The following is a 57,671-nucleotide window of genomic DNA, read 5'->3' as shown; positions in this document are numbered from 1 at the left end:
ACTCAGATCTTTCATTCAGGCAAGCCTTGCACTTGGAAAACATCCTGAAGATACAGACCGGAATATCAGATCAGTGCTCGTAGACCGAGCTATTCAGCTTGCAGATATCCAGCCGGAATGCATTCCTGCTTATTTTGATAATACTTCAGAGGCTTATATCCTGCTAAGATCCGAAATTTTTGAGGAATGGGCTGGCACAGGAGAAGGAATCGGAATACAGGATCCCGCTTTAGCTTCTGCTTATTTCGTGAACTCCGTTCAAGCTTTAAGCAAAATTTCTCCGCAATACCATGATGAGATATTCAGAATCGCAAATAGGCTTCTTGGAAAAGAAGGTGTTCTTGCCAGTGCATTCTTTGAAAATCTAGGTCATTTTGTAGGGAACACAAAACCGGAAAATGCGAGGAAGTGGGCAGATATAGGGATGAAGATCCATGCGAAGGATAGAAAAGTGGCAATTGATTACTTTTCACACTCCCCACCAATACTGGAAAAACTGGACATCAGTGAACTGGAAGAATGGGCTTTGAAAGGACTGGAGAACATTGAAGATAAAGCACCTGCAGGAAAGGCATATTTCTCACTTGAGTCGAAAAGCTCCAACGAGTTCATAGAAGAACTGACCGGTGCAATTGCTCTTAAAAAAGTGGCAAATGTTTTGAGATACTATGCCCTTGGACTTTCAAATACTAATTTTGTAATACGTTCCATGGCAACACTGCCGCTTCAGGAAGAAGCACATGGTATGAACCCGATAATTGCAGGCAATACTATCTATCTTGCACCAAAAATGAGGGTGTACGAGGATATTGAAGATAATTTCAAGATCTACAAACTCAGTGTGATGCATGAGGTTGGACATATCCGTTTCAGCTTGATGGATGTACCTTATGAAAAGGGTGCTACGCTCATGGAGAGAATCATTAGAAAGTATCCAATTCAAAAAGAAGAGGGATGGCTTTCACCAGATACCCATAGTAAGGAATCTGTTGCCATCATCAATATACTCTCACTTTTCCCAAACCAGGTATTGGCAGCAACCATACTTGGAGTTCTGGAGGATGCACGTGTCGAGTACATGATAATGGAGCACTACAGAGGTGTGCGTTCTGACCTTGAAAATGTACGACATAAGATGCTTTTGATGAGACCTGCTACAAAGGGCGGACTTGAAGAATTCATGGAAGCATTGTTATGGATATCTACCGGGCATGAGCCTGCATTTAAGATAAGTGAAACTACCAGAGTGGTTCTGGACAAGACCGGGGAACTCCTTGCAGATACAATATTCAGGGAAGATTCAAGCACATTTTCAGCACTTGAGACCGCTTTTGAGATATATGCCATACTTGACGTATATTTCGGCCCTCTTCAACCGATAGAATACGAAATGTTAAAAAATATAGGTTATCGAGGGATGGATATTGGTGCTACAGGTTCAAAGGACCCAATGATGACAAAGCCTTTTGAAAATGTCATTAAGAATTTTATTCCCGAAACCGAGGCCGACCTTGCTGCTCAGGAGAATAGGCCTAAAGAGAAGGCTACCAATAAACCCACATATGCACTGGACAATAACTGGAGAGTGCTTGGCAGCTACAAATACGATGAGTGGGACTCAGTTATCAATGATTACAGGTCAGACTGGAGTACGGTCAATGAAATAGAACCTGTCGGGGGTTCTACATCCTACTATACAAAAGCAATGGAACGCTACGGGAATGAAATATCTCTTCTGAAACACACATTCAGCCTGATGAAACCTGAAGCTTTTCACAGGATGAAGGGGCAAAATGACGGAACTGAAATAGACATCGATGCTTTCACAGACTCACTTATCGCAAAGAAGTGCGGAATAAACCCTGATGATGGGCTTTATCTCAGGTGGGATAAGCATGAGAGAGACGTAGCAACCCTTTTCCTTATGGATGTCAGTGCCTCCACACGCAAGATCCTTGGTGCGGACGGCAGGAGCATACTGGACGTTGAAAAGGATTCACTGATAATAATGAGCCAGGCACTTGAGAGCATAGGAGACAAGTACGCCATCTATGCATTTTCCGGAAAAAGCAGGGATGATGTTGAGTATTTTGTAATCAAGGATTTTGATGAAGAACTCTCAGATAATGTGGCACGCAGGATAAGCCTTCTGCAACCTGCATCCAATACACGTCTTGGGCCTGCAATCCGTCATTCCATTAAAAAACTGGAGCATGCAGGTGCAAGGACAAAGATGCTGGTACTTCTCTCCGACGGCGAACCTTATGACAGATCAAAAGGAGAAGACTCCTATCAGGGCGACCTTGCACAAGAGGATACAAGGGTTGCTATCAGTGAAGGAAAAGCCCGTGGAATGCACTTCTTCTGTATAACCGTCGACAGGAATCCGGGGGAGTATCTTGACAATATCTTTTCCGATGTAGGATATACGATTATCGATGATGCTCTGATGCTGCCTGAGACACTACCGTTGTTGTATAAGAGACTGACAACGTGAGAAAACTGAATATGTGTGTATTGAAAATAAAAAAAAGGTTAACGAAGTATTAACTTCGTTTCCCGTAGAGAGCATATGCACCAATAAGAACTACTGAGAATATTCCCAGCATTACAAAAATACCAGTGGTGCTGATTCCTTTAGGATTCGGTTCCTCTTCTGAAAGCTCTTCGCTTGCTATTGCTGCTGCGCTTTCATCTGTTACAGACTTCAGTTCTTCTTCAACAATAGGTTCAGGCTTACTTTCAGATGCTATTGCAAATGGAGAAAAGCCTGATGTCTCACTTTCATAGTACACGTAATTATCAACTTCCTCAGTAACAGTGGTGGGGAGTTTATTCCACGTATCATCTGCATACCTGTAAAGAATCACCGTATCAGCTTCAATGTTATTCTCTGTCAGCCAGGATTTCTCGACTTTGAAAGTAATAAGCAGATTTTCAATGTTTTCCGGTCTTACAAAACCAGCCTTTCCTACCCAAATATTCATCTGCTGATAGACTTGTCCTGGAGCATCAGTTTTTGCAAACGATGAACGGTCTTTCACGACTTCAATGATGGTCTGTATCGATCCGGAGTTCTTCAGGGAATCGAACTCAACGGAGGAAATAGCATTGCTCTTATCATTGAACTCGTAGCTGACGTGCGAATCCTTAATGACGAAAATACTTTCCACGTCTTTTACAAGAAGATTCTCGTACTTCTCTCCGGTAGTGCCGCCTCCACCACCGCCTGAGGACGAGGAACTGGATGAGGAACTTGAACTGCTCTGCGCACTGATTGTGAAACTCGTACTGAAAACCACTGAATTGCCTTCATTGTCTGCAACACGCACTGATGCAGAATGGCTTCCTGCAGCTAGTCCATTGGCATTGTAGAATGCGTATGAATCTGTTATTGTTGCATTACCATCATCTGTAACATCAACACTGTCAAAAGTGAAAACAATTGAACTCGTGTTGATACCATTCTGGGCATCATTGTAGTCGAACCGGATCTCGGTAGATGTTGTGCCTGCAGCAAAGGTAGACCCGCTTGACGGAGTCACACTTGTAAGGACAGGACCTGTAGAATCAGTATCATTCTGTTCCGAAGCCGCATTGATTGTCAGAGTTGAGGAAACAACATCAGACCAATCACCAGCGTTATCCTGAACACTGAAGGAGATAGTGTGTGTGCCTACGGAAAGTTCAGAACTACTGAAACTTGCAGAAGTACTTAGATCACTATCAAGACTGGAGGACCATTTATAACCAGCAATGGTGCCATCAGAGTCAGTTCCGCTTCCTGCAAAAGAAACAGAAGTACCTTTGGTTGCAGGGTTGGGAGAAATAGAACCGATGCGGGCAACAGGATTCTGATTAGGAGCTTCATTGATAGTCAAGGTTGAGGAAACAACATCAGACCAATCACCATCATTATCCTGAACACTGAAGGAGATAGTGTGTGTGCCTACGGAAAGTTCAGAACTACTGAAACTTGCAGAAGTACTTAGATCACTATCAAGACTGGAGGACCATTTATAACCAGCAATGGTACCATCAGAGTCAGTTCCGCTTCCTGCAAAAGAAACAGATATACCTTCAGTTGTCGGATTTGGGGATATTGATGGTATATTGGCTGTAGGTGCCTGGTTTGAAGCTACATTAGTGGTCAGAGGAAGATTGTCAATATTACTTTCACCCAGAATGAAAGTAGAATCACAGATACCATCTCCATTTGCATCAACTTCTGTCTGGCTAAAGCCTTTTCCATCTGGTTGTGCCCAGTAATTTCCACCAAGGTTAGATCCACCTAGTATATTCTTACCTGCAGTCTTTTCAATGTTCCATGAATTACCTGTATTATCCCCATCAAGGACAACATTGACATCGTTTGTGAAATTATTGTTGTAGATCCGATTGTTGCTGGAAGATGAAAAAGAGAGACCTGATGCAAGGTTATTCAATATGGTGTTGCCAATCAGCTCGTTGTTATCAGAAGAAGAAAGAAAGATACCAGAATTAAAATTATTGATCACAGTATTACCTGTAAATCGATTATTGCTGGAATCTGTAAGATAGATACCGCTCCCCTCATCAGAAACCCCTACTTCATTATTGATTAACGTATTATAATTGGAATGTTCCAAACGGATAATGTCCTTACGAACCAAACGAGTAGCTGAGTTTTCAACCAGGGTGTTACTGTCAGAATAATCCAACAGAATACCGTAATCACTGTAATCAGTATTATCTATCAGGTTAGTGCCCAGGTTGTTGTTGCTGGAAGAAGAAAGATAGATACTACAATAAATATTGTTTGATCCTGTGTTGCTATTCACCTCGTTATCGTTGGAAGAATCCAAATAGATACCGTGCCAGTTTTCAGAAACTTCGTTGTTAATCAGGATATTATTGTTTGAACTTAGATAGATACCTGCCATATCAACATTAATAGCACCGCTAATACTGAAACCATTTATAGTTACACCAGCAGCAGTTACATTAAATACATGATCATATCCTGATGCAGCAATGACGCTAGTATCAGAAGCACCATCTGTAGAAATGATAGATACTTGTTTGTTAACGTTAATATTCTCATTGTAGGTTCCCGGGGATACCTGGATGGTATCTCCTGAAATGGCACCATCAACTGCAGCCTGGATTGTAGTGTAATCTGCACTACCACTATCATCTACTGTTACCACTGCGGCGCTACACACACAAGTACCTACAAGCAACAGAAAAATAGCTGCCAAACCTATTGTTTTCCAATATTTCGAATTGAAAGAAAATATGCTATGGACTATACTACTAGCAGCAGAGCTAGCTAATCGGATATCTTTTTTTGACGCTTTAATCGTACCACCGCCCAATCGTATCATTAATTATTAAAGATGGATTGAACTAAATGGTATGAATGCAAAAATCCTATTTATATCTATGCAGATAAATTAAAACTTTAATATAGGACATACCAAATAATTAATTCTGCGGGCGTATTATTGAATTATGTTCATTATTTTATATATCTGAACCATAGATCAAAATAAAAAAGTGGAAACGAAGTTTTAGTTTCGTTTCCCATACTGAACATATCCACCTACAAGAACTGCTGCAAGAAGTCCCAGCACAAGCAGAATACCTGTGACACTGAAACCGGTCGATTTTGTTTCGTTATCCGAAACAAGATCTTTTGAAACAGAATCTGCCGTATCATCAGCCACAGATTGCAATATATCTTCTTCAGCAGATACTGATTCACTTTCAGATGTTATTGCAAATGGTGAAAAACCAGGAGTCTCACTCTCGAAGTACACGTACTCATCGTCTTCTCCGGTTACAGTTGTTGATAGTTTATCCCAGGAACTATCTGCATACCTGTACAGCATTACCGTATCTGTTTCAATATTATTCTCGGTTAGCCAGGATTTCTCTACTTTGAAAGTTATGAGCAGATTTTCAACATTTTCCGGTCTTACAAAACCAGTCTTTCCTACCCAAATGTTCATCTGCTGATAGACTTGCCCTGGAACATCAGTTTTTGCAAACGATGAACGGTCTTTCACAACTTCAATTATGGTCTGTATCGATCCAGAGTTCTTCAGGGAATCGAACTCAACGGAGGAAATAGCATTGCCCTCATCAGTAAACTCGTAACTGAAATGCGAATCTTTAATGACAAAAATGCTTTCCACTTCTTTTACAGCAATATTTGCATATGCTTCACCAGTAGTACCGCCACCACCGCCACCGGAGGATGAAGAGGAAGACCTAGAAGTAGAACTGGATGATGAACTGCTCTTTTCAGCTATCGTGAAATTTGTGTTGAATGTAGCTGAATTGCCTGCAGTATCCACAACATACACAGATGCATTATAGCTACCTCCGGAAAGACCAGTTGCATTGTACTGAGCAGATGTATTTGCTATTGTTGTATTGCCATTAGCAGTTACATCAACATAGTTGAATATGAATACAACAGAGCTCGTATCAATACCTGTTTCATTATCACTGTAGCTGAAATTAATGTTTACAGAACTTGTACCTGCAGCAAGTGTTGAACCGCTTGTGGGGCTGACACTTACAAGTACAGGTGCTGAATCGTTACCTGTCTGGACCGGAGCTTCACTGACATTCAGGGATGATGATACTACAGCTGACCATGCTCCATTATTGTCCTGAACACTGAAGGAAACGGTGTGAGTTCCGACTGAAAGACCAGTAGTACTAAAGCTTGCAGAAGCACTCAGGTCACCATCACGGCTAGACACCCACTTATATCCAGTAATTGTACCATCGATATCAGTACCATTTCCTGCAAAAGAAACAGATTCTCCTTCTGTTGCGGAGATCGGGAAAATAGAAGCAATTGTTGCAGTAGGTTGCTGATTTAGAACTACATTGTCTGTCAGTGGAAGGTAGTCGATGTTGTCAGCATCCAGTTCATAGGATGATTCACTGATACCATCACCGTCCGTATCAACAGCATTCTGACTGAATCCGGTTCCATCTGGTTTTGCCCAGTAGTTGCCGGCAAGATACGAACCGCCCATGATGTTATTGCCAGCGGTCCTTTCGATATTCCACTGATTACCGGTGTTTGTACCTTCAAATTCAACATTTACTACGGTGTTGAAGAAATTGTTGTAGATCAAGTTGTTGCTGGCATCAGATAGAATTACACCGTAACCAGCTGTACTTAATGAATTGCTATCTAAGGTGATATTTTCAGATTCGTATACAGAAACTCCTATAGAACCTCCTTCGATGGTATTATTGGAAAGTATACTTCCGCTGGATGAGAATACTAGTACACCTAGTCCGCTGTCATAGTTTGATATGATGTTGTTAACAATATTGTTATTGTTACCACTCTCGTCTATCCCAATATTATGTGAATAGATTGTATTGTAGTCCAGAGTATTATCGTCTCCGCGTACATAAACACTAGATTCCATTCCTTCTGCATTATTATTACTCAGTAAATTATTATTGCCACTGATATATGTACCATGAACAGTTGCGGATGCATTGTTATTTATGACTGTGTTTTCATTACCAACCACCCAAATAGCAGCAAATGAGTCACCAGATACTTTATTATTCTTTATTGTATTGTGTTCTGATGATTCCAAGTAGATACCGCTACCTTTGTCTGATGTTATTTTATTTTCAGTAATCGTGTTATAATCAGACTCTAAAATATGTATACCATTAGAATAACTCTCACCGCTAGGACTTATACTGAATCCCTTGATAGTAGATTTATATGCTGAAACATAGAATACAGGATAATACTCTGAGGTACCAATTACGTTTGTCACCTCAACACCATTAGTTGATTCAATAATAACCGATTTATAAACATTGACATTTTCATAATATGTACCCGGAGACACAAGGATAGTGTCACCATGTTTGGCAGCATCAATGGCATCTTGTATTGTATTGTAGTCTTCCCCACCATCATCATCAACAGTAATCACATTGTTATTTCCTGATACTTCTTTCAGTGTCATTACCCATATGTCCCGGTTACCTGCACTTGCAGACATAAAAGCTATTTTACTTCCATCGGGACTCCATACAGGACGGTGGTCACCTGTAAAGTTTGTTGTTAGCCGGGTTTTATTACTTCCATCAGAATCCATCATCCACACATCGTTTGCATCCTTGCCAAAATCATAATATTCATAGACGATTTTGCTTCCATCCGGAGAGAATGATGGGTAGGAGGCACCTTGTTCAGTAAGTATAATTGCATCGGTTCCATCTAAATCTACAGTTGATGCTTGGGAGGCTAGACCTTCATGGAAATTGTAAGTTTCAAAAACGATCTTTGAGCCGTCAGGCGACCATACCTGACTTTGCCAGGATTGAGTCTGCGGGGTAATGGTGTTATGGTCATTTATTGGCAAAGCATCAGTTATATATATTGGATTCGTACCATCTGTGTTTAGTACCTTAAGAAGAACTACACCCTCCACACCTATTGATTCCTCAACCACTATTTTAGATGAATCAGGTGACCATGCTACATCATAAAGAGCCGCTGCCCATTCGCTATTATCGCCAGGATATTCTGGTTGATTTGTATAGATTACCTGTTTATTTGAACCATCAGGCTCTATTAATGTCAACTCAATACCTTGTGTATAAGCAATTTTTGATCCATCCGGAGACCATGCAAAAGAATCTATTTCACCATTTGTATTAGGTATTTGTCTTTGTGAAGAACCGTCCTCGTTCATTAGCCAAAGACTATAAATGCTGCTGTCGTTCTGTTTTTGAAAAATCATTTGAGTACCATCAGGTGACCAGCTATAGCCGCTTTTTCTGTAAGAATCATCTGTTAGCGTAACCTCACTTGAATCTGCCAAAGACATCTTGTAAATATTGCCATCCCTGGAATATGCAATTTCAGTGCCATCAGGTGACCAGACAGGATTCTGTTCATCTCCATCGTTAGTAGTCAACTGCACAATACTATCCACTTCAAGAGAAGTTGCCGATACGACGTTGCTCATTAGTAGAAGAAAAGCAAAAATTATACCAATAAGGTATAATTTGGTGTTTAAATTATATTTCTTGTTAGTAGTATTAACTAATCTCAACCCTTTCTTTAAAGCTTTCATGTGTGTACCCCCTCTGCCATACCCTTTACCCTATTTATGACAGAATTGAATAACGAATACAATGTAAAAAAAACTATATAAACATTGTGAAAAATATAGAATTAAATCTAAATTATTAATATATGATATTTTTTATTTAACTTTTTGAATTTGAAAAATCTACCCTAAAATAAGTTGCACCAAGCTATATAATAAGCTATCATATACACCAGCAAGCTCGAGTACCCTGGAACAATGAATTAAACGCAAAAATCTTAAAAATGAAAAATGAGCAGAGAATTATCAGAAGACAAGGGTCCAGCCTGATCTGACTTCCCTGCTAGTATATTTTACCTCATGCATCAATGCACCCTTATTATCGTAAAGACTGATCTGGCCTCCATTATTGGAAAGTATTACACCTTTCCCGGAAAGCAGTACACGTGTACCAGAGCCTGCAGTAATATCACCTTTGAGCAAAGATTTACTTCCAGGTCCATCCTAAATAAACCAGCCATCAAGATCAATATCATTCGGAGAAGCATTGAACAGGGTTACTGCTTCTTTGCCCACATCAACACCTATTGAATTGATAAGTGCTCCGACTATTTTCACGGAACCCGCTAAAACCGCATTTTACGGGATTTGCTCAATTTCATTGCAAGGTTCTAAGACAATCCAGTGTGCATTCGGCAGGCAATGACCAGTTAGATCATCGGTATCGAAACATTGGGACTGGAATGCCAGGCAAATAGCTACCCATCTGTTCTCTTCCGGCAAATGAATTAGCAAGCCACCATCCTGATTAGGAGCATCGTCACCTTGCCTTCTTAGAATTGCCCTGATTCATATGGACATCATAAAGTTCATTTACAGCCAGAATGGTCCCGATAAGAAAGCATATATTGTCATTTGGAATAGTGTCATATGTTCTTATTTTTGTCTGCATTCTTGGTCGAATACAACAAAATAAAGAACACATTTATTACTTTTGACTGTCAAACTTGGGATAGAAATAATTCAAAGTGAAACAAAAATCTAATCAAAAGAGAAATGGAAACGAAGTTTTAGTTTCGTTTCCCGTACAGAATATATCCGCCTACAAGAACTGCTACAAGAAGTCCCAGTATAAGCAAAATACCTGTAGTGCTAAAGCCATTGGATGTTGTTTCTACTTCAGACACCTGTTCTTCTGCTGCAACAGAACCTGCAATATCATCAACCACAGATTGCAATGTATCATCTCCAGCAGACTCAGATTCGCTTTCAGATGCTATTGCAAATGGTGAAAAACCAGGAGTTTCACTCTCAAAGTACACGTACTCATCGTCTTCTCCGGTAACAGTGGTTGATAGTTTATTCCAGGAACTGTCTGCATACTTATACAGCATTACTGTGTCAGCTTCGATGTTGTTCTCTGTCAGCCAGGATTTCTCAACCTTGAAGGTAATAAGCAGGTCCTCAACATTTTCCGGTCTTACAAATCCAGACTTGCCTACCCAGATATTCATCTGCTGATAGACTTGCCCAGGAGCATCGGTTTTTGCGAACGATGATCTGTCTTTCACTACTTCAATAATCGTCTGTATCGATCCGGAGTTCTTCAGGGAATCAAACTGGACTGAGGAAATAGCATTGCCCTCATCAGTAAACTCGTAACTGACATGCGAGCCTTTAATGACAAATATGCTTTCCACTTCTTTTACAAGAACATTCTCGTACTTCTCTCCAGTTGTGCCGCCTCCACTACCGCCCCCGCCACCGGAGGAGGAAGAGCTGGAAGAAGAACCGGATGAGGAAATGGAACTGCTCTTTTCAGCTATCGTGAAGTTTGTGTAGAATGTAGCTGAATTACCTGCAGTATCCACAACGTACACAGATGCAATATGACTTCCTGCAGAAAGACCGATTGCATTGTACTGAGCAGAGGTGCTTGTAATGGTTACATTGTCATCATCAGTTACGTCAACATAATCGAATATGAATACCACGGAATCAGTATTAACTCCAGTTTCAGTATCATTGTAGTTGAAAATGATATTGGCAGAACTTGTACCTGCAGCAAGTGTGGAACCACTTGCAGGACTTACACTTACAAACACAGCAGATGCTGAATCGTCACCTTTCTGGACCGGAGCTTTGTTGACGGTCAGGGATTTGGATACTTTAGAAGACCATTCTCCATTATTGTCACAGACACTGAAGTAAATGGTGTGAGTACCTACTGTGAGATCTGCGGTACTGAAACTTGCAGAGTTACTAAGGTTACCATCAATGCTGGATGTCCAGTTATAAGCTGCAATTGTACCATCTGTATCATTTCCACTTCCTGAAAATGTTACTTCCGTACCTTCTGTGGCAGGATTTGGACTAATTGATACAATGTTTGTTACTGGTTTAATATTTGGAGTTTCGGTAACTGCCAGAATTGTGTTCACTTCTTCTGACCATTCATTGTCATTGTCCATTGCACTGAATACTACCGTATGTTCTCCGATTGGAATATCTGAATTCGTGAAAGTTTCGTTTGTGCTTACCGTGTTTCCATCTACTGTCCATAGGTATGCTGCAATTGTTCCATCCTGGTCTGTTGCATTTCCTGTAAATGTTACTTCCGTACCTTCATATGCAGGATTAGGACTAATTGATACAATGTGTGTTACTGGTTTAATATTTGGAGTTTCGGTAACTGTCAGAATTGTGTTCACTTCTTCTGACCATTCATTGTCATTGTCCATTGCACTGAATACTACCGTATGTTCTCCGATTGGAATATCTGAATTCGTGAAAGTTTCGTTTGTGCTTACCGTGTTTCCATCTACTGTCCATAGGTATGCTGCAATTGTTCCATCCTGGTCTGTTGCATTTCCTGTAAATGTTACTTCCGTACCTTCTGTCGCAGGATTAGGACTAATTGATACAATGTTTGTTACTGGTGCTATATTTTGAACTTCAGTAATTTTAAGTGTTTTTGTTACTTCTTCTGACCATAGGCTGTTATTGTCCATTGCACTGAATGCTACCGTATGATCTCCTACTGAAATATCTGAATTCGTGAACGTTGCTTGGTTGCTGATTTGATTTCCATCAATTTTCCAGCTGTATGCCTTTATCGTTCCATCCTGGTCTATTGCATTTCCTACAAATGTTACTTCTGTTCCTTCTGTAGCAGGATTAGGACTAATTGAAGTGATGGTCGCAGACGGGGCTACAAGAACGTGAATATATCCAATGGCTACTTCTGACCATTCTCCCTGGTCACCCTTGACACTGAAAGAGATAGTATGTCCACCAATTTTAAGATTCGAAGTATTTAAGCTAAAGCTGTCAGACGAACTCAATACCCCGTTACGACAGGAGGTCCATTTATATCCAACAATTTCACCATATGATGCATTGCCTGTCCCTGAAAATCTTACCTTGGTACCTTGAGGAAAATCATGAGGAGAAATATAGTTAATTTTTGCAGTAAGAACCTGACTTATATTATCTGCTGCGCCATCATCATCCACAGTTATAATAGTATCATCTGCAGATGCAATGCTACTCATTAGAAGAAGTAAAATTGTAAATATGCATAGTAACTTTGCTGAAAATGTCAACTTTCCAATATAAGAAATAATAGCTTGCGCGCCTATATCCAACGTTTTCATATTGTGTGCCACCTCTGCCATCAAATATACCCAACATATGACAGATTAGATTTCTTTTAGGAATGTAAAATGACTATATATAACTTGCCAAAAACGTTCTAACTAAATTAAAATGATGATGATAATGATAATGATATCTTAGTCCACGCATACCTGTGAATCTGTATAAAGATAGAAGACTTAAGCTTCACACTGTTGTCTAGAACCAAGGAAGCATGCAATAAAAAGAAAAAGGAAAATAGAAAAAATGTCAAAGTCAGAAGACAAGGGTCCAGCCTGATCTGACTTCCCTGCTAGTATATTTTACCTCATGCATCAATGCACCCTTATTATCGTAAAGACTGATCTGGCCTCCATTATTGGAAAGTATTACACCTTTCCCAGAAAGCAGTACGCGTGTACCAGAACCTGCAGTAATATCACCTTTAAGCAAGGATTTTCTCCCATGTCCGTCCTGAATAAACCAGCCATCAAGATCAATTTCATTCGGAGAAGCATTGAAAATGGTAACTGCTTCTTTGCCCGCATCAACACCTATTGGATCGACAAGTGCTCCGACTATTTTCACGGAACCCCCTAAAACCGTCTTTTCCGGGATTTGCTCAATTTCATAGCAAGGTTCTGAGACAATCCTGTGTGCATTCGACAGGCAATGACCAGTTAGATCATCTGTATCGAAACATTGGGACTGGAATGCCAGGAAAATAGCTACCCACCTGTTCTCTTCCGGCAAATGAATTAGCAAGCCACCATCCTGATTAGGAGCATCGTCACCTTGCCACTTCTTGGAATTACCCTGATTCATATGGACATCATGAATACCGCTGCCAGGTCTGAAACCAAAAAAGCTGTCCGGCAGGAATGATTCCGGACCCCATCTTTCACCAAAAGCATATATCATGCTGCTGCTCATTCGAATAGCTTGCTTCACATATTTCTGTATGAGGTCATTAAGGTCATTTAAAGGACCGGGGACATCGCACTTTAAAGGTACCATCTTTGAAGCATCAAAAAGGCCGCCACGAATATAATCAAGGCGTATATCCCTTCTAGTATCATCAAGTCTTTTGTGCCCCATTTCAAGCTTTTCAAGCTTTTCAGTCATTGGGTGACTAAAATTATCATCAACAAAATACAGCAGATCAGAAGGAGAGACCTTTGAACTGACATTAACAGCAATGCGATGCTCATTTTTTCCATCATGAACAAGTATCTGATAATGATCATACTTGCCTTTCCCACATTTGCAGTCCTTGATTTTCCCTTTTAAGACACTATAATTTTCCAGAGACATGATGAAACTTACTCTGCGCCTGAATTAAAGGTTTTCTATTATGAACTGTTAACTCAATCCTCTTTAAAATGAACAATCATACATTCAATATTTTTGAGAACTATTGCAGCAACTGTGCAATCCCTGTTTTTAAATACAAGGTAATAGACTCCTTTATCAGGAATGTCATGGAAATCATTCCTATCCTGCATGTGAAATGATTTGCAAAGAAAGCATTAAATCATTTCCTGCCAGATATCTATTGATAAATATGTCAGAAGAAAAAAATGATGCATTAGATGTCAAAGGATTCCAGCCAAGGTCTGTTGTGTATGCGAAAAAACTGGATGACGGATTTGCAGATGCACTGGCCGGATTCTACAGTGCCGTATGGGCTGAAAGGGAGAACGGGCTTTCCAAGAAAGACAAGCATTTACTCGTTTTTACCATTGCCTGCTCTAACCTGAAGACAGAGAGTGCCGTAAAGATACTCCAGAGATTGAAGAAGTTTGGCGCAACTGCTCAGGAAGTAAAAGATGCCATGATGATCGCAGCATGGACTGGCGGAATACAGAACTTTACCGATTTCACCCCGAAAATACTAAAAGAAATGGAAAGGTTGGAGTTCTAAACTCCACCTTACGCATCAGCTCAGAACATAAAGTGGAATCATAAAACGAATAAAAATGTATATCTGGACCAACAGGATCAAAGGCATTCCTATCTGGAAAGATAGATGTCTGGTCTTATGACGGAAAAAGTACATTCCAATTATAGAACCAATACTGCCGCCAACAATAGCCCACATAAAAAGGGTTTTTTCAGGTATCCTGTACTCATTTTTTTTAGCTTTTTTCTTGTCAATTCCCATAATGGCAAAGCCTGCTAAATTTACGAGCATCAAATACGTAAAAAATATAAAGGATGTGTCCATAGCTTTTATTTCACGATATGATGTATAAATTTATCCCGGAAAACACCTACTGAAGCAAACAGTAAGTATAACCGGGAAAATGCCAATTTAACAATAATTATAGAAATAGAATAGGGTGGCAAAATATGACAAAAAAATGGCTGATATTGATTACAATACTAATGCTTGCAGGTGTGCTTGTTAGTGGATGTACAGATAATACAGAAGATACTGCAGTAGATGAAGTAGAAGAAACTACAGATGCAGCCACAGATTCAGAACCAATAGTTGGTGAAGCACAGGACTACGCTGTAAGGATGGAATATTATGGCATGATGAAACCTTCTGAACTTGAGATTAACAGAGGGGATTCCATAGCCTGGAGAAACTACAAACCACAGAACACCTATGTGCTTGTTAGTGATGACGGCCTATTTGAAGCTCATGAAATGGATTCAAACGATGTGTACACATACACCTTCATTGAAAGTGGCACCTACACATTCAGTGTAGATGATTATCCTGATATGACACTCACAGTAACAGTCAGATAAGTTTGAGGCTTTCTGGCCTCAAATAATTATTTCAAATAATTCAATCTTCTTTTTTAAAATCCAGTGAAACCGAATTTATACAGAACCTTTCCCCTGTAGGCGCAGGTCCGTCATCAAAAACATGACCCAGATGACTTCCGCATCGACTACATACAACTTCCGTCCTCTTCATAAAATTACTATTATCTTCTTTGAGTGCGACCTTTCCCTCAGATACAGGTTTGAAGAAACTTGGCCATCCACTTCCCGAATCATATTTGGTGTCCGAGCTGAATAACTTCTGCCCACATGCTGCACACAGATAAGTGCCCTTCTCCTTGTTTGCATAGTACTTACCCGTAAAAGGTGCTTCTGTGCCTTTCTGGCGCAGTACGATAAACTGGTCCTTGGTCAGTGTATCCTTCCACTGCTCATCAGTCTTCTTTATAGATCCTTCCATTTTCAAACTCCCCATAAAAAAATGCCCATATTAACATAAATAGATGACGTGAACCAGCAGATAATTCACAAAAATTACATTGGAGCTTTCTAATTAGGAAAAGAAGTTTATGGAACTAATTAGATAAACTCTCTTCCTGGACACTCTTGTCTGCCGTAAAGTACATATACATTTGTCAGACATACTTTCAGTAAATATGTACTATTGTGAAAATTATTGTGTGAATTCTTACTACTTTACATGGTAAAAACGGAAGAATTTAGATGAAATTGGGTATAATGCAACCATACTTCTTGCCATATATTGGTTACTGGCAACTTTTGAATGTAGTTGATAATTTTGTAATTGGTGACAACCTACAATTCACTAAAAAAGGGTGGATGAGGCGCAATCGATTTTTGAATAATGGAAAAGAGGACGTTTTTAGTGTACCTGTTAAATCTGGTTCTAATTATTCAAATATTTGCGATATACAAATATCAGAGCAATATTTTGAAAAAGATGCAGACAAGCTTTTCCGAAGAATAAAAGCGGCTTACCTCAAAGCACCATACTTTGAACAGGCTATGCCAATAATAGAAAAATGTATTTACTGTGAAGAACAAAATCTGTTTGACTTCCTATTAAACTCCATAAAAACAGTTTCAAAATATCTGGAGATAGATACTGAAATTACTATTTTATCAACTATAGATATGGATCATTCTTTAAAGCGTGAACATAAAGTTCTCGAAATATGCAAAAAAATGTCAGCCACTTCATATTTGAATCCAATTGGCGGACTTGAACTTTACAAGAGTGAGTTTTTTGAATCAGAGGGAATTGAACTTGGTTTTATAAATACGCAAAATATTGAATATCAACAATTTAATAGTGAGTTTATACCCTCCTTATCAATAGTTGACGTCATGATGTTCAATTCTCTGGACAACATCAAACATTACTTGAATTGTTATGATATTATACATCAGTAATCTCAAATACCTGTGATAAAATAGGTGTTGTAAACAGAATTATATCGTCTGAGAGAGTTACCCGCTATTGCATATCTGCTTGTCTCTGTGCAGGAGGGAAACTAGCGTATAGTTGTTGCACAACTTGAAGCCGTCTAATAGAATTTCAGATTAAATACCGATTCTGTTTCATAAACTCCCCTACTTTTATTTTGGGAGGCACAGTAGCTACAAATATAACAAATTTGGCCTGCCTCATGAATAAAACTCTATTTTCGATTAAGTTAGTAGCATATCAACTGCTAGTTATTACAGAAATACAGGACAGATTTAAAGAAAGAAGTTTCTGGAAATAATTGGATAAACTCACAGTCCATGATAAAATAGGGAGATAAATATATATATTATTTCTGAGAAAGTTAATATTGCAGAACTAACAAATTAATTCATTGGATTAGTTCAATTATTCGGGAAAATAAAGGGGAGATTCAATGTCTGATTGGATAGCATACTATGAAGACAACAAGCAGAGTGCATTGAAGAGAATAAAGAACATGTCCCTTTCTGTAAGATACAGAAAGGAACTCAATTGTTGGGTTAACAAATATCTGGACCCATTTTCAGTTGCCAGGACCATATCAGATGAAAGAACTGAAACTCTGGATCCTTATTCAAGAATACGCATTGAAGCTGAAAAGGACCTCGAGTTCACCCTGCTTACTGCAACCGGTAAGGATAGAAGCAGCAGTGAGATTATCTTTTTTGAAAGCAACCTCCTGCTTCTGTTCAACCTTATGCTCAAACATATAGGGACAGCTTAAATCAGGAATATAAACACATATAAATAAACCGGGAAAAAGTGTCTATACACAATGAAAGAAAAAGATAAATACAAATATCCTGTCTATTAGTTGCATCCCTCTTTTCAGGGAAGAAGCCACATTCATTGCACAAACGAAGTAGATTATTAGCTGACGAAAGCATAGGCAAGCTCCTTTTCAAACTATCTGCACCCGCCACAGTAGGGATGTTAGTCATGGCACTCTATAACCTGGTAGATACTGCTTTTGTAGGACAGGCACTTGGTGATAACAGTATACAGGCCATAGGGGGAATAGCAGTTGCGTTCCCTGTCATGATGATAATTATGGCGACAGCCCTTGCTATAGGAATAGGTGGAGCGTCCATGATATCACGCAGTCTCGGTGAAAAGAACCATGACAGAGCTGAGAACGTAATGGGGAATGTGCTCTTCATGGTACTGATAACAAGTGCATTCATATGCATAGTTGGAAGCGTATTCATCACACCCATACTACGGTTGTTCGGGGCTACTGACACAATCATGCCTTATGCCGTAGATTACCTGAGCGTAATACTCTACGGATCAATATTTTTCATGTTTACCCTGTCAATGAACAACGTTGTGCGTTCGGAAGGAAATGCAAAAGTAGCAATGTATACAATGCTTATTTCAGCCTTTGTGAATATCATAATTGACCCTCTGTTCATCTTCAATTCAGGAGATATAGAATTCAATTTTCTCGCAAATAAGCTCGGAATTATAATTGAACCACTGCATATTTACGGTTTTGGATTGGGAGTAAAAGGAGCAGCTATTGCAACTGTTATTGCTCAGATAACCGGAGCTTTGTTCCTCGTGTGGTATTTTGCATCAGGAAACTCCAGTCTCAGATTCCATACTAAATACCTAAAATAAAATGGGACATTGCAAAGGAAAGCATTGCAATAGGAATGAGCCCCCATGCAAGAAATGCATCAAGCAGCCTTATGGTAATAGTACTGAACAACATACTCCTTGCCTATGGAGGAGGTGACGTTGCCATAGCACTATTTGGTGTCGCCAACCGATTCATGTTCACTTTCATGCCAATGTATGGTATTGTACAGGGATTGCAACCGATTGTCGGATTCAACTATGGCACCAGAAACTTTTCCCGTGTGATGGATTCAGTAAAACTATCAATGCTCATCACAACTGCCATGGTAATCCTTGGATTCGCACTGCTACTTGTTTTCCCTGAACAATTGTTCAGTATATTTACCACAGACCAGCAACTGATCTCATCGGGAAAATCTGCAACACGCATAATGGTAATGGCACTGCCACTTGTAGGTTTTCAGGTAGTTGGAGCATCCCTCTACCAGGCCATAGGAAAAACACGTCCGTCCTTTGTGCTTGCCATGAGTCGCCAATTATTGTTCCTGATACCCCTGGTCATAATACTTCCCCATTTCTTCCAGCTAACCGGTGTATGGATGGCATTTCCATTATCAGACAGTCTTTCATTTCTCCTAACTCTTGTGATGGTGCTCAGGGAATTCAAAATATTAACAAACATGGGTGAAAGTATCGCATCCTAAGGAAAGTAAGACAACGCATTTAAAAACCTTCAGGACAATTCTACAATCCATGTCATATGAGAACGGACCACTTTTACTGATGATAATTGATGGCTGGGGATACACCACAGAAAAGCATGGGAATGCAGTTATGGCTGCAAATACCCCTGTACTTGACTCACTGATAGAGAAATATCCCACATGCTTACTACAAGTTTCAGGAGAAGGTGTAGGACTTCCTGCAGGACAGATGGGGAACTCTGAGGTAGGCCACCTTAACATTGGTGCAGGCCGGATAATTTATCAGGATCTCACACGTATCAACAAAGACATTAAAGAAGGTTCTTTTTTCAAAAACCAGGTGCTTCTTGAAGCAATGGAGCAGGCAAAGCAAAATGACTCCTCACTGCACCTTATGGGACTGTTCTCATACGGTGGCGTACACAGCCATATGGACCACATGAGAGCTCTTGTGGAAATGGCAAAAAATGAAGGCCTTGAAAGAGTTTACATCCACGCATTCCTGGATGGAAGGGATGTTCCCCCACAGACCGCCCTTGAGGATATGAAAGCTCATGAGGAGTTCTGCAGAAGTACAGGTATAGCAAAGACTGCGACAGTCAGTGGCAGGTATTATGCAATGGACCGGGATAAGCGATGGGAACGTACTAAACTGGCATACGATGCACTCACACTTGGCGAGGGAATCCTTGCTGAGGACGCAGTATCAGCAGTTAGCCATGCCTATGACAGGGGCGAGAATGACGAGTTTGTCAAACCAACTGTTATCACAGATGGGGATGAAAAACCTATTGCAACTGTCAAAAACAAGGACTCAGTTATTTTCTTCAACTTCCGTCCGGACAGGGCAAGACAGATGACATACGCATTTGTTGACAGGGATTTTGATGGTTTTGAGAGAAAAGTAGCACCTGATGTCCATTATGTCTGCATGGCAGAATATGACGAAAAACTCGATGTACCGATTGCATTTCCACCTGAGGCAATAGAAGACACGCTCGGAGAAGTGCTAAGCAGGCATAACAAAAAACAACTCCGTATAGCTGAGACTGAAAAGTATGCCCATGTGACATTTTTCTTCAACGGTGGTGTGGAAGAGAAGAACGAAGGCGAGGACAGATGCATGATAAGATCGCCAGATGTTGCCACATATGACCTTAAACCGGAGATGAGTGCCTATGAGGTCACTGATGAACTTGTAGAGAAGATACGCTCTGATAATTATGATGTTATTATTCTCAATTTTGCCAACATGGATATGGTAGGCCATACAGGAATTGTTGATGCAGCCATCAAGGCCATTGAGACTATAGATGAATGTGTGGGAAAAATAGTAGAGGCAATTATTGAAAAAAGGGGTGCTGCCATAATAACTGCAGACCACGGCAATGCTGAAAAAATGATTGACTACAATACCGGAAAACCACATACTGCACACACATCCAACCCCGTGATGTGCCTCTTGGTAAATGGACAGGAAGAAATGATACTCCAGGATGGAAAACTTTCAGATATTGCCCCTACAATGCTGGAAATACTGGATATCGAAAAGCCTGAATCGATGACAGGAATATCACTCATTAAAACGCAAGATTAGAACCACTTATCAAGGGTGCTCTGGCCGCTTCCGGAAGAAGCTTCAAGGCGTTCCAGAGCCTTTGTCACCCTGTCCTCTGAAAAATCATGTTCTGCGCACAGGAAAGATACTACTGCTTGTGAATCTGGTTTTTTCCACTTCAGGGAATAGTCATCTGTTACAGTAGGAGATTTAAAGAACTCTTTTATTTCCTCAATATGTGGAATTTTAATGCTTTTTGCTTTAAGAACCTTTTCTATCGTTCCGTATTCCTTTATTAATTTAAGGGCTGTTTTTGGACCTACGCCCTCAAGTCCTTCATTATAATCAGTGCCCACGCAAAGAGCAATATCAATAAGCTGTGAATGACTTATCTCCAGTACATCCAGACTTTCCTTAAGGTTGATTGTTTCAGGTTTCACATCAACGTAGATATTCTTTTTCGGGAGCTTCCTCTTACCTGATACTGTCAGGTTCCTGACAACCAGAGGAGAACCAAATAGCAGGGAATCATAGTCTTGGGAGGCTATTTTGTCGGAATCGCCTTTCTTAACCATGTATGCGGCCTGTGCCTCTCCCTCTGAAGGCGCATCCACATACGGGATGCCCATTGCAGTTAGCAGCTTCTTGGAATCTTCAACGATTACAGCATCAACCTTTGAGGATGCTTGAGCATACTTATATGCCTCTTCTGCAAGTCCTTTTTCCTTTGCCTCTGCCCATTTTATCTTTGCATTTTCGCGGGTTTCAGTACGTTTCTGAATTGTGGATGATTTCCACTCAGGAGGCTTGCCATCAAAAACAAAAACAGGTTTTACCCCTGCTTCCACAATGTTTGTCATCCTGTAAAGGATGCCTGACAGATGAGAGGTAACATTACCCTGCGAATCTTTAAGGGGAGTACCATCTCTCTGCCGTATAATACTTAAGAACTGGTAAAGTGTGTTAAAGGCGTCTATCGCCACAATATCTAAAGAAAGGTCAGATACCTCAATCGTACTCCTCGTAAGGAGCTCTCCTATATCAACACCCATATAAAACCATATCAATAGTATCTAAGTGAGTTAAAACCACTCAAAATTCACGTGTTATAAGTCCATTGCACTCAAGTCTTACATCAATAACAGAATCGTCATTCGCATCTATCTTTCCTACTTTGAGAATATTTCCCACCCTATCAATAAACTGTGTCTTCGTTATCTGCACCTGGTGGAGGTCACTGGAATCTTTATTTTTGTGAATTACCACAAGGCTATGCTGATCACCATTATTCTTACCTAACTTTGACATCACGTTCTTCACAAGCTGCTCAAAGTCAGAGTAGATTAAAATTTCAGAACATTTTCCGGCTTTCTTTATTATACCTATCGGTTCTAAATTAATGCGCATGTACGCACCTCTTATAGAGAGAAATATATCTCTACATCCTACAGCAACCTAGTTAATATGGTTTTCGGGATTAAAATACAACTGTATATATTATTATTAACTGTTTACCTGTACCTTGTCCTGTCCATGGAGTCTATGATATCATCCATCTTTATAATAACCTCATTCATCCTGGAATTGAGATTATTCTCAACACTCTGGATATTTATCCTTAAAGAACGTTCTTTTGCCTCAAGCATATGGTCAATCTTGCGAAGACGGATGTCAACAGACAGGATCATCGCAGCAAGTGCACCCACCATGACCATGGCGGCCAATATGATCAAGGCATTTGCCGGACTGTATTTGAACCTTCCAAGCCACTCATATGTTAATACAAATGAAGATACTACCATTACAACTGAAAATAATATGTCCCTGGTTTCCATTCTAATCCCTCATTACTAATATGGGCTGTTTTGCTATTTATATTATTTAACTTTATTTTTTTAAAAGAGAATCACTTAAATAGTGAACAAGATATTTACTACAAACATATATAATATGCGTTAATTTATATAAATGGAGTTGCACCGTTGAGTTCAGAAACAGGCATTAAAGAGTATCTACCAATGATTGTGATGGCAGCCATCATACTTACAGTACAAATCACAGCCCTGCTTTTAGCAAGCCCTATGGATGCAAATGATATGCAGGCATTTGAAAACCCTGATTCAACTGCAAATGCCATATATTACATAGGAGTCATCCTTGTATTCACATTCCTGTTACTGATGGCCATTAAAAGAAACATGCAATGGATTATACAGCTTACCATATTACTTGCAGTAGGAGCTACCATGTACTATGTGTTCTACGCTTTGCTGTCCATTGCAGATGTGTCAATAATGACAAACAATGTCGTATCCGGCCTGCTAGCAGCCGCCCTTACAATACTGCTCTACAAGTTCCCGGAATGGTACATTATCGACACTGTGGGACTTATAATAGGAGCAGGAGCCAGCGCCATTTTCGGAATATCATTATCCATTCTTCCAGTAATAGTGCTTCTTCTATTGCTTGCAATATATGATGCAATATCCGTTTACAAGACAAAACACATGATAGACCTTGCAGAAGGAGTAATGGACCTCCGCCTGCCCATATTGTTCGTAATCCCGAAACACCTAAAATACTCATTCATTGAGGACTCGTTCAAAAAAGAAGACGGGCAGGAGAGAGAAGCGTTCTTCATGGGACTTGGGGATGCTATAATGCCAACCATACTGGTAGTATCAGCAAATGTATTCCTTGTACAGAAAGCAACACTGAACTATATAGGATTCATATCCTATCCGGCACTGGGTGCAATGATAGGAACAATCGTAGGATTCATGGCATTGACCATACTGGTCATGAAAGGAAAACCACAGGCAGGATTACCATTTCTGAACAGTGGTGTCATACTCGGATACATAGTGGGCGTACTGGCCTCCGGGCAGGGAACACCCTTCTACTAATCCTTTTTAAAAACAGGGCCTTGATCAAAAGGCCTTATGTTTTTTTTTAATCCTCTTCCGGCAGTTCGGAATTGATATTGCATATAGCACAATTAGAAGTAGACCCCCCTGAATTGCATTCATTGAACTCTGAATCCACAGAACGCGTGCCCTCTGCAAGAACAGCAGCTGTTGAAATGGTGCTTGCTATCAAAATTGAATCGAATATCTCTTCCTTTGAAATGCCAAGTCTTTTAGCAACCCTCACATGAGTCTTCATACAGTGTTCACAACGCAGAGCTGATGCCACAGCTATGCAGATGAGTTCCACAGTCTTAGGATCCATGCGTTTGAACTCTCGCATGACACTATTCTCATATATCATGCGTGATACGAAAAGTTCCGGCATATCCTTCATGAAATTAATTATGTAAGGAATCTCACCATAACGCTTCTCAACATCTGCCAGGATATCTTCGACAGCCTCATTAGGCTCCTTGTCGAGAATCTCCTTTATTTCTTTCAGATTCATAATAACCCCATAAGTAATAGCTGGCAGGAAATCATGCGGTGAATCCCACCTCAGATTCACGTTTGATCTTGACCAATATATAATTTTTCATTTTTGACAGAGTGATATCAGCCATATCGGAAAGCTTTACACCCTCATCAAACTCAAGACCTTCCACTTTTTCATGGAATTGCTCGTATGGAAGCTTTACACGCAACCCGTCAAGCTGAAGTGTAACAGGAGCAGGAGAGAATACATCAAATATTTCAGGAATCTGTTCGTGTATCTCTTTCATGACCCTTGCAGGCAATACAGCAAGAGGGTCCTTTGCAAGATCCTCACGCATTTTTTCCACTACTCCAACAACTTTCTCCAGCAGGATATCAAGTGCACTGAGTTCCCCGCTTTTCCTCATACGATGGGCTACCCTTCCAATACCGCCAACATACAGATCTGCGTTTGCGACATCTTCGGTCTTAAGATCAATAGGACCTCCTGCAACTATTTTTGGAATGATTATGCCTTCCAGCAGTTTTGGCTTCTTATTCTTGATACAATCACTGAAAGTACCAAACGAAAAAACCGCAAGATCGTGTTCATTGATAAGCTTCCTTTCATAGTTGTCAGAAAGAGATACCCTTCTGCCCATTCCCCTTGCAAGTCCTATCATATTTGTATTAGAACCACCTCTGCGCATAAATTCAGCTACATCACATGCTGAATGAGGAAGATGGTGGGATGCAAGCGTGGGGGAAACAATAGCAATTTCAGTTCCTGTAAGAGGAGCCCTGGTAAGTTTACCCAGAAGCTTCTTTCCAAGCTCTTCAATAAGATGAACATCATCCCTAGGAATAAGCATGACAAGTGTAACTTCCGTAGCTGCCGGAACTTTCTGAATCAAGTAGCCTCCGAGGTCCTCCAGAAGTTCAGTTATAAGAGTATGCTTGTGTATACCACCCTCATAAATATATGGCTCCAGTATTGCCGCCATTATTCATCCTCCATGAGTTCTTTGGCAATGTCCTGGGCTTCCTGTATCCATTCAGGTTTCAGGATATCCTCGCTTGCCGCAAAAACAAATCTATGACCGTCCATTGAATGGTAACGAACCCTGAACCCTTCAGGTGTGGCCCTGATGGCCATTTCCACCAGCCTTGATTGAAGTGTACTGCGAGGGTCTGCAACCACCATATCCTTAAGGAACTCTACCTCAGCGTTTACGTCTTCAGCATTCATTTTCAGAGTATTTCTTTCAGGCTGGTATACTTTGGTACGGCCATACCTTGCCCAGAGTTTTTCTAGTAAATCCGGAAGATACTTTTCCTGCTCAATAGAAATAGTGAGTTCATTTTTAAGATAATTGGATACCTCGATACTAGCCATATCAGATACTTTCACTGTGGGCTGGCTACCCCTGAGAATAACGGCCATCAGGTAAAGAGAATCTTCCGGTCTTACAACAACCTTTATTCTTCCAATAGCACCACCAAGAACCAGTTCTGTAATGATATCAGCGACTATGCCTTTGTATGCATCACCTTCTTCCGGAACAGTGGACTCTACAATGAAAGTCTCAAGAGATTCCATAAGAATTACTCCTCCACGTATCCTGATGCTAGCAAAGCACTTCCAACAGCACCTATGAGGTGAGAGTTAGGAGGGACAAGAACATTGATCTTAAGCAACTCACCAAGTGCCTTTGGAACACCTTCAATAAGAGAAGAACCTCCTACAAGGATCAGTGGTTCCTTAACATCAACTTCCTGAAGCTGTTGCTCAAATATCTGTTCCACAACACTGTGACATGCAGCAGCAGCAACATCCTCTGGAGTTGAGCCTTTCGCAAGGGAGTTAACAAGTGATTGAATACCGAAAACAATACAATAACTGTTCATATCGACCTTTTCCTGCATACCCTTCACAGCAAGGGCACCAAGTTCGGTAATGTCTACACCGAGCCTTTTTGCGGTCATATCCAGGAAACGTCCGGATGCTCCTGCACAGATACCACCCATTGTGAACATTCCTGGAATGCCGTCTTCCACGGATATCGCCTTATTGTCCATTCCACCAATATCAATTACAGTCGCAGAGCCTTTCTGTTTACCTGCAAGATAAACAGCTCCCTTTGAGTTGACAGTGATCTCTTCTTGGATGAGCTGGGCATTGAAGTGCTCCCCTATCAGGAAACGGCCATATCCTGTGGTACCTATTGCCTGGATATCTTCCTTTTTGACACCAGCTTCTTCAAGAGCTTTATCGAAAGCTTCAGTAGCACTGTCGATAACCTTGATAGTAGGCACCCATCCTGAACCTATTATCTTGTTGTCCTTCATGATGACTGCCTTTGTGGTTGTTGAACCGGAATCAATACCTGCGGTGAGTCCGCTTTGTTTCTCTCTTGCAAGAAGGTGGCGACGTCTTGCGATGGTGGTGAGAGCTTCCATACGGGTCAGCAGGGTTGCTGCTGTTGTACGCTCTGTAAAAGAATAACTTATAACCGGAAGGGTTGAGTATTTGTTAATGTAGCGACGCACTTCGTTTCGGACTATAGCTGCTTCAGCACACCGGAAACATGAAGTGATGAATACGCCATCGACATCCGAGATGCCTTCCACAACAGCCTTTGCCCTTGCCATCAAAAGACGAAGATCAGGACTTGCAGCCTCCAGACCAAAATCCTTTCCGATAGTGTCAAGGACATTGACATCAATCTCAGGATATATCAGTTTGGCATTAACACTCGCTGCAACTGAATCAAGCTCCCCTTGAACGCCTGCATATTCAGAACCACATGAAATAAGTGCAACTTTTACAACGGCCTCCTCTTTCATTCTGTTGCCACCTCTGTCTTTTCAGGCAATGATTTCAGGAACTCAGCAATCTTGTAAACAAATTCCTGACCCTCATCATCAGATTCCGGAAAATCAAGTTCAAGGATTGGCATATCACGGTCCCTTATGAGGAATTTTGTAAGCTCGTTGGTACGGGCACATCCCATACAACCAAATGCCATGGGTGTTTCACCAACAATTATACCAGCTTCTGCCTGCTCGATCATGGGTCCTACTATCGCCATCCTGCCCCTGACACCTGCCGGGACTTCTACAGCCGCATATTTCAGACCTCTTTTTGGTTCTTCCGAAGTGATATTCAGGGGAGGTGAATCTACACCAACAGTTGATATCTTTTCTTTGATCTTTTCCATCATTGCAATGGGTTTGTGGCCGAACCTCTGGACAAGGTCAGAAAGGATCAGACTGTTTGTAGGGTATATGATAACTTTTGCCATTGTATTGCCTCATTGGGTGGATTCGATTATATCCTGAAGATCTTTCAATTCAAGCCGTTTCTTGTGTTCGGTTTCCTTGAGAGGGATGTTTTTGTCATATTTATCGAGGGCTTTTCCAATCATTGGAAGCATCATTGACTCTTCCTTAAGGAAATAAAAACCAGGCCTTGCCCCACCACCACGGGAAGCACGGCAACGTCTTTCATCCCCTGGAGGAAAACCTCTCTCCTTTACAAAGATATGATTCTTATCAAGGCCAACAACTTCTTTCACCACTTTGTCCACTGCTTCCCTGGGACCTGTGACCATGGTGCCAAAGCATGTTTCTTTTATGACAATATCAGTATTAGATTCGTATATCTGCATAGCAGCGTCAATTGGCAACACACTATCGGAACCTGTGACAACGAGTTTTGTTATGACGTCTTCATTACCTTCAGCCATTCTCATTCCTCCTTGCTGCTCTCTAAGATATATATTATATCCCCATCCTTGAAATGCTTGAGTTTCTCAATTTCAAGTATCTTTCCAATAATATTAGTATTTGAAAATCTTTCACCTGCAGGCCCGAAAAGATCATCATCTATGGTCTTGACACCTATCATACCAGCTCTTTTAGCAGCCTGATTGGTAACGCCAATTTCACCTGCTATCGTCATTTTCGGAGTATTTTCAGGGAATATCTCCTTGTATGACTCAGCCGGCTTTTCGGCTTTGAAGATGTAAGTATTTTCATAGGTCATCATTATAGGAAGCACACCTACAGGATGATACTGCAAACCAACTGCATGCCTGAAGAAAGCAAGGGTTTTGGGTGCAAGATCATCGTAAAGTTCGATCGTCACTAGCATCTCAGGGTCAACCCCCTGCACAGTGACCCTTTTTTCCTGCAGAATCCCGATTGTTGTCGCAGGTACTTGCTGGACTATGAAAGCATCATCCGCCGTATAACCTTCCCTGATGAACTCAATATCAAGAGATTTCATTTCATCTTCAGCATCAGCATTGGTCTTACCAAGAAGCATTATGGGATCAGGAATTGATTCCACCATGACCTTCTGTCCGCTTTCCACCATCCTGGCAAGTTCGATACCCTTTACCACATGCCCTATGACAGAATGCATGATAGAAGATGGACGGTCATCCGTTGAGATATACAGTTTTCCTGCTCCATATCCCACGGTCCTTACAAAAACAGAGCCAGTGGATCGTGGTTCGAAATTTTCATAGGCTACAAGCTCACTCTGAAAACGATGATCGGATATAAATGAAGATGAGACAAAATCAATGTGGAAAGTCCCATCCTTGATGACACTAAATAAAAATTCAGCGCCTTCCGGAGACAGAGGGTCTATCTCAATTTCCACGTATGTGAATATCCTTGAACCAGCAGTAAGTTTTATTGAAAGATCAGTTGTAGAAATATGTTCTCCTGCCTTTTCCCATTCAATTACAGGCTCTACTGATAGTATCCTGTCACCCTTCACAAGATCACGGAGAACATGTTTGCCGCTTATTAGCCTTGCAAAAACACCATCTTCAGGAGCGCCATACTCTGAAGCATGTTTGGTCTTGCTGATAATGATATGAGTATTTGCAGCATCTCCGCCACCTGCACCAAAAAGCAAAGTGAACCTATCCATATCAGTACTGCTGCGGACCGGTTCCATATCCGTGCTGAATGGTCCGAATGCCAGAGCATCTTTACTGATCCAGCGAACAGGTACATCAGTAAATTCATTAAAAATAGAGTGCCATTTTTTTGAAGAAGAGGAGAATTCATCCAGAAGTTCGATCTTAAACTCACCTTTGGATGTTTTCACAAGGTATTCCACTGAAGCCTGTGATTTAAGATCCTCTTTTTCAATAAGTATTCCAATTGCTGTTCCCTTCTTATAAGGTGCGTTTGACACCTTAATGGCGTCCTCAAGGGTCGAACTTTCTGGTAATTTCAGTTCCTTTCCATTGATCTCTATCGTTATTTCGCCACTCGTGCCAAACTCCTCCGTAACTTCTCAGGATATCAGGGTTCTGCTGCTACTTCCATACGCTCTTCATCGGTAAGCTGTGATAGAACAGCAACTGGTTCCCCTACATTAACGATCTTACCATCTCTCATAAGAGCTACACGATCACATATCTCTTCGAGGAAGTCCATATCATGTGAGACAATGACGAAAGTATCCCCCATCTTCTCACGTGCTTCCAGAATTGACTTTGTGACCTCTTTCTTAGTGAATGGATCCATTGTACCTGTTGGCTCATCCATTATAATAATATTAGGTTCTTTCATTAAAATCTGAGCCAATGCAACCCTGTGCCTTTCACCTTCACTAATCTCATCTGACATCTTTGATAATATAGATTTTGCCTTCGCCTCAGTAAATCCAGTTGCTATCATAGTATTTATGGCCTTTCTGACAGCAAGTTCATATGGAAGGTCTATACCTATTGATTCAGTGAGATTATCAATGATTGTCCTATGGGTATAAAGTCCATATTCCTGATGCAGTATGCCCATGTATTTGACTGCACGACCCCTGCATTCAGGACCAGGTTTCTTCATGTCGACCCATTCATCTCCGACACGTACCTGTATTTCGCCACTTGTAGGCTGCACAATACCCATAATAATTTCAGATGTGGTGGTCTTTCCTGCCCCACTGGTACCTGCAAGACCGAATATCTCACCTTCTTTTACATCAAAGGAGACATCATTAACAGCGTAAACAACACCTCTGCTGACAGAGATATATTTCTTAACAAGATTATCTACCTTGATAAGAGGGTCACCAACAACAACATCACATTTCTTTTCCACAGAACATACAAGTTCCATGAACTCTTTTGCGACCTCTGACGGAGAACCTTCCTTTACAATTGCCCCATCTTCAAGAATAATAGCTTTATCAGCTAAGTCTTCCACTACCTCAGACCAGTGTGATGTAATGACCATTGTCATGTTATAGTCCTTGACGGCCTTTGCAATCACATCGTGTACAACGTCTGCAGTTCTGGGATCAAGCGTACCGGTTGGCTCATCGGCGATAAGAAGCATTGGGTCCCTTACAAGTTGACGGGCAAGTACTACTCTCTGTTTCTCGCCACCACTCAGATCGCGGGCTATGTGCATCATACGGTGTGAAAGCTGTACTTTTTCCAGGAGTTCCACAGCACGAGATAGAGCGGTCTCACTATTGACACCTATTTCCGTAAGAGAGTTTACGACATTTACAATAACCCTGTCATCACCATAGAGAGCAAAGGTACGCTGAAGCATAATAGCGATTCTTTTAGTGATCTCTCGTCTTTCAGGATCATGAACTGAAGTTTTTATGAAATCTGCTTCAAATGGCTTGAGGGTATCCTTGCCACAATCAGGACATTCATTTCCAACTTTACTCGGCGGTTCGATGTGTCCACATTTATCGCATCTTGCAAGGTGGTAGATTACCTCTCCACTAATACCTTCATACTCTTCAGCACCACGCAGGACGTGCATCAATACTGTTTTCCCGGAACCGCTTCTTCCAAGGATACCGAGAACTTCTCCCTCGTTGATGGTCAGGTTTATATCTTTGAGAACTTTGACCCCATCAAATTCAAGTGTCAGGTTTTTGACTTCAATGAATAATGCCATTTGATTTCCTCCGCACAGGGATGCATAGAGTCTTTTGCACTAATACTGATATGCATATCTACTCAAATTACTTAATGGTTTTGTAGATAAGATACAAAACTAGCCATATTAGAACCCATACAAACCTGATAATAACTTTTTAGTAATCATTTTAAAGAATTACTGTTGGATTATTGAACTCAATACATAAACGTAACGCATCTGCTTCGCACTGTTAACTTCTAAAAAATGGCGCATCGCGCCGATTTTATGAAGTGACTTGGTTGTTTATTTTCCTTACAATGTCCACTACATCGATGATATTTCCTATGATAACGTCTGCTGCATCCATGAGAACCTGTGGCCTTTCATCCCCCTGCTGAGAGGTTAGAATACCCATATCTGCAGCCCTTAAAGCAAGTATGTCATTCATACCATCCCCTACCATGAAAACAAAATCGTACGTTTTTTTAAGATCGTTGACTATGCGCTCTTTGTCGTGCGTTGTGGCAACTGGAAAAACAGAATTCATAGGAATATCCAGAGATAAAGCAAGAATATTAAGGTTCTGTGCGTCGTCTCCTGAAGCTATGTAAATATCAATACCAAGTTCCCTCAAAAGTTTAACCGTTACAAATGTGTCGGAGTACATTTGTCCCCCCGTACTCAGAACATAGGGAACGACATTTTCCCGGGAATCTACTATGAGACCGGCAGCAATATAGAAAACATTAGGGCAGCGACCTTTTACAAGACTTACCACATCATTGATATCACTTACCTTTGTCCTATTATGTTTTATTATACCGTAGACATCATCCAGATGAAAAGGACTGCTTGAGCAACTTATACCGAGCTCTATATTGTGCATCTCGATAAAATCGTGCAATTCCATTTCCAGATCACACTGCCTGAGTTCATCAAAGCGTGTTCGCAAAACAATGAGTGCCCTGTTGGCTTTTTGTGCTACCAGAAGAGTTGTCTGTACATCTTCAAGAATAGACCCGGTACTCATTTCCTTTGCAACACGATACATATGTAACAGTGTCCCAGCACTGTCAAAGACAACAGCAACACGTTTTCCCATAAATATTGATTTGCCTTATCGAATATACATCTGGTCATAAACTGTGACATCTGAAATGAAATTGTGCCAAATGACTAATATGCAAACAACTACAATTTTCAGGCTAAGCAACATGACCAAAACCAACCGAATAATAATTGCTCTGATAATTCTTATCGCAATAGCTTTTGTATCGGAAAACCGGAAATACTCCGACTTAGAAACGGAAATTCTTATATCAGAACCTTGGGACCACATCCCTATTACTGTTTATATCGATAATGCAGATATACCGGATCATTACAGTCCAAGCTACAGGACAGATGTGGAAAATGCCCTTGAGTATTGGGAAAGTGGTGGCAACGGACAACTGGTATATGAAGTGGACTTTGATATAGTGGATACCGATAACGCTGATATACGTATTATGTGGGTGGAAAATCTCGAGAATGATGCAGGAGTGGAGAATGGTGTTGCCGGTTTTACCAGGCCATACGTAACAAATGGTCGATTTGAGCATGCTGATATTGTACTGGAAACAGGGAATTACCAGGGTTACTCATGGGTTCAATATGGGGACACTACCATGCAGGACATAACTACGCATGAACTGGGACATGCACTTGGACTTGGACATAGTAATAGCAAGGATGACATTATGTACCCCACATATGATAGCAAAGATAATCTGAACCCCCTGCTACTTCAATCCACGTGGCCTTTGCTTTTGATACTTATAATTTTGGCTATCGTTGTTATTTTATACCACACCACCGGCTGGTTCCACTACAAGAAAAAGAGAAAAATACTTGAAGATGAGGTTTTCAACGATGAAGAATATAAAAAATGAAACCATTTTCCAGGGTATTTTGAGATACTTTGCCGGTGAAATTGCAGATTTTTCTGATTACGAAGTTGACCTCTCAGACCTTACAGAGTTCCAACGCACGGTCCTTGAAGAAGTAAGAAAGATTCCCTACGGTGAAACAAGAACCTATCAGGAACTTGCCTGCCGCATAGGTAACGAAGGTGCTGCCAGGGCGGTCGGTGGTGCAGTTGCCAAAAACCCGTATCCTATAATCATACCCTGTCACCGCGTAGTATCATCTTCAGGAATAGGTGGGTTTTGCGGAGAGACATGTGGAGAGAAAGTCGAGCTGAAAAGAAAGATGCTTGAGATGGAAGCCAGTTATAAAGAAAAGGATGAATAATATTACAACAGAATTTCATACAGGGTGTAGAACATGTTTGGATGGACAGGAAGAACTGTAATAGTAGACCTTAAAAGGAAAGCGGTCACCGAGACCAGGACTAAAAAGGAGTTTGCAGACCAGTTTATTGGTGGTCGTGGACTTGGATGCAGATTGATGAAGGAGTTTGCAGACCCTGAGATCAACCCCTTAAGTCCTGAAAATCCACTTATTTTCACAACCGGACCACTCACAGGAACATCGTCCCCCATGTCAGGGCACTTCACAGTCACATCCAAGTCCCCCTTAACTTCAACAATCTTCAGTTCCAATACCGGTGGATACTTCGGCGCTGAACTGAAATTTGCAGGTATTGATGCCCTTATAATTAAAGGAAAGTCTGAAAAGCCTGTTTATCTTAGCATCTATGATGAAGAGGTGGAAATATTGCCTGCTGAACATCTGTGGGGAAAGAACACCGTAGAAACTACCGCATTACTTGGAACAAAGGGAAAGGTTGCATGCATAGGCAAAGCAGGAGAAAAACTTGTCAGTATGGCAAATATCATCAACGACCGCATCTATTCCAGTGGTCGTGGAGGACATGGTGCAGTAGCGGGTTCAAAGAACCTGAAAGCAATTGTTGTTAAAGGAACAAATAAAGTCCAGATCGCGGAACCTGAGGCTTTCGAGAAGGATGTTGAGATGATAAAAAAACTGCTTGTGGCAAATCCTCCTGCATCCAAGGGACTTGAAAAATATGGAAGTTCTGTTATTACAGACCTCCTTGATTATATGGGAACGCTTCCTGCACGAAATTTCAATGAAAGGAAATATCCCGAAGCAGAAAAACTCTCAGGTGAGCACATCAATCAGAAATACAAAATACAGCCGCAACCATGCTATTCATGCCCAATTGGTTGCAGGAGAACTGCAGAAGACGGAAGGCCAATCCCTGATTATGATTCAATATGGGCTTTCGGTCCGAATATAGGCAATGATGATCTGGAACTTATAAGAGAAATAGATGGAATCTGTTTTGATTATGGATTGGATCCACTGTCCTGTGGTGCATCCATTGCGGCATACATGGAAGTAAACCCATGGATGGAGATGGACGAAGTGAAAGGTATTGTCCTTGAAATAGGCAATGGCAAACATGAAGTATGCAAAGGCTCACATGCATACCTTTGCTCTGTTAAAAAGGAAGAATATACAACCTCAGTTAAGGGTCTGGAACTTCCAGGATATGATCCCAGGGAAATGGCAGGTATGGCTATAGCTTATGCAACATCCAACACTGGAGGGTCACATCTTAGCGCTTTTATGGCTGCACCGGAAATAATGGGGAAGCCTGTCCTGCTTGACAGGAACTCATATGACGGAAAAGCTGCCCTTGTACAACATTTCCAGAACCTCACTGCGGTAATTGATTCACTTGTTATGTGTCCGTTCTCTATGCTTGCAATAGGAGAGGTAGAGCTCGCTGTAATATTAAGCCATGTGACAGGAGAAGAATATTCTGCTGAATACATGCTACTTGCAGGGGAGAGAATCTACAACCTTGAAAGAATGTTCAACCTAAAAGCAGGATTTTCATCGAAGGATGACGTGCTTCCTGAGAGATTCTTTGGCGAGGACGCAATCAGCCGAGAAGAATTTAAAAAGGCAATTTCAGATTATTACCACTTCAGGGAATGGAATGATGATGGTGTGCCCGGCGAAGAAAAACTGAAGGAATTGAGTCTTAAATAAAGACAAATAAAACATGTTTCATTTGAGAATTTAAAGGATATAAATACATTTATACTTGAAACCTCTATTATTACCTCCTATTAATGCAGAATCAGAGGTTAAGTTCATATATAGCATTAAGAATTATACCCATATACCTTTTAAGCTCATAAATAATTGTTACGATTATGGAGGATTTTAAATGAAAATACAAGTTGAAATTAAAGAACTTAAAGAGGGAAAGTACGTCATTGTAGACGATGAACCCTGTACAATCAAAAGTATATCCAAATCAAAACCAGGAAAGCACGGTTCAGCAAAAGCAAGAATCGATGTTATCGGACTTTTTGACGGACAGAAGAGATCAATAATAGGTCCTGTATCCGATAAGATCTACGTTCCAGTTGTCGAAAGAAAGAATGCACAGGTACTTTCCATTTCAGGCGATGTTGCGCAACTTATGGACATGGGAGACTTCTCAACATTCGAAATGAAGGTCCCTGATGAGTACAAGGAAAGGGTCATTGAAGGCCAAGAGGTTTCATTCCTTACCGCAATGGGCAAATTAAAATTCGATCTGAGATAATCATATCTCTGATCGTTTTTTCTTATTTTCAGTTCTTACAGTTATGTTTTACAAACCCGATATGATGGATGCCATGGCAGATTATGATTCTGCAAGGTATGTGATATTCGGTGTCCCTTTTGATGCTACTTCTTCATACAGATCAGGAAGTCGCTGGGCCCCGGATGCCATGAGGAAAGCCTCTGCGAACTTTGAAACCTATAATGATTATTTTGATATTGATTTTGAGGACCTGTTTATCCATGATGCAGGAAACCTTGAGCCTTATTCATCTGTTGATGAGACACTCGAAGAGCTTTACCTCGCTGTGAAACCAATTGCAAAGGATAGAAAAATCCCTATTATGCTTGGTGGCGAGCATTCCCTTACTTACCCATGTGTAAAAGCATGTGCAGAGGAAGCAGGAGAGAATATCGGTTTTGTTGTAATGGATGCACACTTTGACCTTCGGGAAGAATACGGAGGCATCAGGAACAACCACGCATGCGTTTCAAGACACATACTGGACGATATCACTGATACCTATGTGACCATAGGAGTCCGCAGCGGCCCAAAGGAAGAATGGGTCTATGCAAAAGAGAATGGCATCAAATACTATACTTCAGATGATGTACGAGAAATGGGTATCAAACAGGTCATTTCAGAGGTTAAGGAATATCTCGGGTGTAAAAAGATATATCTTTCCCTGGATATGGATGCTCTTGATCCTGCATATGCACCTGGCCTTGGGACCCCCGAACCATTCGGACTTACTGACATTGAGGTACGTGAGGTAATTCGTTCATTTGCACCTGTATCCGTTGGTTTTGATGTTGTTGAAATCGCTCCTGAATACGACAACGGGATGAGCGCACTGCTTGGAACGAAACTGCTCAGGGAATTCATTGCATCACATGCCGCAAGTGAAAGATAGGCAGTACCTTTGAATTTCCGCAAAGAACACTCTGCAACTTCCAATCATTCCTTTTTTAATATATGCTGGTGATTCTTTGAAAATATCCATAAGGAATGCTAAAAAGAGTGACATCGAGATAATACTGCTCGTAGAGAATGATTCATTCCATGAGAACATAGCAGAGAGCAGGGATGTGTTCTTTGATAGAATGAAGGTATTTCCTGAAGGATTTCTGGTTATGGAGATTGACGGAGAAATTGGAGGTTATATTTCCTCGGAGATGTGGGGACACTCTGAAAATATCGATACGGAAAGGTTCCGCCTGAACCACACCATAGCAGACGTTCACAGAAGTGACGGCTCAGAACTCTATATCTCATCCATAGGCATCCTGACAAAATATCGTGCCAAAGGCTATGGAAAAATGCTGTTCTCAAAATTGATAGAACGAATTAGCAGCAGCTACAAAATAGCCAGCATAATTCTCATAGTTTCAGTGAATTGGGATGCTGCAAAGAAAATATACGAAAGCAGTGGATTCCTGGAGATTCAGAGAATAATCGGTTTTTTTGAGGACGATGACAACTCCGATGCTATTGTCATGAGAAAATATTTCTGAATCTAAAATTCAGGTTTGCATTATTTGCTTTTTTTAGCTTCCAGTTACTACATTTCAATAAAATTAGTGCTGGCGCAGATTAACAATTATAGTACAGGCATCGAATAATTAGAAAATAAATGGCGAGCTGAAAATAAGTGTCTGTTCGAAAAATAGAGACTTAGTTTTGTGGTATGGTAAAAGTAAAAGTGCTTCCTTCCCCAACTTTACTTTCCAGACTGATATTGCCACCATGCATCTCGACCAGGCCTTTTGCAAGAGCCAGACCAATGCCTACACCGCCGTATTTCCGGGCATGCGACCATTCAAGCTGGACAAATGGATCAAATAGTTGTGCCTGTTTTTCTTCCGGAATACCAATACCATTATCCCTCACATGGACACAGAGATTGTTATCATCCTGATTGATACTCACTTTTACAGAACCGTTGTTGGGAGTGAATTTTATAGAGTTTCCTATTAACTGATGAAGTATCACCTTGAATTTAGACTCATCTGCGGTTATAGTATCAATACCAGTTTCAATTTCAAATTCAATTGATATACCTCTCTTAGAGGCAATTAGACTGGTAATTTTTTCCATACCAGCAATCAATGGAGTTAAATTGAATTTTGTAATTTCGAACTCACTGTTTCCACCTTCAATTTCTGCAATATATATCAGCGAATTGACAATTTCCAACAGGTTTGAACCTGCATCTTTTATGTTACTTGCAAATTTGGTCTGTTTTTCATTTAGTTCCCCTCCTGTTCCACTTAGAAGAAGATCGGAATATCCAATCACAATATTCAATGGTGTGCGCAATTCATGACTTATATTTGCCACGAACTCACTTTTTGATTTCGAAGCATCTTCGGCAAGTAACTTTGCTTCGATAAGCAATTTCTCAGCCATCTTACACTCAGTTGTCTCTACACAAAGCCCCAGAAAAGTGTTTTCATTTAGCTTAACAGCTTCCACCTGCATGTAGAAACGTGTTCCATCTTTTTTAAGGAATTGAAATTCACCGGAGGCTTTACCCTGATTTAGTACCGTTCCAAAATGCATTCCTGCTCCCTCCAGATATTCAGGGGCACACAGGTCTGCAATATTCATGCTCAGAAGTTCTTCTCTGGAATAACCTGTAAGAGCACAAGCTGCCTGATTTAAATCAAGATATCTACCGGAAGCATCTGCGACAAAAATAGGGTGAGGGGAATTATCTACATATGTACGGTATTTTTTTTCACTTTCTTTAAGAAGCTTTTGTGATTTCTTGGCTTCCGTGATATCCAGAACATTTCCTATAAAATATAGAGGACTTCCCTGTTCATCATATATCAGATTTGCGTGAAGTAAACAACATACGTGGTGACCATCTTTATGCAGGTATCGCTTTTCCATTTGTATTGAATTGATTTCACCGGAAGCCAATTTCTTTTGCTGCGCAATATTCTCTGGAAGGTCTTCAGCATAACTGATTTCCCTGAGAGTTTTACCTATGAGTTCTTCTTCAGTATATCCAAGCATCCTGCAGAAAGCAGTGTTTGCCTGTTCTATTATTTTGTCGTTAACGGACATTCGGACAATACCAATACCACTTGATTCGTACATTGACCTGAAGAGAGCCTCACTTTCATAACGTAATGATTCCGCTTTCTTTTGTTTCGAAATTTCTGCTACTACAGCGATGGCATATTTGATAGAACCGGACTCATCCCTGACAACACTCGAATATAATTTTACCCATATGAGGTGACCCCTTTTATGTATATATCTTTTCTCAACTTCAAATGAGTCGATCTCACCTGCCAGGACGCTGGCTATCAATTTATCTTCAATATCTCTGCTATCAGGATAGGTAAGATCTTGAAAGTTCTTTGACAACAGTTCTTCCTTTGTATAACCAACAATCTCACAGAAACGATTGTTCACTTTTTGAAAATTGCCATTTACATCAACCCTGGCAATTCCCACTGCAAACTGTTCAAAGGTAATCCTGAAAAGCTCTTCATCCTCCTGATTTGTACTTTCACGAGGAATTTCTTTTTCAGCGGAACATTCTTTTACCAATTGGTCATACTTTTCAGCCAGAGATTTATAATGCTGATTCTTTTTCAAAAGTGCTCTCAAATAAGCCATCGTGCCGATGGTATCAACGGACTCGAGTAAATAACCGTCTGCACCTGATTCAATCAATTTTACGTTATCTTCCGGGGAAAATACCGGGCCTGTAAAGATTAACGGTATAAAATAATATTTATCAGAAAATTTGATCTGCTGGCATGTTTCGTATGCTTCAGGATCTTTGGGATCTCCTTCCAGAACTACAAGATCAGGAATAACTGTTTGCAGCATCTCAAAAGCAGTCTTTTGCGGATGTACTTCCACTACATCAAAATCATTTTCAATAATACTCTGAAATAAACTCTTATTGCCAAGTCCATTTTTAGCTAAAAGGATTTTTGGTTTCAAAGTAGTATCATTCCTGTACAAATATGAGCAATTGTTGTACCTTATTTTATATGTACATCACATATAAAAATCAATCTTTGAAAACTTACCTTCAAAAATGATGAAAAACAGAAGAATATATGGATGAATCCTGAACACAATATACTTTTCCATATTTTGCCAGGTTAACCAACCCTAACCCAACGACTATGCAGTTAATTATTTACATTCTCCAGACAATGACATCATTGAGAATATGTACGATGAAATTGAAGTAATATGTCCATCATGCTCACCTAAAATGAGTGTATTGCATGATGTTTTGAAATTGGGACAGAATCCAGTTGTCCAGTGTCAGGAATGTGGAAACGTCCACCCGACAAAAATTGAAAAACCAAAGACTTTCAATATTAAAGTAATAATCAGCAAAGGTGAAGAGTCTTTTACCCAGATGACCAAAATGACATCAGAAGAAGATGTTTACGTAGATGAGGACATAATTGTCGATGACGGGGAATCTGACGAAGTATTTCCTATTTTAATAACTGCCATTGAATCCGGAGATAAGAGACTGCAAAAAGCCAATCCTTCAGAGATAACTACTATATGGGGCAGGGCTATCGACGAAGTTGTCGTTAAAATTGCCGTTCACCGGGGAAAAAACACAGAGGCTCTCCGAAAAAGAGTTCCTGGAGGATATGAATTTATCGTAGGAAAAGAGGAAACTGTGGATAGGACCAGTGTAAGGGTCAAAAAAATAAAGATAAGGGACGGTAGTCTTGAATCACGTACCGGCACTGCAGTAGAAGCAAAGTTCATCAAAAGAATATTTGCAGAGGATGTCGTGAAAAGAGGATGGGGTGAGGGAAGAACCCAATGGAGTATGAAAGGGAAAGGTCGCTACTGATAAGGTCTCTCGCAAACCAGGGAGTCAGTGACAAAACCCTCAAAGCAATGAAGAAGGTACCAAGACATCTTTTCGTACCTTCTATACACATATCACGGGCTTATGTTGACAGCCCGCTGCCAATAGGACACGCTCAGACAATATCAGCACCACATATGGTTGCCATGATGTGTGACCTTCTTGAACTTGAAGAAGGCCAGAAAATACTGGAAATAGGTTCAGGTTCTGGCTACAATGCAGCCGTGATGGCAGAGATAATTGGCCAGAAAGGACAGATCTATTCTATTGAACGACTTGAGAAACTTGCCGTCTTTGCACATGATAACCTGCAAAAGACCGGATACTCCAATGTGAAGGTGACACTTGCAGACGGTTCCCTTGGCCTGCCAGATCATGCACCCTATGACAGAATATGTGTCACTGCATCTGCACCCGATACACCTAAACCGCTGATAGAACAGCTAAAACCCGGAGGTATTATGGTGTTGCCAGAAGGTGAAGGCTACCAGCATCTGTACATTATCAGGAAATCGCTGGATGGAGAGGTTACAAAACAGGACTGGGGTGGAGTGATCTTTGTTCCCCTGGTCGGTTATCATGGTTTTAAACAATATGATAGCAAAAGAGGACACAGGTAAGAGCTACTCGTCTGCAAAAATACTTTAAATATCGTTCGCATTGAGCGTAGCATATTTTATAAAAATCATTTTTGATGTGAAAGAACTATGTCCTCAAAAGATGAAAAGTGGCAATTCTGGATAGATAGAGGAGGCACATTCACTGATGTTGTTGCCAGAAAACCTGACGGACAGCTTATTGCCCATAAACTCCTATCCCTTGACACGAAGCATTATGCTGATGCTGCAATGCATGGAATAAGGACCATACTTGGAATTGAGCCAGAAGCTACACTGCCTACAGAGGAAATAGAATCTATCAAAATGGGAACAACCGTTGGGACCAATGCATTACTTGAGCGCAAGGGAGAAGCTACTGCACTTGTAATAACGGAAGGTTACAAGGATGCACTGAGAATTGCATACCAGAACCGTCCTGACATTTTTGCTTTGAATATTGAGTTGCCTGATTTACTTTATGACGAGGTCATTGAGATAAAGGAACGCTACAGTGCAGCGGGTGAAGAACTGGTGACCCTTGATACAGAAAGTGCCCGCAATGAACTTGAGAAAATTTACTCATCAGGAATACGTTCGATTGCCATTGTACTGATGCACGCATATCGTTATCCTGAACATGAACTACAGCTTCGGGAAATTGCAGAGGGAATTGGCTTTACCCAGATATCACTTTCACACGAAGTCAGCCCTCTTATGAAACTCATAAGCAGCGGAGAAACAACTGTTGTAGATGCTTATCTTTCCCCGGTTCTGAGAAGGTATATAGATATGATAGCCAGCACCCTTGAAGCCGGAGGAGACAATACAAAACTCATCTTTATGCAGTCCAACGGCGGAATGGTTGATGCAATGCAGTTCAGGGGCAGAGACTGTATCCTGTCGGGACCTGCCGGTGGGATTGTCGGAGCTGTGGAAACATCCAGAACAGCAGGTTTTGAAAAGGTTGTCACTTTTGATATGGGCGGGACTTCCACTGATGTAGCACATTACAGTGGTGAATACGAAAGAAGTTTTGAAACGGAGATAGCTGGTGTTCATCTTCGCTCACCAATGCTCTATATTCATACTGTAGCGGCTGGTGGTGGTTCAATACTTCACTTTGATGCGGGAAGATTCAGAGTGGGACCTGATTCAGCCGGATCTGAACCGGGACCTGCATGCTATCGAAAAGATGGACCACTCACAATTACCGACTGCAACCTGATGCTTGGCAAGATAGATCCACAACACTTTCCTCATGTGTTTGGTCACGGGGCAGACATGCCACTTGATGCTGATATCGTGAAGGAGAAATTCTCCGCACTTGCAGAAGAAGTTAGTGTATTCACAGGAGAACAGCACAGTGCTGAACAGGTTGCCGAAGGGTTTCTGAAAATTGCCATTGAGAACATGGCAAATGCCATTAAGAAAATTTCCATCCAGCGTGGGTATGACACTAAAGACTACGTACTTTGCTGTTTTGGAGGGGCAGGGGCTCAGCATGCATGTGGTGTTGCTGACGCACTTGGAATAAAGAAAATACTGATACATCCTTTTGCAGGGGTGCTTTCTGCATACGGAATGGGACTTGCGGACCAGCGTATAATGAAAGAGCATGCTGTAGAGAAGAAACTCGGAAGAGAGCTTATAGCAGAAATCCGGGACATTGCTGCTGAGCTTGAAAAGAGTGGCAGGAAAGAGATGCGTATGCAGGGTGTTTCCGAGGAAGAGATAACGGCACTGCATAAGGTCCATGTAAAGTATATGGATGCTGGAACCTCTATCATTGCTGACCTTGAGAACGAGGAAGAGATAAGAGAATCCTTTGAGAATGAGCATAAAAACCGCTTCGGCTTTATTATAGATAACAAGGAACTTGTTATCGAGGCTGTTTCTACGGAGATAATTGGTGCAGGTGAGGAGATGCACCGATTCATCATGGCGCAAGATCCAAGAAATAGAACAAGGAAGCTGCCAGATACGACTATTTACACATGTGGGGATTTCCATAAAACACCAGTCTACAGAAGGGAAGCAATTGCTGGAACAAAAGTTAACGGACCCGCAATAATTGTTGAAGCGAACACCACCGTTGTGATAGAACCGGGATGGCAGGCTGAGGTTACTGAGAATCAGGAACTTGTGCTTGAAAGGACCATCCCTCTGCCAAAGAGAGAATCCATCGGTACAGAAGCTGACCCTGTGATGCTTGAGATATTCAATAACAGATTCATGTCCATTGCACAGCATATGGGGTACACGCTTCAGAATACAGCTTACTCTGTTAATATTAAGGAGAGACTTGACTTCTCATGTGCTCTTTTTGACTGTGAAGGAAATCTCATAGCCAATGCACCTCATATTCCTGTGCATCTTGGATCCATGGGTGAGAGTGTGAGGGCAATTATCAGAAAGTTCCCGGACATGGAACCAGGGGATGTTTTTATGCTCAATTCACCATTTGAAGGCGGGACACATCTTCCGGACATTACAGTTATCACTCCTGTATTCCATGCAGGAAATGTTGCATTCTATGTGGCATCAAGGGGCCACCATGCAGATGTTGGAGGAATTACCCCTGGTTCTATACCTCCTGAGAGCAGGCATATTGAAGAGGAAGGTGTTATTACCAGCGGGCAGAGAATCGTTTCGTCTGGGGAATTCCTTGAAGATGAAGTAAATGAGTGGCTGACCTCAGGCAAGTACCCTGCAAGAAACCCATTCCAGAATGTTGCAGACCTGAAGGCACAGGTGGCTGCCAATGAAAAAGGTGTCAGAGAACTTGAAAAACTTGTAGAGCACTTTTCCATGAAAACGGTTCAGGCGTACATGAAGCATGTGATGGACAATGCAGAGGAGTCTGTGAGAAGGGTGATCGAGGTTCTGAAGGGTGGGGAATACTCACTTTCCTTTGATGATGGAGCAGTTGTCTGCGTGAAAGTGCGCATTGATCGCGAGAAGAGATCAGCACACATCGACTTCACAGGAACTTCCAGGCAGCATCAGGGGAACCTTAATGCTCCTGTGGCTGTGTGTAAGGCTGCGGTTCTGTATGTGTTCAGGTCACTTGTGGAGAAAGATATCCCGCTTAATGAAGGATGCCTGCAGCCGCTTGATATAAGCATTCCTGAAGGGAGCATGCTGAATCCAGAATATCCTGCGGCAGTGGTTGCGGGAAATGTTGAAACGTCACAGTATATAGTTGATGCACTTTTCGGAGCACTTGGAGTGATGGCTGGTTCCCAGGGTACCATGAATAACTTCACTTTCGGGGATGAGGAATTCCAGTACTATGAGACTATTTGTGGTGGTTCGGGTGCAGGAAATGCTTTTGATGGAACGGATGCAGTACAGACCCACATGACAAATTCAAGAATTACCGACCCTGAGGTACTGGAGTGGAGATTCCCGGTGAGGCTTGAGGAGTTCTCTATCAGGAAAGATAGCGGTGGTGAAGGAGCACATAATGGAGGCTGTGGCGTTGTACGAAAGATACGTTTCCTCAGACCAATGAAAGCAGCCATCATTTCAAGTCACAGGAAGTTTCCACCAAAGGGTTTAAACGGTGGAGAAGATGGGAAATCCGGGCATAATTACGTTGTCAGGGCCGGTGGGGATGTAGAGAAGCTTGATGGGAGAGCCCTTGTTGAAATGGAGGCAGGAGAGTTATTCGTAGTTAAGACTCCCGGTGCAGGCGGATTTGGTAAAAAGAAAAGTATTAAGTAAACCTACTGATAAAGCACCTGTGCATTTTATAGAATTTACACTCAAAAAGGAAGTACTGTGACAAAAATATGAATTCTGCAAGCAAAATAAAGGAAGTTACTGTTAAGGGAGTGTTCATGATCAATATCTTCGGCCGGGCTGTGCCGGCTGTGATGCTTGAAGATGAAGAGGGCCTCATGATGCCTATTCACATAGGCCAGTCTGAGGCATTGTCCATTAATTCTGTGATGAAGAATGAGACCATGCCAAGACCTATGACACACGACCTTATCGTAGCCATACTGACGCGGCTGGATGCTGAGGTTGAGAGGGTATTAATAGATGAGAAGATCGATAACATCTACTATGCTCGTATCACGCTGAAAAAAGATGGCACCACTATGGAGTTTGATGCCAGGCCCAGCGATTGTATTGCAATTGCCCTGCGAAACAATGCATCAATTATGATCAATGAGGATGTTTTCAGCACTGACGCTATCAGCAAGGAAAATTTCCTGGGTTCCAAAGCAATTACAGGATTTGTATAGACCGTTGTGTCGAAAAAAGGATATACTGTTAACCCGGACAATACTCTATGAGGCATCGGATACTTTATAACCCATTTACATTCGTTTTTACGCTGATACTCACTTTTGTGCTGGCGTTCAGCATATCCATTCTCTTTTACGGCGTTGTAAGCACCGCCTTTGCAAAAATTGGATTCTCATGGAACGATGCCCTTATACTGCTTCTTGCATCTCTTATTGGAAGCAATATCAATATACCCATGAAGACAATCGAATCCGAAACTCCAATTGAGGATCACAAATACGTGAAGGTATTCGGAGTCTCATACAGAATTCCTTTCAAAAAGACACACATCACCAGGACAACCGTAGCTATTAACGTGGGTGGAGCACTCATCCCCATGATAGTCTCCTTCTACCTGCTGTTCCTCTTCCCCGGCGCAACCACCGCTGTCCTCTACGCAACTCTGATGGTTGCCTTTATAACAAAAGCAGTTGCCAGACCAGTCATTGGCGTGGGAATCGTATCCCCGGCATTACTCCCGCCAATAGCCGCTGCTCTGAGCTCTATTCTTGTTGTCTCCGTAAGCCAGATTAATCACGATATGATTTTCGCCGTAGCCTATATCAGCGGCACCCTGGGCACCCTGATAGGTGCCGACCTGCTGAACATGCGCGCCATCACAAAGATGGGCGCTCCTGTTGTGAGTATTGGTGGTGCGGGAACTTTTGACGGGGTGTTTTTGGCAGGGGTTATTGCGGTGTTGTTGGTTTGAAAAAGAAGAGAAATGTTTGATTTTATTATTCCTTTATTGCTTTCTTCCATTCATTCATTTTCTCTAATCCTATTGATTGTGAATTGTTCAAATTAGCACATCTTTCATTTTGAAATCCATGACATTCGTCCCCACAACAAGTATTAAATAAAAACTCGATATCTTCTTATTAAATATACCATCTGCCATCGTGCCTTGCAGATACAGATAATCAAATGCAGTGAAAGGGACAATATCACATGCTCACAAAAAGGATCATACCATGTCTTGATGTTACGCTTGACGAAGAAGGCGGAACCGTTGTCAAGGGAATAGAATTTGTAGACCTGAGAAAAGCAGGGGACCCTGTGGAACTTGCCAAGAGATACAATGAACAGGGAGCAGACGAGCTTGTTTTCCTTGACATTACAGCGTCCCATGAAGGAAGAGGTACTATGGTCAAAGTCATCGAAAGGACCGCAGATGAGGTTTTCATCCCGCTCACCGTTGGCGGGGGAATAAACTCCATCAAAGACATACGCCAGATACTCAGGGCAGGTGCGGACAAGGTATCCATAAACACCGCCGCCATAAAGAATCCTGACCTTATCAAGGAAGCATCCGAGATATTTGGTGCCCAGTGCATCGTCACAGCCATCGACTGCAAGAGGAATAAAAACGTTAAGGACCATCCTGACAAGACGATCCTTGAACTTGAAGACGGCACCCCTGCATGGTATGAGGTTGTCATCTACGGCGGCAGACAGCCAACAGGGATAGACGCTGTCCAGTGGGCAAAGAAGGTAGAGGAACTCGGTGCAGGAGAGATACTGCTCACCAGCATGGACAAGGACGGAACCTATGACGGTTTTGACGTCCCAATCACAAGAAAGCTTTCCGATGAGCTTGAAATACCCATCATCGCATCCGGCGGTGTCGGCAATCCAGAACACATGTACGAAGGCTTCACAAAAGGGAAAGCCGATGCGGCACTTGCGGCAAGCATATTCCACTTCGGCGAGTACACTGTCAACGACACCAAGGAATACCTCAGGAAAAAGGACATTCCTGTAAGACTCTAAGACAAAGAGGCAAAATACATGGAAATATCAGAATTCCAAAAATGCATGTATGACCTCTACGCCCACAACGACAGGAGAAGAGGTGCACCAGCTACCACTCTCTGGCTTGTGGAAGAGATTGGTGAGCTTGCAGAAGCCATCCGCAGGGACGAATGGATAATATCAAGGAGGAGCTTGCAGACTGTTTTGCCTGGATAGGAGCATTGGCAAATCTCTATGATATTGACCTTGAAGCTGCTTTCCTTGAAAAATATCCTGATAAGTGTCCTACATGCAGGAAGAATCCATGCATCTGTACGGACTGAACTACTATATCTGTCTGTCTAAATATCAGGTTCACAATGGATGTAAAGTATGCTTTCCATTCCATACTTTGCACGTAAGCGATTCTCAACTTCAGTACATATGTCATGAGCCTCGATGAGACTGAGGGTCCTGTCCACCTGAATGTGCACATCTGTAGCGATATTATTGCCGACCTTTCTTGCTTTGAGCTTGTGGAAGTCCTTAACACCTTCCGTAGATACAATAATGTGGCTTATGTCTTCAACGATATCTTTTTCGGGAGCTGCCTCTGTAAGTTCATTGAGACTTTTATAAGAGATATCAAATGCCACCTTGAATATGAAGACGCTCAGTATAACCGCTGCAAGAGGATCGAGGACTGACCATTTGCCTCCAAGGGCTATTGCCCCGCCGATACCTATCATTGTCCCAACAGAGGAAAATGCATCTGAACGATGATGCCACGCATTTGCAATCATGGCATCACTTTTTATCGATTTAGCAGCATTCAATGTATATCTGTATAACCATTCCTTTGTAATAATCGAAACGACTGCAGCGACAAAAGCTATAATCCTAGGTTGTTCCAGATTTCCACCATTGATTACCAAAATGATTTTACCTAAACCGCTTACAAAAATCTCTATTCCAATAATAAATAGCACAATACCCACAAAAGCTGCGCATATGGTCTCGATTTTGCCATGACCATAGTGATGATTCTGATCAGCAGGTTTCCCTGCAGCTTTGAGTCCAAAAATAACCACGATATCAGTAATAAAATCAGAAAGAGAATGAACAGCATCTGCAATCATTGCCGCACTATTGCCTAAGATTCCGGCAATGAACTTAAAAACAGTAAGGAAGATATTCAATATCATTCCGTTTACAGTCACTTTCACCGCAGTTTTGCTTCTTCCATCTTCATTCTGCATATTACAACGAGCTCCTTTGTGGTAAATAGAGACTATTGTAGCCCTATTTAACCTTTTGTAACTTTTTTGAGTCCCTTTATCTGTTAAAAAGCCCTTCAATCCTTATTCTAGCCTTTAATCCTTATAGATTCAAAAAACTCTTTTGCGGACCTACATTTAAAAAGATAAATTGCGGAAGTAATCCAGAATCATACCTGTATTTCATCAAAATATTTGAGAAAAAAATTAGATTTTGATCGATAGCTTTATGGTGGGTACTCCAAAACAATCAATCCCTTTCTTATATTATTTTTTAGCACATACACCAATAATATTTAAATCGTATCTTTTTGTAATGTTATTTAGAGAGGGAAATCCATGACAAAGAAATACAACAAAATCAGTTTCATCCTTATTTTACTCATTGTCATATCTTTCGCAGCATCCAGCGGATGCCTGCGTGAATTCGATGAACCGGATGCACAATTGGGAATAAGGGACATTGAGATGTCAGCAGATAGTGTCAAAAGCACCTATGTGTGGCTCAATGTGACAACATATGTAGAGAACTTGGGAGCTGACAGCGATGGCAATGCAACGGTCATGCTAAAGGCTTTCAACGAACAGACCGGATTGCTTGAACTGAAGCAGGAAGCAGACATCGGCCCGATGGATAAGGACGAGACCAAGGCAGTAAACCAGATCATACGTCTTCCAAATAGTGGAAGTTATCGAATAAGCGCTACCATCGTCAACGATGGTGAGATGGGATATGACCGCTGGATGACACTTTCAGGGCTTGAGAGACTGCCAACGGACCAGCAGGAAACAGGCATCCAGATAGAGGGCATCGACTTCATAGCAAGGGCAGCAAACTCCAATGGAGTTGTCATTCAGAATGACATCTATCTCAAGAATGAAGGCGTGGACACCACCAAAGATTATCGTATTCTTGTGAAGGCCAGGGAAATGGATGCAAGGCTCATCGCAGACAAGAAGTGGATAAGTTCAGGGGAGATAGAACCCGAAGACACAATCATCAGAAGTGTCAACCTAACTGTTCCTGACAACTACAATTACATTGTAGAGGTCAGTGTCTGGGACGGAAACACCGTTGTCATGACCGGAGAGGATTACGTACAGCTGAATCCTGAAAAGGTAATTGACAGGGACCAACTGGTACAAAACAAGAATGTGAATACGGCTGACTTTGTAGTAGAGGACGACTTTGATGGGGCATACGCGGAGGATACTGAATCTGAATATGCAGAAGAAAGTCCGGGATTCACAACCATATTCACAGCAATATCACTGATAACAGCATTATACATCATAAGGAGGAGATCACAATGAACGATGAAAAGACCATCGAGGAAACAAAAGATGAAAAGTTAACTGTTCCTCCAAAAGTAAAGAAGGAAAGGTCAAATGAGGATTATTTCAGAAGTGGAATGCTTGCCCTTGTAGGCATTATCATTGCCCTTGCCACACTTCAGCTATATTTCTCAGTTGATAACATAATTAGCACATGGTTCGAATACCAGTACAGACCAATCTTCAGATCACTGTACTATGTATTAGTGATAGTCATCGGACTGTTCATCCTCAACAGATACCTGCTGACAAAGGAAAAGAAGTGATATAACCTTCTTTTCCACTTTCACCTTCTATTTTTTATTCTCATTTTTTCGTACAATCTCTGTGTTTCAGACAGGGCAATAATTACTTATTAGCGTAAAAATATTGAATCTGTTCTAATCGAAGGATCCACTATGAAAGAATTGCCTGAATGGTACTACGATGAGTTAATCCAGATAGGAACGGACTACACAAGCCAAGAAGAGATACAGAAATATGACAGGAAAATGAAAACTATTAGGAACATAGCCAAAGAGGCCGAGACCATGATAAGGCTCATTGACCTCCAGCCGAACCATAATGTACTGGAGATCGGATGTGGAATGGGTTAATTCTCAATTGAGCTTTCAAAATATTGTGAACATGTTCTTGCTCTGGATATTTCCCAGGGGATGCTTGACTTTGCCACGGAGAAATCAAATAAAAGAAGCAGGGAGAAAATTAAATATGGCAACGCAGGATTTCTGACATTCGAACCAAAAGGGAAAGAATTCGATGCAGTGGTAACCCAGCTTGTATTGCACCATCTCCCGGATTTCTGGAAACTTACTGCATTGAAGAATATAAACTCAATGCTTAAGATTGGCGGGAAGTTCTACCTGAAGGACGTTGTCTTTTCGTCAGATATACAGGACTTCGATACCTATTTATCGCAGGTATTCAAAAATATGTCCTCTGAAACCGGAGATGATATCGTCAATGCAATGGTACTTCACATAAAAGAAGAATTCTCAACATTTGACTGGGTCATGGAAGGATTAATTGAAAAAGCAGGTTTCAGGATAGAGGAATCTCATTACCAGGATGGATTCATGGCAACCTACCTTTGCGTAAAAAAGTGAAATCTACTCAGTACCGGAACTGAATGAGTTTCTTATCATGTTCTTCGGACATGTGTCAACACACTCCCCGCAGAGGATACATTCCAAATTCTTTATTTTGCTGCTGCGTACCACAGCGTGTACATCAATACTCATGGGACACACTTTTGTGCATTTTTTGCAGTCAACACATTTTCAGTATCCTACCTGAGTCTCAAAGAAGGGTACTTCAGGATGTTCCTTATCTTCCTCCCGATTGACATGAATGGAGTCATCCAGCAAATATAATGGCATCCTGCTCTTTTGCCAAATACCAGTGATGACAGGAAAAGAAATGCGAAGACAATCATGCTTCCCGAAACTATTCCCACCGATGTGGCCTCGATAATCAGGTAGGGAGAGAAATAGAAGATAGTCAGCGGAAACAAAATGAACGAAATTAAAAGAATCAATTTTCTTAAACGTTGTCTGTTCACAGGATACTCCTCGAAGGTTCTAAATTTAAGATCTATTTTTTAGATAGATGCCATCAAATTTAAAGACGATAGATGAAAGGGGGCTTTTATATATTCTAACCTCATCTGAGCAAATATCATGCTTAAAACTCCTGAACTTTTAGCCCCCGCCGGAAATATGGAATCACTCATAGCTGCCGTAGAGAACGGTGCCGATGCAGTCTATCTTGGAATCAAGGATTTCAGCGCCAGGGCTTACGCAGGCAATTTCACAATAGAGGAATTCAGGGAAGCACTTGACTTCGCCCACCTCAGAGGGGTGAAAGTCTACGTCACCATGAACACACTCATCAAGGACAGCGAGATGAAAATGGCTCTGGAACTCATGTACACACTGGATGAGCTGGGAGCAGATGCCATCATAGTGCAGGATATGGGTCTATTAACACTTGCAAGGAAAATGGTCCCTACACTACCGGTGCACGCAAGCACCCAGATGACCATAAATAACACTGAAGGTGTTCTTTTCCTGAAGGAAATGGATGTGAAAAGGATAGTCCTTGCAAGGGAACTTTCACGGGATAAGATAACAGAGATCAAAAACCAAACCGGAGTGGAAATTGAGGCTTTTGTACACGGTGCCCTTTGCATATGTTACTCCGGCCAGTGCCTCATGAGCAGTATGATCGGTGGCAGAAGCGGCAACCGTGGGCACTGCGCCCAGCCATGCCGCAAACAGTACAGACTGCTAAAGGATGGCATGGAAGTAAAAACAGAGGGAAGCTATCTTTTGAGTCCAAAGGACCTCAATACCTCAGCGATACTGCCTGACCTTATTAAATCCGGAATTGATTCACTCAAGATAGAAGGTCGTATGAAACGTCCTGAATATGTTGCCGGGGTCGTAAACATATATCGCCGCCTTATAGACAGGTTTGCAGAAGATTCGGACAATTATTTTGTAACTGAGGAAGAAAACGCACAACTTGAGCAGCTTTTCAACCGGGAATTCACAACCGGCTATTTCAAAAGTGACCCTGCAAGTGAACTCATGAGCCGGGAAAGACCACACAACCAGGGAATAATTGTTGGAAAGGTGAGCGGATACAATCAGAACCGCAGCAGCCTTTTAATAGAACTCAGCGGGGAACTTGAAATTGGAGATGGAATCGGTTTTGAAGGTTACCGGGAATCAGGAACCGTTATCAGAGGGATGCATATTAATAATATGCCTGTGAAAAATGCGGGAAATGGTGACATTATTTCCACCAATTTTGAAGAAGTGCTAAAGGAAGGAACTATAGTTTACAGGACACTGGATGATTCCCTGATGAAAACACTCCAGAGTTCATTCACTTCTCCTTCACCAATACGTAAAATACCGGTTTCAATCAACCTGAAGGCACATATCGGCCAGAAAATGGAACTCTCATTTACCGATAATGAGAACAATGTTTCAACTATCACTTCCGACTATGTTGTGGAGAGATCCCAGAAAAGACCAACTACAGCAGAAGATGTGGAAAAACAGTTGTCTAAGACAGGTAATACGGTTTTTCAACCCTTGGATATCAGTATAGATATCCCAGATGACGCATTCATACCAATAAAAGAACTTAACAACGCAAGGACTGAAGCAATATCAGAACTTGAGATTAAAAGAAGTGAGAAGTGGAGAAGACCGGCACACGTCAGACACGCAATTCAGGACATCATTCCCGAGGAACATGAAAAGAAGCAGGTGAATTCTGAAAAAAGAGCGCTGCTCTCTGTAAGTGTCAACAATCCTGAGGTTCTTATGGCTGCAATCAACGGAGGAGCGGACCTGCTGTACCTTGACAGTGACAGGATCGGTTTACAGGACGCCGGGTGGAAATCTGCAATTGCTATCGCTTCAGAAAAAAGCATCCCAATATATCTGCACACTCCTGTTATTGTAAGTGATTCAGAGATGGAAAAACTCAAAGAAACTATAAAACTGGCAAAAGAAAATGGTTTTGAAGGGATTATAGCCGCAAATGCAGGCGTTTTTAAAATTGCCATCGAATCGTTGGAAATGAAAGTCGTAACTGACAGTTCAATGAATGTGTTCAACCGACAGACCCTTGAGTTTTTAACAGGCAAAGGTGCACACACCCTGACACTTTCAGCTGAAATGAATCTCGGGCAGATACTAGAGATTGCTTCATATGCCAATTGCGAATACATTGTGCACGGAAACATTCAGATAATGGAGTCCGAGCACTGCCTTATTGGAGGATTGCTGGGACAACAAGAAGACACAGGTTTTAATTGCGGTGCTCATTGCAAAAATAGCAGCTTTGAGATCGTTGATGAAAAAGGATTTGAATTCCCGGTGCAGACAGACTCAAATTGCAGAACTCATATTTTCAATTCAAGGGAACTTTGCCTTCTTGAAGAAATACCCCAGCTTATCAAAGCAGGTCTTTCAAGTCTCAGGATAGATGCAAGAACACTTGATAATGACCGCGTGAGAATGATTACACGTGCCTACAGGGACGGTATCAACTCCTACTACACAAAAAGTACAAAACACGTATGGCAAGGTAGTGACATCAGCGAAAACCACACACGAGGACATTATCACAGGGGAGTGCAATGAACATATTCCTTTCAGCTTCTATAAGAGGGGGCAGGCAGATGCTGTCCACCTACATTGAGATTTGTAACTACCTTCAGGAAAAAGGACATGAAGTACTGAGCTGGCATGTTGCTGACCCGGAACTTGAAAAGACTGAATCACTGCTGACAGAGCAGGAGATATACGTACGTGATATGGAGTTCCTTGAGAAAAGCGACTGTGTGATCGCAGAAGTGAGCACACCTTCCATAGGTGTTGGATATGAGATTTGTAGTGCGCTGCAGCTGGAATTCCCTGTGCTTTGCTTGCACACACCACAAACAAATGTTTCTGCAATGATACGCGGAGACAAGAGAATAATTACTCGAAAATATGATAGTAGTGCCATTATGAAGAAAGAGATTGATGCTTTCCTTGAACTTGTCGGCAAATCCTAATTTTTTAGCAATCATTAAATACTTATCATCACAATATAAAAGAGGTGACTATGGTAACTGAAATCGTAATCCTTATAGTGGCAATTATAGCTGCATTTCTTCTCTGGAAAGTGCTGAAGACTGTAAAGAACATGGTGATTAACACAATTGCAGGACTCATTGTGCTTGTCATCGCAAACCTTGTATTTGGACTGGAAATCGCCTATTCCTGGGTAGTCATCCTTGTCTGTGCAATTGCAGGAATCGTAGGTGCACTGCTCATCATAGTTCTGAATTATCTTGGAATAGCCTTCTAAAGGCGAGCTATTAATCTTATCTGGTGGCGCCTGTGTGGCTTGCCATGAAATATTTTTTCAGAAACAATATCCTTCATTTCTATAATCTCAAATCCGACAAGCAGGGATTCAAGTTCTTCTCGCGTGAAATAATGATATATTATCTCGTTTTTCCTGCGAAAAGTATTGGTTTCAATCTCATCGCCACCGTACCTCATATCCTCAGTTCCGAAAACTTCGATTACAAGGATAGCTCCGCTTTTCATTACTCTTTTAATCTCACTTATTGCTATCTGTCTTTCGTCTTTAAGCAAGTGCTGCATAACACCAAGACACAGGACAGCATCAAAAGACTCATTCGTAAAAGGATTCGACGTTATACTTGATACAAGACATTCAGCCTGTGAATTATTTTTAGAAAGGTAGGAGCAAGCCCTGCAAACTGCAGTTGCTGACACATCAGTGCCTATGGACTCGTATTTTCGGGAAAGAGGAAGGAGAAATCTACCATTCCCACAACCCAAATCAAGCACCCGGGATGATGGCGATAATAATCCTTCAAGCATTGATATTGATCTGGGACCACCCCATGTCACATGTTTATATTCTTCTTCCCAGGCAAGGAAGTGAGACTTATTGCCCGGGAAAAAATTGTTCTCCATGATCAGGGTCTGTATACTGCTGCTTCTCTGAAACGCTGCGCAAGGAAGTCCTTCTCAAGGGAGGAAAGGAACCATCCGGCTTTTGGACCTGATGGCTGTCCAAGCACAGAAACATATATTGCCTTAAAGAGATCCTTTGGATTGACTTCCAGTGATTCCGGAGTTACATCCATGGCAGAAGCTATCATTTTGTTTAACTCTGAGCCAACTTCTTTTGAAGAATAAACCAGATTGTGATAATCTTCACCTGTCAGTTCATCACTCTTATCGAGTATGTCTGAGAATGCAGTAAGGAAAGCACGCTGGAAATCTGTGAAACTTGCAGAGCCTACCGGAAGATCATCCTGCACGCTGAACTTTGCATTGTCGGGGGCATACATTTCAAGCCAGTTCCCGACATTATCAGCAAGCTCACGTATGCATTTCTCATTGGAGACGTCATATCCTGCTCTTTTCACAATATTTATAATCCTGTCAAAGTCACCTGCTGCAACCTGGTGTATGGTTGTCATATGCTTGAAGGGTATATCCGTGTGACAGAGTCCTGCTGCATGTGAAAGTTCGATTATTCTCTTATCGTATGGTGTAGCCTTGTCACTTGAATGCAAACGCTCGAAATCGTCTACAAGTGTGAGCAGCGGTAATGCAGGATCGAACCTGATATGCTTTTCAGGCTTCGTACGAATGATAAGGTAACGCAGTATCTCAGGAGGGACTACTTTTAACATGTCTGAAATTGAAACAACAACACCGGTTGATGATGACATAGCACCCTTTTGACCCAACATGATCCATTCGTAGACGATTGGATGAGGAGCCTCGTATCCGAATATTTCCTCAGCTATAGCCACACCTGTGTCATAGGAACCGCCCCTTGAAGCATGATCCTTTCCAAAAGGTTCAACGGTAACCCCAAGTGCCTTCCACCTTGCAGGCCAGTCCACACGCCAGGTAAGCTTCCCGCCCCCTTTCATAGATACTGTACCACTGCTCCCGCATGAACAATCATAATCCACAGTCTCTGCATCCAGATCAAAACCAGTAACGATAGTTGCATTAACCTTGCCACATTCTTTACAGATAGGATTGAAAGGATTCCAAGTCTCAACCGGGGTCTTACCCGATCTTTTCTGAAGTATTGCTGCAATCTCATCCTTTTTTACAAGGGCTTGCTTGATAGCTTCAACATAAACACCTTCCTTGTACAACTCATCCGCTCTGTAGACCTTTGGGTGTATTCCAAGATGGTCAAGGGCTGTCAGGAAAGGCTCAAGGAAATGCTCAGAATAGTTATCGTGTTCACCACATGGGCAAGGAATCTCGGAAAGAGGTTTTCCAACATGTTCTGCATAACTTTCATCCAGGAAAGGATAAACCTTCCTTAAAGGGTCATAGGTATCTGCAATGTAAATAAATTCAGCCTCTTCTCCTTTATCAATAAGGGCTCTGTATGCTACATCTGCAGTTACGACCTCGCGCATGTTACCAATATGAATGTGACCTGAGGGTGTGATGCCTGTTGCAACAAGATGCGTTCTGCCTTTTGCCAGCACCTCATCTGCAATAACATCCGCCCAATGTGTAATCTCTGCCATTATTTCACCGGTTTATAATAGGAATATGTAATGTCTGGATGCCCAGAGTCAGTAACCTTAGATGATTGTTACTATTATAATCTTTGCTCATAGACAAAATACAATCAGGTATTAATAAGTCATTTCTATCCTTTTACGGACATATTTGTACCTCATACAAATACAATACGAAACATATTAATAACGAGATTGTATTTATAAAAGTATGACCCGTATAACAGAGAAGATGAACAGGATACCAATAAGCACTTCAGAAGACATCTTCAATATGAAGAACCAACGGGATCCTGAAAGCAGTGAACTCTGGCCTTTTCTGGTAATTCATGGAAACCACGCTACAATCAATGATGAAGCAGTGATATATGACGATGAAGGCGTATATCAGGTATATACAAAAAAAGTCATGTCGCAAGTAAAAAAGGACTGAACATATATAGGAAAAAATATTACCAATATGTCCTAAAGTTCAGAAGCTCTTCTATCAGTTCACGGTTTTCACCAAAGAATGTGTAGTCCTTTATGATATTACCATTATAGCTGACGGTATCTATGTAACCGTACCAGTAAACTATCATACCAATACCGTAGATATCCTCATATTCCCTGAACTGTTTCTTAATGTAATACTCATGTTCTTTTTCATCACCAAAAAGAGCCTTGCTTTCTATCCAGGATACCTTGACACCATCCACATCGAGTTCTTCATCCAGCAGGAAATCAGGAGTTTTTGTAAAACC

59 protein-coding genes and 1 pseudogene (2 of these 60 cut by a window edge) are annotated in these 57,671 nt (G+C 41.4%); 31 read left to right on the top strand and 29 right to left on the bottom strand.

Annotation, left to right across the window (positions count from 1 at the left end; genetic code table 11):
• Positions 1 to 2,497, top strand: the 3' portion of a protein-coding gene (locus QZZ23_RS06645) for a nitric oxide reductase activation protein NorD (RefSeq protein ID WP_292468028.1). 992 nt of this gene lie to the left of the window's left edge; only the last 2,497 of its 3,489 coding nucleotides appear in the window; its start codon lies beyond the left edge, outside the window; it ends in the stop codon at positions 2,495 to 2,497.
• Positions 2,498 to 2,546: 49 nt separating this feature from the next.
• Here QZZ23_RS06645 and QZZ23_RS06640 read toward each other — a convergent pair whose 3' ends face one another.
• The 8 genes from QZZ23_RS06640 to QZZ23_RS06610 all read right to left on the bottom strand — a co-directional run bounded on the left by QZZ23_RS06640 (position 2,547) and on the right by QZZ23_RS06610 (position 14,236).
• Complete coding sequence (locus tag QZZ23_RS06640; protein ID WP_292468026.1) at positions 2,547 to 5,240, bottom strand: PGF-pre-PGF domain-containing protein; 2,694 nt, start codon at positions 5,238 to 5,240, stop codon at positions 2,547 to 2,549.
• Positions 5,241 to 5,552: 312 nt separating this feature from the next.
• Positions 5,553 to 9,011 (bottom strand): PGF-pre-PGF domain-containing protein, encoded by a 3,459-nt coding sequence (locus tag QZZ23_RS06635; protein WP_292468023.1) that lies wholly within the window; start codon positions 9,009 to 9,011, stop codon positions 5,553 to 5,555.
• A gap of 390 nt (positions 9,012 to 9,401) precedes the next feature.
• Positions 9,402 to 9,578, bottom strand: coding sequence for a hypothetical protein (locus QZZ23_RS06630; RefSeq protein ID WP_292468021.1), 177 nt, complete (start codon positions 9,576 to 9,578; stop codon positions 9,402 to 9,404).
• Between the two features lie 156 nt (positions 9,579 to 9,734).
• A complete protein-coding gene (locus QZZ23_RS14675; protein ID WP_366931322.1) occupies positions 9,735 to 9,878 on the bottom strand; it encodes a hypothetical protein in 144 nt (47 codons plus the stop codon).
• A 37-nt stretch (positions 9,879 to 9,915) separates the two neighbouring features.
• The gene (locus QZZ23_RS06625; protein ID WP_292468019.1) at positions 9,916 to 10,047 is read right to left on the bottom strand and encodes a hypothetical protein; all 132 of its coding nucleotides are present in this window, start codon (positions 10,045 to 10,047) and stop codon (positions 9,916 to 9,918) included.
• Between the two features lie 118 nt (positions 10,048 to 10,165).
• The gene (locus QZZ23_RS06620) at positions 10,166 to 12,649 is read right to left on the bottom strand and encodes a PGF-pre-PGF domain-containing protein (RefSeq protein WP_292468016.1); all 2,484 of its coding nucleotides are present in this window, start codon (positions 12,647 to 12,649) and stop codon (positions 10,166 to 10,168) included.
• A gap of 358 nt (positions 12,650 to 13,007) precedes the next feature.
• Complete coding sequence (locus tag QZZ23_RS06615) at positions 13,008 to 14,045, bottom strand: DUF2278 family protein (RefSeq protein ID WP_292468013.1); 1,038 nt, start codon at positions 14,043 to 14,045, stop codon at positions 13,008 to 13,010.
• A gap of 53 nt (positions 14,046 to 14,098) precedes the next feature.
• Positions 14,099 to 14,236, bottom strand: a complete 138-nt coding sequence (locus QZZ23_RS06610) for a hypothetical protein (RefSeq protein ID WP_292468010.1) — start codon at positions 14,234 to 14,236, stop codon at positions 14,099 to 14,101.
• Positions 14,237 to 14,295: 59 nt separating this feature from the next.
• On the opposite strand from QZZ23_RS06610, the gene QZZ23_RS06605 reads away from it, so the two are divergent.
• Positions 14,296 to 14,655, top strand: coding sequence for a carboxymuconolactone decarboxylase family protein (locus QZZ23_RS06605; protein WP_292468008.1), 360 nt, complete (start codon positions 14,296 to 14,298; stop codon positions 14,653 to 14,655).
• Between the two features lie 15 nt (positions 14,656 to 14,670).
• Here QZZ23_RS06605 and QZZ23_RS06600 read toward each other — a convergent pair whose 3' ends face one another.
• Positions 14,671 to 14,958, bottom strand: a complete 288-nt coding sequence (locus tag QZZ23_RS06600) for a DUF1294 domain-containing protein (RefSeq protein ID WP_292468005.1) — start codon at positions 14,956 to 14,958, stop codon at positions 14,671 to 14,673.
• Positions 14,959 to 15,083: 125 nt separating this feature from the next.
• On the opposite strand from QZZ23_RS06600, the gene QZZ23_RS06595 reads away from it, so the two are divergent.
• Entirely contained in the window at positions 15,084 to 15,491 is a 408-nt protein-coding gene (locus tag QZZ23_RS06595; RefSeq protein WP_292468002.1) for a hypothetical protein, read from the top strand.
• A gap of 40 nt (positions 15,492 to 15,531) precedes the next feature.
• Here QZZ23_RS06595 and msrB read toward each other — a convergent pair whose 3' ends face one another.
• Complete coding sequence (gene msrB / locus QZZ23_RS06590) at positions 15,532 to 15,930, bottom strand: peptide-methionine (R)-S-oxide reductase MsrB (protein ID WP_292467999.1); 399 nt, start codon at positions 15,928 to 15,930, stop codon at positions 15,532 to 15,534.
• Between the two features lie 263 nt (positions 15,931 to 16,193).
• Here msrB and QZZ23_RS06585 point away from each other — a divergent pair, with 263 nt between their 5' ends.
• The 5 genes from QZZ23_RS06585 to gpmI all read left to right on the top strand — a co-directional run bounded on the left by QZZ23_RS06585 (position 16,194) and on the right by gpmI (position 20,865).
• On the top strand, positions 16,194 to 16,904 hold the full coding sequence (locus tag QZZ23_RS06585; RefSeq protein WP_292467997.1) for a WbqC family protein: 711 nt from the start codon (positions 16,194 to 16,196) through the stop codon (positions 16,902 to 16,904).
• A gap of 470 nt (positions 16,905 to 17,374) precedes the next feature.
• A complete protein-coding gene (locus QZZ23_RS06580; RefSeq protein ID WP_292467995.1) occupies positions 17,375 to 17,704 on the top strand; it encodes a hypothetical protein in 330 nt (109 codons plus the stop codon).
• A 215-nt stretch (positions 17,705 to 17,919) separates the two neighbouring features.
• The gene (locus QZZ23_RS06575) at positions 17,920 to 18,603 is read left to right on the top strand and encodes an MATE family efflux transporter (protein WP_292467992.1); all 684 of its coding nucleotides are present in this window, start codon (positions 17,920 to 17,922) and stop codon (positions 18,601 to 18,603) included.
• A 35-nt stretch (positions 18,604 to 18,638) separates the two neighbouring features.
• A complete protein-coding gene (locus tag QZZ23_RS06570; RefSeq protein ID WP_292467988.1) occupies positions 18,639 to 19,268 on the top strand; it encodes an MATE family efflux transporter in 630 nt (209 codons plus the stop codon).
• A gap of 49 nt (positions 19,269 to 19,317) precedes the next feature.
• Entirely contained in the window at positions 19,318 to 20,865 is a 1,548-nt protein-coding gene (gene gpmI / locus QZZ23_RS06565) for a 2,3-bisphosphoglycerate-independent phosphoglycerate mutase (RefSeq protein WP_292467986.1), read from the top strand.
• Here the strand turns inward: gpmI and fen are convergent.
• The 3 genes from fen to QZZ23_RS06550 form a co-directional block, all read right to left on the bottom strand.
• Positions 20,862 to 21,878, bottom strand: coding sequence for a flap endonuclease-1 (gene fen / locus QZZ23_RS06560; protein ID WP_292467984.1), 1,017 nt, complete (start codon positions 21,876 to 21,878; stop codon positions 20,862 to 20,864). The two genes, gpmI and fen, sit on opposite strands and share 4 nt — an antisense overlap.
• A 40-nt stretch (positions 21,879 to 21,918) precedes the next feature.
• Positions 21,919 to 22,233 (bottom strand): hypothetical protein, encoded by a 315-nt coding sequence (locus QZZ23_RS06555; protein WP_292467982.1) that lies wholly within the window; start codon positions 22,231 to 22,233, stop codon positions 21,919 to 21,921.
• 104 nt (positions 22,234 to 22,337) lie between these two features.
• Positions 22,338 to 22,661: a hypothetical protein gene (locus tag QZZ23_RS06550; RefSeq protein ID WP_292467979.1), complete on the bottom strand. Its 324-nt coding sequence runs from the start codon at positions 22,659 to 22,661 to the stop codon at positions 22,338 to 22,340.
• A 147-nt stretch (positions 22,662 to 22,808) separates the two neighbouring features.
• Between QZZ23_RS06550 and QZZ23_RS06545 the strand changes: the two genes are divergently transcribed.
• On the top strand, positions 22,809 to 23,732 hold the full coding sequence (locus QZZ23_RS06545; RefSeq protein WP_292467976.1) for a presenilin family intramembrane aspartyl protease PSH: 924 nt from the start codon (positions 22,809 to 22,811) through the stop codon (positions 23,730 to 23,732).
• A 46-nt stretch (positions 23,733 to 23,778) separates the two neighbouring features.
• Here QZZ23_RS06545 and QZZ23_RS06540 read toward each other — a convergent pair whose 3' ends face one another.
• The 9 genes from QZZ23_RS06540 to QZZ23_RS06500 all read right to left on the bottom strand — a co-directional run bounded on the left by QZZ23_RS06540 (position 23,779) and on the right by QZZ23_RS06500 (position 32,220).
• The gene (locus QZZ23_RS06540) at positions 23,779 to 24,243 is read right to left on the bottom strand and encodes a carboxymuconolactone decarboxylase family protein (RefSeq protein WP_292467973.1); all 465 of its coding nucleotides are present in this window, start codon (positions 24,241 to 24,243) and stop codon (positions 23,779 to 23,781) included.
• A gap of 31 nt (positions 24,244 to 24,274) precedes the next feature.
• Positions 24,275 to 25,213 carry a methanogenesis marker 7 protein gene (locus tag QZZ23_RS06535; RefSeq protein WP_292467971.1) on the bottom strand — a complete coding sequence of 313 codons (939 nt, stop codon included), beginning with the start codon at positions 25,211 to 25,213 and terminating at the stop codon, positions 24,275 to 24,277.
• Positions 25,213 to 25,809, bottom strand: coding sequence for a methanogenesis marker 17 protein (locus QZZ23_RS06530; protein ID WP_292467969.1), 597 nt, complete (start codon positions 25,807 to 25,809; stop codon positions 25,213 to 25,215). Before QZZ23_RS06530 ends, QZZ23_RS06535 begins: the two co-directional genes overlap by 1 nt.
• A gap of 5 nt (positions 25,810 to 25,814) precedes the next feature.
• On the bottom strand, positions 25,815 to 27,056 hold the full coding sequence (locus QZZ23_RS06525; protein WP_292467967.1) for a methanogenesis marker 15 protein: 1,242 nt from the start codon (positions 27,054 to 27,056) through the stop codon (positions 25,815 to 25,817).
• Complete coding sequence (locus QZZ23_RS06520) at positions 27,053 to 27,514, bottom strand: methanogenesis marker 5 protein (protein ID WP_292467965.1); 462 nt, start codon at positions 27,512 to 27,514, stop codon at positions 27,053 to 27,055. Before QZZ23_RS06520 ends, QZZ23_RS06525 begins: the two co-directional genes overlap by 4 nt.
• 9 nt (positions 27,515 to 27,523) lie before the next feature.
• Entirely contained in the window at positions 27,524 to 27,958 is a 435-nt protein-coding gene (locus tag QZZ23_RS06515; RefSeq protein ID WP_292467963.1) for a methanogenesis marker 6 protein, read from the bottom strand.
• Between the two features lie 2 nt (positions 27,959 to 27,960).
• Positions 27,961 to 29,484 carry a methanogenesis marker 3 protein gene (locus QZZ23_RS06510; RefSeq protein ID WP_292468173.1) on the bottom strand — a complete coding sequence of 508 codons (1,524 nt, stop codon included), beginning with the start codon at positions 29,482 to 29,484 and terminating at the stop codon, positions 27,961 to 27,963.
• 53 nt (positions 29,485 to 29,537) lie between these two features.
• Positions 29,538 to 31,154: a methyl coenzyme M reductase system, component A2 gene (atwA, locus tag QZZ23_RS06505; RefSeq protein ID WP_292467961.1), complete on the bottom strand. Its 1,617-nt coding sequence runs from the start codon at positions 31,152 to 31,154 to the stop codon at positions 29,538 to 29,540.
• A 247-nt stretch (positions 31,155 to 31,401) separates the two neighbouring features.
• The gene (locus QZZ23_RS06500) at positions 31,402 to 32,220 is read right to left on the bottom strand and encodes an HAD family hydrolase (protein WP_292467958.1); all 819 of its coding nucleotides are present in this window, start codon (positions 32,218 to 32,220) and stop codon (positions 31,402 to 31,404) included.
• A 79-nt stretch (positions 32,221 to 32,299) separates the two neighbouring features.
• On the opposite strand from QZZ23_RS06500, the gene QZZ23_RS06495 reads away from it, so the two are divergent.
• The 6 genes from QZZ23_RS06495 to QZZ23_RS06470 all read left to right on the top strand — a co-directional run bounded on the left by QZZ23_RS06495 (position 32,300) and on the right by QZZ23_RS06470 (position 37,223).
• Positions 32,300 to 33,049, top strand: a complete 750-nt coding sequence (locus tag QZZ23_RS06495) for a M57 family metalloprotease (RefSeq protein WP_292467955.1) — start codon at positions 32,300 to 32,302, stop codon at positions 33,047 to 33,049.
• Positions 33,030 to 33,410 carry a methylated-DNA--[protein]-cysteine S-methyltransferase gene (locus tag QZZ23_RS06490; RefSeq protein WP_292467953.1) on the top strand — a complete coding sequence of 127 codons (381 nt, stop codon included), beginning with the start codon at positions 33,030 to 33,032 and terminating at the stop codon, positions 33,408 to 33,410. The genes QZZ23_RS06495 and QZZ23_RS06490 overlap by 20 nt, the downstream gene beginning before the upstream one ends.
• Positions 33,411 to 33,443: 33 nt before the next feature.
• Positions 33,444 to 35,144 carry an aldehyde ferredoxin oxidoreductase family protein gene (locus QZZ23_RS06485; RefSeq protein WP_292467951.1) on the top strand — a complete coding sequence of 567 codons (1,701 nt, stop codon included), beginning with the start codon at positions 33,444 to 33,446 and terminating at the stop codon, positions 35,142 to 35,144.
• A 181-nt stretch (positions 35,145 to 35,325) separates the two neighbouring features.
• Complete coding sequence (locus tag QZZ23_RS06480; protein ID WP_292467949.1) at positions 35,326 to 35,709, top strand: translation initiation factor IF-5A; 384 nt, start codon at positions 35,326 to 35,328, stop codon at positions 35,707 to 35,709.
• Between the two features lie 43 nt (positions 35,710 to 35,752).
• Complete coding sequence (speB, locus tag QZZ23_RS06475) at positions 35,753 to 36,622, top strand: agmatinase (protein ID WP_292467947.1); 870 nt, start codon at positions 35,753 to 35,755, stop codon at positions 36,620 to 36,622.
• A gap of 76 nt (positions 36,623 to 36,698) precedes the next feature.
• Positions 36,699 to 37,223 (top strand): N-acetyltransferase, encoded by a 525-nt coding sequence (locus QZZ23_RS06470; RefSeq protein ID WP_292467944.1) that lies wholly within the window; start codon positions 36,699 to 36,701, stop codon positions 37,221 to 37,223.
• Between the two features lie 160 nt (positions 37,224 to 37,383).
• On the opposite strand, the gene QZZ23_RS06465 is transcribed toward QZZ23_RS06470, so the two are convergent.
• Complete coding sequence (locus QZZ23_RS06465; protein ID WP_292467941.1) at positions 37,384 to 39,678, bottom strand: PAS domain S-box protein; 2,295 nt, start codon at positions 39,676 to 39,678, stop codon at positions 37,384 to 37,386.
• A gap of 235 nt (positions 39,679 to 39,913) precedes the next feature.
• Between QZZ23_RS06465 and QZZ23_RS06460 the strand changes: the two genes are divergently transcribed.
• The 8 genes from QZZ23_RS06460 to QZZ23_RS06425 all read left to right on the top strand — a co-directional run bounded on the left by QZZ23_RS06460 (position 39,914) and on the right by QZZ23_RS06425 (position 47,555).
• On the top strand, positions 39,914 to 40,564 hold the full coding sequence (locus QZZ23_RS06460) for an HVO_0476 family zinc finger protein (RefSeq protein ID WP_292467938.1): 651 nt from the start codon (positions 39,914 to 39,916) through the stop codon (positions 40,562 to 40,564).
• A complete protein-coding gene (locus tag QZZ23_RS06455) occupies positions 40,534 to 41,202 on the top strand; it encodes a protein-L-isoaspartate O-methyltransferase (protein WP_292467937.1) in 669 nt (222 codons plus the stop codon). The genes QZZ23_RS06460 and QZZ23_RS06455 overlap by 31 nt, the downstream gene beginning before the upstream one ends.
• A gap of 87 nt (positions 41,203 to 41,289) precedes the next feature.
• Positions 41,290 to 44,907 (top strand): hydantoinase B/oxoprolinase family protein, encoded by a 3,618-nt coding sequence (locus QZZ23_RS06450; RefSeq protein WP_292467935.1) that lies wholly within the window; start codon positions 41,290 to 41,292, stop codon positions 44,905 to 44,907.
• A 68-nt stretch (positions 44,908 to 44,975) separates the two neighbouring features.
• Positions 44,976 to 45,434: a bifunctional nuclease family protein gene (locus QZZ23_RS06445; protein WP_292467932.1), complete on the top strand. Its 459-nt coding sequence runs from the start codon at positions 44,976 to 44,978 to the stop codon at positions 45,432 to 45,434.
• Between the two features lie 47 nt (positions 45,435 to 45,481).
• A complete protein-coding gene (locus tag QZZ23_RS06440; protein WP_292467930.1) occupies positions 45,482 to 46,189 on the top strand; it encodes a DUF1614 domain-containing protein in 708 nt (235 codons plus the stop codon).
• A 239-nt stretch (positions 46,190 to 46,428) separates the two neighbouring features.
• Positions 46,429 to 47,250, top strand: a complete 822-nt coding sequence (gene hisF, locus QZZ23_RS06435) for an imidazole glycerol phosphate synthase subunit HisF (RefSeq protein ID WP_292467928.1) — start codon at positions 46,429 to 46,431, stop codon at positions 47,248 to 47,250.
• 18 nt (positions 47,251 to 47,268) lie between these two features.
• Entirely contained in the window at positions 47,269 to 47,448 is a 180-nt protein-coding gene (locus QZZ23_RS06430) for a hypothetical protein (RefSeq protein ID WP_292467926.1), read from the top strand.
• The gene (locus QZZ23_RS06425; protein ID WP_292467923.1) at positions 47,403 to 47,555 is read left to right on the top strand and encodes a MazG nucleotide pyrophosphohydrolase domain-containing protein; all 153 of its coding nucleotides are present in this window, start codon (positions 47,403 to 47,405) and stop codon (positions 47,553 to 47,555) included. The genes QZZ23_RS06430 and QZZ23_RS06425 overlap by 46 nt, the downstream gene beginning before the upstream one ends.
• Positions 47,556 to 47,573: 18 nt before the next feature.
• Here the strand turns inward: QZZ23_RS06425 and QZZ23_RS06420 are convergent, their stop codons facing one another.
• On the bottom strand, positions 47,574 to 48,470 hold the full coding sequence (locus QZZ23_RS06420) for a cation diffusion facilitator family transporter (RefSeq protein ID WP_292467921.1): 897 nt from the start codon (positions 48,468 to 48,470) through the stop codon (positions 47,574 to 47,576).
• Between the two features lie 357 nt (positions 48,471 to 48,827).
• Between QZZ23_RS06420 and QZZ23_RS06415 the strand changes: the two genes are divergently transcribed.
• The 4 genes from QZZ23_RS06415 (at position 48,828) to QZZ23_RS06400 (ending at position 50,929) form a co-directional block, all read left to right on the top strand.
• Positions 48,828 to 49,802: a PGF-CTERM sorting domain-containing protein gene (locus QZZ23_RS06415; RefSeq protein ID WP_292467919.1), complete on the top strand. Its 975-nt coding sequence runs from the start codon at positions 48,828 to 48,830 to the stop codon at positions 49,800 to 49,802.
• A complete protein-coding gene (locus tag QZZ23_RS06410) occupies positions 49,799 to 50,089 on the top strand; it encodes a hypothetical protein (RefSeq protein WP_292467917.1) in 291 nt (96 codons plus the stop codon). The genes QZZ23_RS06415 and QZZ23_RS06410 overlap by 4 nt, the downstream gene beginning before the upstream one ends.
• A 132-nt stretch (positions 50,090 to 50,221) precedes the next feature.
• Positions 50,222 to 50,419 (top strand): hypothetical protein, encoded by a 198-nt coding sequence (locus QZZ23_RS06405; RefSeq protein WP_292467915.1) that lies wholly within the window; start codon positions 50,222 to 50,224, stop codon positions 50,417 to 50,419.
• Between the two features lie 6 nt (positions 50,420 to 50,425).
• Positions 50,426 to 50,929 (top strand): class I SAM-dependent methyltransferase, encoded by a 504-nt coding sequence (locus QZZ23_RS06400; protein ID WP_292468171.1) that lies wholly within the window; start codon positions 50,426 to 50,428, stop codon positions 50,927 to 50,929.
• A 3-nt stretch (positions 50,930 to 50,932) separates the two neighbouring features.
• On the opposite strand, the pseudogene QZZ23_RS06395 reads toward QZZ23_RS06400, so the two are convergent.
• Together QZZ23_RS06395 and QZZ23_RS06390 are read right to left on the bottom strand one after the other, a co-directional pair.
• Positions 50,933 to 51,103: pseudogene (locus QZZ23_RS06395) on the bottom strand (4Fe-4S dicluster domain-containing protein); the annotation flags it as partial.
• A gap of 8 nt (positions 51,104 to 51,111) precedes the next feature.
• Entirely contained in the window at positions 51,112 to 51,384 is a 273-nt protein-coding gene (locus tag QZZ23_RS06390; RefSeq protein ID WP_292467913.1) for a hypothetical protein, read from the bottom strand.
• Positions 51,385 to 51,502: 118 nt separating this feature from the next.
• Between QZZ23_RS06390 and QZZ23_RS06385 the strand changes: the two genes are divergently transcribed.
• From QZZ23_RS06385 to QZZ23_RS06375, 3 genes are read left to right on the top strand one after another with little or no spacing between them, the layout of a single operon-like run.
• Positions 51,503 to 53,986: a U32 family peptidase gene (locus QZZ23_RS06385; RefSeq protein ID WP_292467910.1), complete on the top strand. Its 2,484-nt coding sequence runs from the start codon at positions 51,503 to 51,505 to the stop codon at positions 53,984 to 53,986.
• Complete coding sequence (locus tag QZZ23_RS06380) at positions 53,983 to 54,402, top strand: nucleoside 2-deoxyribosyltransferase (RefSeq protein WP_292467907.1); 420 nt, start codon at positions 53,983 to 53,985, stop codon at positions 54,400 to 54,402. The genes QZZ23_RS06385 and QZZ23_RS06380 overlap by 4 nt, the downstream gene beginning before the upstream one ends.
• Positions 54,403 to 54,452: 50 nt before the next feature.
• Entirely contained in the window at positions 54,453 to 54,698 is a 246-nt protein-coding gene (locus QZZ23_RS06375) for a pro-sigmaK processing inhibitor BofA family protein (RefSeq protein ID WP_292467905.1), read from the top strand.
• On the opposite strand, the gene QZZ23_RS06370 is transcribed toward QZZ23_RS06375, so the two are convergent.
• Complete coding sequence (locus QZZ23_RS06370) at positions 54,695 to 55,339, bottom strand: class I SAM-dependent methyltransferase (RefSeq protein WP_292467904.1); 645 nt, start codon at positions 55,337 to 55,339, stop codon at positions 54,695 to 54,697. The genes QZZ23_RS06375 and QZZ23_RS06370 overlap by 4 nt on opposite strands.
• Positions 55,340 to 55,341: 2 nt before the next feature.
• Positions 55,342 to 56,934 carry a lysine--tRNA ligase gene (gene lysS / locus QZZ23_RS06365; protein WP_292467902.1) on the bottom strand — a complete coding sequence of 531 codons (1,593 nt, stop codon included), beginning with the start codon at positions 56,932 to 56,934 and terminating at the stop codon, positions 55,342 to 55,344.
• Between the two features lie 205 nt (positions 56,935 to 57,139).
• On the opposite strand from lysS, the gene QZZ23_RS06360 reads away from it, so the two are divergent.
• Complete coding sequence (locus QZZ23_RS06360; RefSeq protein WP_292467900.1) at positions 57,140 to 57,361, top strand: hypothetical protein; 222 nt, start codon at positions 57,140 to 57,142, stop codon at positions 57,359 to 57,361.
• 19 nt (positions 57,362 to 57,380) lie between these two features.
• On the opposite strand, the gene QZZ23_RS06355 is transcribed toward QZZ23_RS06360, so the two are convergent.
• On the bottom strand, positions 57,381 to 57,671 hold the 3' portion of the coding sequence (locus tag QZZ23_RS06355) for a C15orf41 family protein (RefSeq protein ID WP_292467898.1). 489 nt of this gene lie beyond the right edge of the window; the window shows 291 of its 780 coding nt (coding positions 490-780); its start codon lies beyond the right edge, outside the window; the stop codon is at positions 57,381 to 57,383.

This window comes from Methanolobus sp. (assembly GCF_016278385.1).
In the GTDB taxonomy this organism is placed as follows: domain Archaea; phylum Halobacteriota; class Methanosarcinia; order Methanosarcinales; family Methanosarcinaceae; genus Methanolobus.
This window is presented reverse-complemented; position numbering and strand designations above follow the sequence as displayed.

Bases quoted from the DNA above. Each gene is read 5' to 3' on its own strand.
- QZZ23_RS06495 (WP_292467955.1), top strand. From the start codon at position 32,300: ATGCAAACAACTACAATTTTCAGGCTAAGCAACATGACCAAAACCAAC.
- QZZ23_RS06480 (WP_292467949.1), top strand. From the start codon at position 35,326: ATGAAAATACAAGTTGAAATTAAAGAACTTAAAGAGGGAAAGTACGTC.
- QZZ23_RS06445 (WP_292467932.1), top strand. From the start codon at position 44,976: ATGAATTCTGCAAGCAAAATAAAGGAAGTTACTGTTAAGGGAGTGTTC.
- QZZ23_RS06410 (WP_292467917.1), top strand. From the start codon at position 49,799: ATGAACGATGAAAAGACCATCGAGGAAACAAAAGATGAAAAGTTAACT.
- QZZ23_RS06625 (WP_292468019.1), bottom strand. From the start codon at position 10,047: ATGCAGACAAAAATAAGAACATATGACACTATTCCAAATGACAATATA.
- QZZ23_RS06515 (WP_292467963.1), bottom strand. From the start codon at position 27,958: ATGGCTGAAGGTAATGAAGACGTCATAACAAAACTCGTTGTCACAGGT.
- QZZ23_RS06380 (WP_292467907.1), top strand. From the start codon at position 53,983: ATGAACATATTCCTTTCAGCTTCTATAAGAGGGGGCAGGCAGATGCTG.
- QZZ23_RS06605 (WP_292468008.1), top strand. From the start codon at position 14,296: ATGTCAGAAGAAAAAAATGATGCATTAGATGTCAAAGGATTCCAGCCA.
- QZZ23_RS06485 (WP_292467951.1), top strand. From the start codon at position 33,444: ATGTTTGGATGGACAGGAAGAACTGTAATAGTAGACCTTAAAAGGAAA.
- QZZ23_RS06555 (WP_292467982.1), bottom strand. From the start codon at position 22,233: ATGCGCATTAATTTAGAACCGATAGGTATAATAAAGAAAGCCGGAAAA.
- QZZ23_RS06600 (WP_292468005.1), bottom strand. From the start codon at position 14,958: ATGGACACATCCTTTATATTTTTTACGTATTTGATGCTCGTAAATTTA.
- QZZ23_RS06570 (WP_292467988.1), top strand. From the start codon at position 18,639: ATGAGCCCCCATGCAAGAAATGCATCAAGCAGCCTTATGGTAATAGTA.
- QZZ23_RS06425 (WP_292467923.1), top strand. From the start codon at position 47,403: ATGGATAATATCAAGGAGGAGCTTGCAGACTGTTTTGCCTGGATAGGA.
- QZZ23_RS06455 (WP_292467937.1), top strand. From the start codon at position 40,534: ATGGAGTATGAAAGGGAAAGGTCGCTACTGATAAGGTCTCTCGCAAAC.
- hisF (WP_292467928.1), top strand. From the start codon at position 46,429: ATGCTCACAAAAAGGATCATACCATGTCTTGATGTTACGCTTGACGAA.
- fen (WP_292467984.1), bottom strand. From the start codon at position 21,878: ATGGGTGTTGATATAGGAGAGCTCCTTACGAGGAGTACGATTGAGGTA.
- QZZ23_RS06375 (WP_292467905.1), top strand. From the start codon at position 54,453: ATGGTAACTGAAATCGTAATCCTTATAGTGGCAATTATAGCTGCATTT.
- QZZ23_RS06595 (WP_292468002.1), top strand. From the start codon at position 15,084: ATGACAAAAAAATGGCTGATATTGATTACAATACTAATGCTTGCAGGT.
- QZZ23_RS06575 (WP_292467992.1), top strand. From the start codon at position 17,920: ATGGCACTCTATAACCTGGTAGATACTGCTTTTGTAGGACAGGCACTT.
- speB (WP_292467947.1), top strand. From the start codon at position 35,753: ATGTTTTACAAACCCGATATGATGGATGCCATGGCAGATTATGATTCT.
- QZZ23_RS06615 (WP_292468013.1), bottom strand. From the start codon at position 14,045: ATGTCTCTGGAAAATTATAGTGTCTTAAAAGGGAAAATCAAGGACTGC.
- QZZ23_RS06450 (WP_292467935.1), top strand. From the start codon at position 41,290: ATGTCCTCAAAAGATGAAAAGTGGCAATTCTGGATAGATAGAGGAGGC.
- QZZ23_RS06360 (WP_292467900.1), top strand. From the start codon at position 57,140: ATGACCCGTATAACAGAGAAGATGAACAGGATACCAATAAGCACTTCA.
- QZZ23_RS06405 (WP_292467915.1), top strand. From the start codon at position 50,222: ATGAAAGAATTGCCTGAATGGTACTACGATGAGTTAATCCAGATAGGA.
- gpmI (WP_292467986.1), top strand. From the start codon at position 19,318: ATGTCATATGAGAACGGACCACTTTTACTGATGATAATTGATGGCTGG.
- QZZ23_RS06550 (WP_292467979.1), bottom strand. From the start codon at position 22,661: ATGGAAACCAGGGACATATTATTTTCAGTTGTAATGGTAGTATCTTCA.
- msrB (WP_292467999.1), bottom strand. From the start codon at position 15,930: ATGGAAGGATCTATAAAGAAGACTGATGAGCAGTGGAAGGATACACTG.
- QZZ23_RS06580 (WP_292467995.1), top strand. From the start codon at position 17,375: ATGTCTGATTGGATAGCATACTATGAAGACAACAAGCAGAGTGCATTG.
- QZZ23_RS06530 (WP_292467969.1), bottom strand. From the start codon at position 25,809: ATGGAATCTCTTGAGACTTTCATTGTAGAGTCCACTGTTCCGGAAGAA.
- QZZ23_RS06620 (WP_292468016.1), bottom strand. From the start codon at position 12,649: ATGAGTAGCATTGCATCTGCAGATGATACTATTATAACTGTGGATGAT.
- QZZ23_RS06585 (WP_292467997.1), top strand. From the start codon at position 16,194: ATGAAATTGGGTATAATGCAACCATACTTCTTGCCATATATTGGTTAC.
- atwA (WP_292467961.1), bottom strand. From the start codon at position 31,154: ATGGCATTATTCATTGAAGTCAAAAACCTGACACTTGAATTTGATGGG.
- QZZ23_RS06440 (WP_292467930.1), top strand. From the start codon at position 45,482: ATGAGGCATCGGATACTTTATAACCCATTTACATTCGTTTTTACGCTG.
- QZZ23_RS06520 (WP_292467965.1), bottom strand. From the start codon at position 27,514: ATGGCAAAAGTTATCATATACCCTACAAACAGTCTGATCCTTTCTGAC.
- QZZ23_RS06385 (WP_292467910.1), top strand. From the start codon at position 51,503: ATGCTTAAAACTCCTGAACTTTTAGCCCCCGCCGGAAATATGGAATCA.
- lysS (WP_292467902.1), bottom strand. From the start codon at position 56,934: ATGGCAGAGATTACACATTGGGCGGATGTTATTGCAGATGAGGTGCTG.
- QZZ23_RS06635 (WP_292468023.1), bottom strand. From the start codon at position 9,011: ATGAGCAACGTCGTATCGGCAACTTCTCTTGAAGTGGATAGTATTGTG.
- QZZ23_RS06540 (WP_292467973.1), bottom strand. From the start codon at position 24,243: ATGAATCTGAAAGAAATAAAGGAGATTCTCGACAAGGAGCCTAATGAG.
- QZZ23_RS06420 (WP_292467921.1), bottom strand. From the start codon at position 48,470: ATGCAGAATGAAGATGGAAGAAGCAAAACTGCGGTGAAAGTGACTGTA.
- QZZ23_RS06460 (WP_292467938.1), top strand. From the start codon at position 39,914: ATGTACGATGAAATTGAAGTAATATGTCCATCATGCTCACCTAAAATG.
- QZZ23_RS06525 (WP_292467967.1), bottom strand. From the start codon at position 27,056: ATGAAAGAGGAGGCCGTTGTAAAAGTTGCACTTATTTCATGTGGTTCT.
- QZZ23_RS06535 (WP_292467971.1), bottom strand. From the start codon at position 25,213: ATGGCGGCAATACTGGAGCCATATATTTATGAGGGTGGTATACACAAG.
- QZZ23_RS06370 (WP_292467904.1), bottom strand. From the start codon at position 55,339: ATGGAGAACAATTTTTTCCCGGGCAATAAGTCTCACTTCCTTGCCTGG.
- QZZ23_RS06500 (WP_292467958.1), bottom strand. From the start codon at position 32,220: ATGGGAAAACGTGTTGCTGTTGTCTTTGACAGTGCTGGGACACTGTTA.
- QZZ23_RS06610 (WP_292468010.1), bottom strand. From the start codon at position 14,236: ATGCAGGATAGGAATGATTTCCATGACATTCCTGATAAAGGAGTCTAT.
- QZZ23_RS06415 (WP_292467919.1), top strand. From the start codon at position 48,828: ATGACAAAGAAATACAACAAAATCAGTTTCATCCTTATTTTACTCATT.
- QZZ23_RS06490 (WP_292467953.1), top strand. From the start codon at position 33,030: ATGAAGAATATAAAAAATGAAACCATTTTCCAGGGTATTTTGAGATAC.
- QZZ23_RS06430 (WP_292467926.1), top strand. From the start codon at position 47,269: ATGGAAATATCAGAATTCCAAAAATGCATGTATGACCTCTACGCCCAC.